This is a genomic window from Gordonia shandongensis DSM 45094, from assembly GCF_000423025.1.
In the GTDB taxonomy this organism is placed as follows: domain Bacteria; phylum Actinomycetota; class Actinomycetes; order Mycobacteriales; family Mycobacteriaceae; genus Gordonia; species Gordonia shandongensis.
This window is the reverse complement of the sequence record NZ_AUHE01000001.1, coordinates 339,219-396,067: the sequence shown is the minus strand read 5'-3', so window position 1 is coordinate 396,067 and position 56,849 is coordinate 339,219. Positions and strand designations below refer to the sequence as shown.

Below are 56,849 nucleotides of genomic sequence, written 5' to 3'. Positions count from 1 at the left end.
CCACCGCCAGCGGTATGGCCGCGGTGTTCGTGGCGCTCGGCGCCCTCCTCAAGAAGGGCAGCCGGCTGGTCGCGGCACGCAGCCTGTTCGGCTCCTGCTTCGTGATCTGCAACGAGATCCTCCCCGCATGGGGCGTCGAAACCGAGTTCGTCGACGGCGACGACCTCGACCAGTGGGAGCGCGCGCTCGCGACCCCCGCCGACGCCGTCTTCTTCGAGACGCCGTCGAACCCGATGCAGACCCTCGTCGACGTCCGGAAGGTCGCCGACCTCGCGCACGCCGCCGGGGCGACCGTGGTGCTCGACAACGTCTTCGCGACGCCGCTGCTGCAACGCGGCCCCGAACTCGGCGCCGACGTGATCGTGTACTCGGGCACCAAGCACATCGACGGTCAGGGGCGCGTGATGGGCGGTGCCGTCCTCGGCACCGGCGACTTCATCGACGGCCCGGTCCGCGAACTCATGCGGCACACCGGTCCCGCGTTGAGCCCGTTCAACGCGTGGGTGATGCTCAAGGGCCTCGAGACCATGAAGATCCGCCTCGACCAGGCGGTGTCGACGGCACTGCGGGTCGCGGAGTTCCTCGACGCCGACCCGCGCGTGGCGCGGACCATCTACCCGTTCCTGCCGTCGCACCCCCAGTACGAGCTCGCGCGGGCGCAGATGGCCGGCGGCGGCACCGTCATCACCGTCGAACTCGCCGACCGCGGACCGGTCAGCGGCAAACAGCGGGCGTTCGAGGTGCTCAACGGGCTCTCGTTGATCGACATCTCCAACAATCTCGGCGACGCCAAGAGCCTCGTCACCCATCCGGCGACGACCACGCACCGCGCGATGGGACCCGACGGGCGGGCGGCGATCGGCCTCACCGACGCGATGGTCCGTCTCTCGGTGGGTCTGGAGAACGCCGACGACCTGATCCGCGACCTCGACACCGCCCTCGGCTGACCGGGGGCCGGTTCAGCGGAGCCGGTCGACGAGGGAGGCGTCGCCGAGCGCGGCGAGCACGGTACGGAATTTGGCGACGGTCTCGACGACCTCCGCGTCGGGGTCGGAGCCGTCGACGATGCCGCCGCCGGCCCACGCCTGCACCCGCGTCCCGGACGCGTCGAGTTCCAGACAGCGGATCGAGACCACCCATTCGCCGTCGCCGGCGGCGTCGCACCAGCCGACCGCGCCGGCGTAGAAGTCGCGTGGCCCCTCCACGTCGGCGATCAGCTCGGCGGCCGCGGTCCGGGGTGTTCCGCACACGGCGGGAGTCGGCGACAGGGCGGCCGCCAGATCGAGTGCCGTCACCTCCGGATGCGCGAGGACACCCGTGATCGGGGTCGCCAGATGCCACACCGCCGGTGTCGACTCGACGTCGGGCACCTCGGGATACGTGAGGTCGGCGCACCAGGGGCGGAGGGCGTCGAGGACGGCGTCGACGACGAATGCGTGCTCGCGGAGATCCTTGTCGGACGCCGCGAGCCGGTCGCGCGCGCGGGCGTCGGCCGCCGGGTCGGCGCTGCGCGGCGCGGACCCGGCGAACGGGTGGCAGGTGACCCGCGTTCCCTCCCGGCGGACCAGCAGTTCGGGGCTCGCCCCCACCAGCCAGTGCCCCTCGCGGTCGGGGGCGGCGTCGAGGGGGACGGCGAACCCGGTGGTCCGCGCGTCGAGCGGGAATCGGCGCAACAGATCGAGCGGATGGAGCGGTTCGGCGAGCCGCGCATCGAGCGTCCGCGCCAACACCACCTTCTCCACGCGGCCCGCCGCGATGGCGTGCAGTGCGCGGCGGATCCGATCACGGTGCAGGTCCGCATCGGTGACGCTCGCGTCGACCACCCGGGCTCCTGAGCGGGGGTCGCCGACGGGACCGTCGGCGGCGGGAGTGCGGGGCGCGTCGGCCACGGTGAACTCGCGGGGCGCGATGAGCGCCGCCACCCCCGACGCATCGAACCCGAACGCCCCGGTCACCACATCCACCGCCCCCGATCGGAGGGCGTCGGCCGCGGTGGCGACGTCGGTGAACTGCCGGGTCCGTCCCCGGCCGACCGTGGCGGAGGTCTCCTTGGCGAAGACGAACGACTCAGCAGCGACCACGACGGTCAGGGTACCGGGGTGCGATCCCGGCGCCGCACGCTAGACGGCCGTCCCCACCGAGAGGAGACGGTCGGCGACGATCTGTTTGCCGAGGTCCACGCCTTCGCTGGTGGGCGGCGGCCCCGCCGGATCGAAGTCGAAGCTGAACATCACCACGCACGACGACGAGTCCACCCGCGTCCCGAACCGCAGATTCCGCAGGTGGAACCGGTCCTTGTCGGACACGTCGACGGTGCCGGTCTGCCACTGATCCAGCCGGAGGTCGCCGTCGTTACCGGTGCAGTCGCGGCCGTACACCAGCGTCGCCCGCATGGCGTCGCTGGTCTCGCTGACGTTGATCGCCGCGATCGCCGCTTCCAGCGCCGCGGGCGGGCGCGTATCGCTCTCCGGGACCACGGCGAACGCCGGCTTGTCCTGGAACCGGATGGCCACCGACCGCCACCCGGGCGGCGTCGACATCGTCGCCGACAGGTTGCCCGCCAGATCGAACCGCTCCGGCGGTGTGCTCGCCGGCGTGCTCGATGAGGGGGCGCTCGACGACGGATCGTCGGCGCCGCCCCCGGAACCGTTCGACGCGGAGGTCTCCGAATCGGACTTCCACGGCTGCAGAATCCCGATCACGCCGCCACCGACCGCCAACGCCACCACGAGGACGAGCGCCACGATGAGACCGGTCTTCGGCGACTTCGGCGGCCGCCCCTGCGGCGGCATCCCCGGCATGCCCTGCTGCAGTGGGCCCTGCTGCAGTGGACCCTGTGGCGGCATGCCCTGCGGATACGGCGGATACGCGTTCGGACCGCCGCTCGGACCGGAGCCGGCAGCACCCGGGTGATCCCACGGATTCGTCACAGACGGATACCTTCCTGCACGGTGAGGTCCGACCCGCGAGGCGCGATCCGACCGGAGAGAGCCGGGCTGCCGAGAACCGTCAGCCCGGGTGGGCGTCAGCCCTTGAAACGGTCGACGGCCTCCTGAGCCACGACGATCGCCCGGTCCTTGCCGACCCAACCGCCGGCGGTGACCTCCTTGCCGGGCTCGAGATCCTTGTAGTGCTCGAAGAAGTGCGCGATGGCCTTGAGCTCGTAATCGTCGACGTCCGCGATGTCCTGGACGGAGTCCCACCGCGGGTCGCCCGCGGGCACCGCGAGAAGCTTGTCGTCGCCGCCGGCCTCATCGGTCATGGTGAACATGCCGACCACGCGCGCCTTCACGATCACACCCGGGAACACCGACTCGGGCAGCAGCACCATCGCGTCGAGCGGATCGCCGTCCTCACCGAGAGTGTGGTCGATGAAACCGTAATCGGCCGGGTACCCCATCGGGGTGTACAGGTACCGGTCGAGGTACACCTTGCCCGTCTCGTGGTCGATCTCGTACTTGTTGCGTCCGCCCTTGGGGATCTCGATCGTGACCTCGAACTCCATACCCTGGCCTCCTCTGTGGTGTGTGTGCTGCATGCGCGCGCGTGCGGCAGTGGTGAGAATTGCTTCGACGGGTCTCAACGATACTGTTGTCACCACCACCGACAGATCGCAGACCGGAGGATTCGTGGCGCAGCCGACAACTTCGCATGTCAGCCGGTTGCGCAGAGTCCTGCGCTGGCTGCTGGCGATCGTCCTGGTGCTGCTGTTGGCGGCCGGCGCGACCGCCGGCTGGTGGCTCTATCAGCATCGGGGCGACCCGGTGCCCGACGGGACGCCCGCCCGACCGGGACCCGTCTCCGTGCACCCCAGCATCTCACCGGTGCCCTCCGACGCACCGCAACCCACCGCTCGCGGTGTCGCCGCGGCCCTCCGCGGACCCCTCCGCGACCGGGCGTTGGGCACCCTCACCGGGCAGGTCTCCGATCCGCTGACCGGCAAGATCCTGTGGAAGCAGAAGGCCGGAGACGCCAGGACGCCGGCGTCGAACGCGAAGATCCTCACCGCATCGGCCGCCCTGCTGGCCCTCCCGCACGACGCCCGCATCACCACCCGCGTGGTCCTCGACTCCGACGGCACGGCCGTCATCGTCGGCGCCGGCGACCCCACGCTCACCTCCATCGACCGCGCCGACGGCAGCTTCTACTCCGACCCCGCCCGGATCGCCGACCTCGCCGACCAGATCAAACGGTCGGGACGCACCGTCACCGGCGTCGCCGTCGACGATTCGGCGTTCGACGGCCCCGACATGCAGAAGCGGTGGGACCGCCGCGACATCGAGGGCGGCGACATCGCCCCGCTGTCGGCGCTGATGGTCGACGGTGCGCGCGTGAAGCCCACCGAGGAGTACTCGCCGCGATCCACCGAATCGGCGAAGGACGCCGGCCGCGCCCTCGCCGACGCCCTCGGCGTCCACGCGACCGTCACCGAACGCAAGGCCCCCGGCGGCGCCGACGAGATCGCCGCGGTGCAGTCGGCACCGCTCACCGTCCGCGTCGGCGACATGATGCGGTTCAGCGACAACGTGCTCGCCGAATTCCTCGCCATGGAGATCTCCACCGCCCAGGGCGGGCCGATGAGCATCGAGGCCGGCACCGAGGCCGTCCTGTCGACGCTGCGGAAGAATTCGTTCGACGTCTCCGACGTGACCCTCGTGGACTCCTCGGGCCTCTCGTACGACGACAAGGTCCCGGCGGCCACCCTCGACGAAGTCATGGCCGCCGCCGCCGGCGACGGCCACCCGCTCATGCGGTCGCTGCTCGACTCGCTGCCCGTCGCCCGCGGCACCGGCACCCTCGCCGACCGGTTCGACCCGGAGGCGACGGCGGGCGCCGGATGGGTGCGGGCCAAGACCGGAACATTGACGGGCGTGAGTTCGTTGACCGGAATAGTGCAGACCGTCGACGGCCGCGTGCTGTCGTTCGCCCTCATGTCGGGCGGAACCTCGCCCGCCGACGCCCGCCCGGCGCTCGACGCGCTCGCCGGAGCCCTCCGCGACTGCGGATGCCGCTCCTGACCTCGGACCGGAAGGACGTTCCCGTGGACAACTCCCCAGCGGACCTCGCGACCAGTGACCCGGACGCCCCAGATCCCGGTATTGCAGATCCCGGTATTGCAGACCCCGGTGTTGCAGACCCCGGTATTGCAGACAACGTCGACTGGGGGCTGGCCGCGTCGGTCGGCAGACGCATCGCCCGCCCGGGCCCGAGGATCACCCGCTACACCGCCGACGCCGCGCGCGCCGAACTGCTCGACGCCTCCGTCCGCGCCGAGGGACCCGTCCGCGACGTCACCGGACTCGCCGACGGGCTCGCCGTCCCGACCGCCCGCGTGCTCGACCGGTCCGGCTGGATCGAGGCCGCCGCCACCTCCATGCCCGCCATGCTGAGCGCCCTGCCCGACCCTGCCGTCACCGACCCTGCCGCCACCGACCCTGCCGCCACCGACCCCGGCGCCACCGGTTTCGACGGCACAGGCACCGGATCCGATACGGGCGACCGGGAACCGGCGCAGCGCGGCGGCGGCCTGGGCGCCAAAATGGCCGGCGCCCAAGCCGGCGGCCTGCTCGCCTTCCTCTCGAGCGCCATCCTCGGCCAGTACGACCCGTTCAGCGCCGACCCCGAGACCGGCGACCCCGGCGTCCTCATGCTCGTGATGCCCAACATCATCGCCGTCGAACGCCAACTGCGCGTCGACCCGTCCGACTTCCGCCTGTGGGTGTGCCTCCACGAGGTGACCCACCGCGTCCAGTTCTCCGCCAACCCGTGGCTCGCCGACTACATGCGCAGCAACGTCGGCGTCCTCACCGACGCCGACGACGACTCGGTGGCCGCGATGGTCACCCGCATCACCGAGGGACTGCGCGGCGGCAGACCCCGCGAGAAGGGCGTCATCGGCCTCATGCAACTGCTCCAGAGCCCCGAGCAGTACGCGGCCTTCGAACGGGTCCTCGTGCTCGGCACCCTCCTCGAGGGGCACGCCGACCACGTGATGGACGCCGTCGGCCCCGCCCACGTACCCACCGTCGCCACCATCCGCGAAGCATTCGACCGCAGGCGGTCCGCACCCCGGAACCCCGTGCAGCGTCTGCTCCGCGCCCTGATCGGCATGGACGCCAAAATGGCCCAGTACGTGCGCGGCAAGGCCTTCGTCGACCACGTCGTCGACGCCGTCGGCATGCCGGCGTTCAACACCGTGTGGACCTCGCCGGAGACGATGCCGCTGATGTCCGAGATCGACCAGCCGGACCGATGGATCGAACGGGTGCTCTGACCGGCGACCCCGCCCAACGCGCCGTCGTCGGCGCCGTCCGGCGGTTCGCCGACCGCCATCGACTGACGCGCATCGCCGTCGGACTCTCCGGCGGCGCCGACTCCCTGGCCCTCACCGCCGCCGCCGTCCGCTCGGGACTCGACGTGCACGCCGTGGTGGTCGACCACGCGCTGCAGCACGGTTCCGACCGCGTCGCACACGACGCCGCCGACACCGCCCGGACCCTCGGCGCGACCGCCGAGATCCGGAGCGTCACGGTCGACGCCGACGGCGGCCCCGAGGCGGCCGCCCGACGGGCCCGCTACGCGGCGCTCGACGCCGCCCGCGACGGACGCCCGGTACTCCTCGGCCACACCCTCGACGACCAGGCCGAGACGGTCCTCCTCGGACTCGGACGCGGGTCCGGTGCGCGGTCGCTGGCCGGAATGCGGCCGTGGCGGCCGCCGTGGGGACGTCCGCTGCTCGACGTGCGCCGCGCCCAGACCCGCGACGCCTGCCGCGGCTGGGGCCTGCCCGTCTGGGACGACCCGCACAACGTCGACCCGCGATTCACCCGCGTCCGGCTCCGCACCGAGGTGCTCCCACTGCTCGACGACGTCCTCGGCGGCGGAGTCGCCGACGCCCTGGCGCGCACCGCGACACAACTGCGCGACGACGCCGACGCCCTCGACGAACCGGCCGACCGCCTGCTCGCCGAGACCGCCCACGACCGCGCCCTGCGCATCGACGCGCTCGACGGCCGTCCGACGGCACTGCGCACCCGCGTCCTGCGCCGCTGGCTCATCTCGATCGGCGCCGTCGAACCCGGCCACCGCACGGTGAGCGCCGTCGACGCCCTCGTGACGCACTGGCACGGTCAGGGGCCGATCGCCGTCGGCGGCGACGCCGACCACCGGCTCGTGGTGGAACGGGTCGGCGGCGATCTCACCGCCCGCCGCATCCCGCGGTGAGACCGCACCCGACAGCCCGAAAACGCCTCCGGATTCTCACCGCCCCGCGGCGGCGTGCGAGACTGAGAAACGTGGACTCCGACGACTGCTATGGCGAAGACATCGAAGACGTCCTGATCACTCGGGAACAGATCCAGGAACGCACCCGGGAGATGGCCCGGGTCGTCGGCGAACGCTACCGGGACGCACCCCAGGACCTCGTGCTCATCGGAGTGCTCAAGGGCGCTGTGATGTTCATGACGGACTTCGCCCGCGCGCTCCCGATCCCGTCGCAACTCGAGTTCATGGCAGTCTCGAGCTACGGCTCCTCGACGTCGTCGTCGGGCGTCGTGCGGATCCTCAAAGACCTCGACCGCGACATCACCGACCGCGACGTCCTCATCGTCGAAGACGTCATCGACTCCGGTCTCACCCTGTCGTGGCTGATCAAGAACCTGGCGACCCGGTCGCCGCGGTCGCTCGACGTGGTCACGCTGCTCCGCAAACCCGACGCGGTCCGCGCCAACCTGGAAGTCAGCGACGTCGGCTTCGACATCCCCAACGAGTTCGTCGTCGGGTACGGCCTGGACTACGCCGAGCGGTACCGAGACCTGCCGTATGTGGGGCGCCTGCACCCGTCGGTGTACTCGTCCTGAGCGACCCCTGGAACAACCGGCAGCCCCGAGTCGTTGACGTTGAGGTCGGAGTGCCGACTAGGACGGGTAGCCTCGTACTTCGAGCCGACGGGAAGGACAAGGAGCCCGGATCACCGACGCCGCCGCGTCACCGGTGAACCGGGTTCGTGCAGAGACGCATGAATCGCAAGACACTGTTCCGGAATCTGGCCATCGTGGCCGTCATCCTGTTCGCCCTATGGGGCTTCAGCGAGCTGCGCAACTCCGACCGCGAGTACTCCGAAGTCGACACGTCGGTCGCGATGGCGCAGCTGAACGCCAAGAACATCGAGTCGGTGCAGATCGACGACCGGGAGCAACGGCTCCGGATCACCTTGAAGAAGGCGATCAAGGTCGACGACAGCGACGCCACCAAGATCATGGCCCAATACCCGTCGGGCGTCTCGAGTCGCATCTTCGACTCGGTGGTCAAGACCGGTGCCGACTACCAGACCAACATCACCAAGGACTCGGGGATCCTGCAGTCGCTGCTGATCTTCGTCCTCCCGATGATCATCCTGTTCGGCCTGTTCTTCTTCGTCATGACCCGCATGCAGGGTGGACGCGGCGGCGTGATGGGCTTCGGCAAATCCAAGGCCAAGCAGCTCACCAAGGACATGCCGAAGACCACGTTCGCCGACGTGGCCGGCTCCGACGAGGCCGTCGAAGAACTCGACGAGATCCGCGACTTCCTGCAGAACCCGGCCCGCTACCAGGCCCTCGGCGCCAAGATCCCCAAGGGCGTGCTGCTCTACGGTCCGCCCGGAACCGGTAAGACGCTGCTGGCGCGCGCCGTCGCCGGCGAGGCCGGCGTGCCGTTCTTCACGATCTCCGGCTCCGACTTCGTGGAGATGTTCGTCGGCGTCGGCGCCTCCCGCGTCCGCGACATGTTCGAGCAGGCCAAACAGAACAACCCGTGCATCATCTTCGTCGACGAGATCGACGCCGTCGGACGCCAGCGCGGTGCCGGTCTCGGCGGCGGTCACGACGAGCGCGAGCAGACCCTCAACCAGCTCCTCGTGGAGATGGACGGCTTCGGCGAGCGTTCCGGGGTCATCGTCATGGCGGCCACCAACCGGCCCGACATCCTCGACCCGGCACTGCTGCGCCCCGGTCGCTTCGACCGGCAGATCCCCGTCGGCAACCCCGACATCGCGGGCCGCAAGGCCATCCTGGCCGTCCACGCCAAGGGCAAGCCGATCGCACCCGACGCCGACCTCGACGGTCTGGCCAAGCGGACGCCCGGCATGTCGGGCGCCGACCTGGCGAACGTCATCAACGAGGCCGCACTGCTCACCGCCCGCGAGAACCAGACGGTGATCACCGGTGAGGCGTTGGAGGAGGCCGTCGACCGCGTGATCGGCGGTCCGCGCCGCAAGAGCCGCGTCATCAGCGAACACGAGAAGAAGGTCGTCGCCTACCACGAGAGCGGTCACACGCTCGCGGCGTGGGCGATGCCCGACCTCGACCCGATCTACAAGGTCACGATCCTGGCTCGCGGCCGCACCGGCGGTCACGCGCTGGCCGTACCCGAGCAGGACAAGGAGCTGATGACCCGCTCCGAGATGCTCGCGCGACTCGTGATGACGATGGGCGGCCGCGCCGCCGAGGAACTGGTGTTCCACGAGCCGACGACGGGCGCGAGCTCCGACATCGACCAGGCCACCAAGGTCGCTCGCGCGATGGTGACCGAGTACGGCATGAGCGCCCGGCTGGGTGCTGTCCGCTACGGCCAGGAGCAGGGCGACCCGTTCCTCGGCCGCGGGATGGGCTCGTCGCAGGACTTCTCGGCCGGGGTGGCCGCGGAGATCGACGCGGAGGTGCGCGACCTCATCGAGGCCGCCCACACCGAGGCGTGGTCGATCCTCAACGAGTACCGCGACGTCCTCGACGTCCTCGCCGGCGCCCTCCTGGAGAAGGAGACGCTGGTCCGCAAGGATCTCGAGAAGATTCTGACCGACGTCACCAAGCGGGGTCGGATCACCAAGTTCGACGACTTCGGTGAACGCACCCCGAGCGCCAAACCGCCGATCAAGACGCCGGGCGAACTGGCCGCCGAGCGAGGTGAGCCGTGGCCGCCGGTCGAGACGCCGGCACCGGTCCCGGCGGGTGCCGCACCCGCGGGCGGGCAGGCGCAGCCGGCGGGTTACCCGCCGTACGGGCAGCCGCCCCAATACGGGTCACCCCAGTACGGGGGACCGCCGTACGGTCAGCCCCAGCCTCCCCAGTACGGGGCACCGCAGCCGCATGGGGCGCCCCAGCAGTACGGGGCACCGCAGCAGTACGGGGCACCGCAGGGCCAGACACCCCAGAACGAGACACCCCAGAACGGTGCACCCCAGAACGGGGCACCCCAGAACGGGGACCAGCCGGCGGGAGATCAGCAGGCTGGGGACCAGCAGCCTGGAGACCAGCAGGCGGGCGGCCCGCGTCCCGGCGGCACCCGTCCCGACTACGGCGCCCCGCGCGACTGGTCGGCACCCGGCTGGCCGCCGTCCGACGAGACGCGCGGCCGCTGAGCCGAACAACCGGCGAGGACTACAGGGTTTTCAGGACTACAGGGTTGTCAGGGACTACAGGGTTCGGAAAAGGGAAAGCACAGATGACCGAGATCCAACAGCATTCGGTGGACGCTCTGACGGTGGTGTCCGGTGACGCCGAGCGCGTGTTCGATCAAGAACGTGCCGAGGCCGCGGTCCGCGAACTGCTGATCGCGGTCGGCGAGGACCCCGATCGAGCCGGACTCCGCCGCACCCCAGCACGCGTCGCGAACGCCTACCGCGAGATGTTCGCCGGCCTCTACACCGACCCCGACGAGGTCCTCGCCACCGTCTTCGACGAAGACCACGAGGAACTCGTCCTGGTGAAGGACATCCCGATGTACTCCACCTGCGAACACCACCTCGTCTCCTTCCACGGCGTCGCCCACGTCGGCTACATCCCCGGCGAGAGCGGCCAGGTCACCGGCCTGTCCAAACTCGCCCGCGTCGTCGACCTGTACGCCAAACGCCCGCAGGTGCAGGAACGCCTCACCAGCCAGATCGCCGACGCCCTGGTCCGCAGACTCGACCCGCGCGGCGTGATCGTCGTCATCGAGGCCGAACACCTCTGCATGGCGATGCGCGGAATCCGGAAACCGGGCGCCCGCACCACCACCTCCGCGGTACGCGGCCTGTTCAAGACCAGTGCGGTCTCGCGCGGCGAAGCCCTCGATCTCATCACCCGGTGACCTCCGCGACCGCGGCCGACCCCGACCGCACCCTGGTGATGGGCGTCGTGAACGTCACGGCCGACTCGTTCTCCGACGGCGGCCGCTACCTCGACCTCGACGACGCCGTGGCACACGGTCTGCGCCTCCTCGACCAGGGCGCCGACATCATCGACGTCGGCGGTGAGTCGACCCGACCCGGCGCCGTCCGCGTCGACCCCGACACCGAGTCGGCCCGCGTCGTCCCCGTGATCCGCGACCTCGCCGCCGCAGGAGCCCGAGTATCGGTCGACACCATGCGGGCCGCCGTGGCCGCCGACGCCCTCGACGCCGGCGCCGCCCTCGTCAACGACGTGTCCGGGGGCCGCGCCGACCCGCGGATGGCGCCCCTCATGGCGCAGACCCGCGCACCGTGGATCCTCATGCACTGGCGCCCGACCACCGGCCCCACCGGCGGCGACCGCCACTTCACCCACCGCGTCAACGACGCCGGCGGATACCGCGACGTCGTCGCCGAGGTGTCGGGCGAACTGCTCGGCCAAGTCGACGCCGCCGTCGCCGCAGGCGTCGACCCCGACCAGATCATCCTCGACCCCGGACTCGGGTTCGCGAAGACTGCCGACCACAACTGGGCGCTCCTGCACGCCCTGCCGACCCTCGTCGGCCTCGGCTTCCCCGTCCTCATCGGCGCCTCCCGCAAACGGTTCCTCGGGGCGCTGCTGGCGCGCGACGGCGTCGACCGCGAACCCGCGGGACGCGAAGTCGCGACCGCGGCGATCTCCACACTGTCGGCTCATGGGGGAGCATGGGGGGTACGGGTGCACGACGTCGTGTCGAGCCGCGACGCGATCGAGGTCGCTCACGCCTGGCGCGGCGGCGGCCGGAGAGGGGATGGGCATGGCTGACCGGATCGAACTGAAGGGCCTGCGAGTCCGCGGGAACCACGGCGTCTTCGACCACGAACGTCGCGACGGCCAGGAGTTCGTCATCGACGTCACACTGTGGGTCGACCTGTCGGCGGCCGCCGAGAGCGACGACCTGAACGACACCGTCGACTACGGCGAGCTGGCACAACGCGCACACGACGTCGTCGCGGGCGAACCGTGCAACCTCATCGAGACCCTCGGCGCGCGGATCGCCGACTCGATCATGGACGACACCCGCATCTCGGCGTGCGAGGTCACCGTGCACAAACCGTCGGCGCCGATCCCGCTGACCTTCGACGACGTCGCCGTCGTCACCCGACGATCGGTCAAGACCCGCGCGATCGCGGAGGCGAGGCGGGCCGCGCGATGACCACGCGCGCCGTGCTGTCGGCCGGATCGAACATCGGTGACAGCCGGGCCCGACTGCGGGAGGTCGCGGAGGCATTGGCCGACGACCTCGTCGCCGTGTCGGGCGTCTACCGGACGGCACCGTGGGGCGGAGTGCGCCAAGACGACTTCCTCAACGTGACGCTGATCGCCGAGGGCGAGCGTCGACCGATCGACTGGCTCGACTTCTGTCGCCGCGCCGAGCAGGCCGCCGACCGCGTGCGCGACGTCCGGTGGGGACCGCGAACGCTCGACGTCGACGTCATCGACATCGCCGCCGACTTCCAGACCGCCGACTTCCAGACCGCCGACTTCCAGACCGTCGTCTCCGACGACGAGGAGTTGACGCTCCCGCACCCGCGGGCCGCACAGCGCGCGTTCGTCCTCGTCCCGTGGCTCGAGATCGACGCGGACGCCCGGCTGTGGACCCCGTCGGGGCCGGCCGCCGTGACCGACCTCGTCGCCGCCCTCGATCCGGACGAGACCGCCGGCGTCGTACGGGTCGGTGATCTCGCATGACCGCCCCCGAACCGGGGCGCCGCCCACCGGGCTCCGAGCCGGACGACGACGACCGGATGGGCCCCACGCGGATCCGCGACCTCGTGGTGATCGCGGCCGTCGCCGGGATCGCGATGTGGATCCTCATCCGCTACAACTACGGCGACTTCCCTCCGCTGCCGTGGCCGGCCGGCCTCCTGTTCTACGTGCTCGCCGTCATCGAGGTGATCATCGGTTTCATCGTCCGTGCACGGGTCGCGAACCGGGAGGTCGGAGCGGCGCGCGGCCAACTGCACCCCATCACGGCGGCACGCCTCGTGGCGTTGGCGAAGGCGTCGGCGATCCTGGGCGCCATCGCCGCCGGCGGCTGGACCGGGGTGCTCGCCTTCCTCTACACCAACGGAATCCTCGACGCCGCCCGCGCCGACCGTCCGGCGGCGATCGTCGGTGCGGTCGGCGGCGTGCTGCTGGCCGCGGCCGCCGTCTGGCTGGAGCACTGCTGCCGCGCCCCCGACGATCCGGAGCCCGACGGCGCCGATCCGGAGCGGCCCCCGCAACTGGCCTGATAGTTCGACTCTCCGCACCGGAGTGGCGTGAAGGATGGGGTCGGCGGGTAAGTTTGCCACCATGACTTCGAAGGAACGATCCGAAGAGGCCAGCCGTACCCCGACCTCTTCGGGTGGACAGTGGTTGATCGGGTCGCTCATCGTCCTCGCCCTCGCGGCGAGCCTGCTGATGCTCTTCGGAAACGACTTCTCGCTGCCCGCAACCATCTCCGTCATCGCCGCACTGTGGGCCGCCGTGATCGGCGGCGTGCTCGTCACCAAATACCGCAAGCAGGCGGAGGTGGCCGAGACCCGCAGCCGCGATCTGCGACTGGTGTACGAGCTGCAGTTGGAGCGCGAGATCGCCGCACGCCGCCAGTACGAGACCGACGTGGAGTCGGCGATCCGCGAGGAGATGAGCCACGACGCCAACGTCGAGCTCGAAGAACTCAAGGCGCAGGTGCTCGCCCTCCGCGCGAGCCTGGAGCATCTGCTCGGCACGCCGCTGCCCGATGTGCGGGCGGCGATCGGACTGGAACGTCCGCGCGAACTCGGTACGGGACAGAGCGCCGGCTTCACCGCCGCCGGCGCCGACGACCGCGTGGCCGCCGACCGCGACTTCGCCAGCACGGCCCCGCCCGCCGACGCGGGACGGCACGCTCCCGCCGCCGAGGAGCCGCAGGCCGGCCCCGCCGAGCGTCCGGCGGCCGCTCAACCCGCCCAGCCCGACGTCGCCGATCTCACCGAGATCATTCCGGTGGTCACCGATGATCCGGCCGACGGCGACTATGAGGACGAGTACAGCCGACAGGAGTACGGGCAGCAGGAGTACAGGCAGCAGGAGTACAGGGACACCGAGTACAGGGACACCGAGTACAGGGACACCGAGTACAGGGACGACCAGTACAGGGAACCGGCGTACATGCGGCAGCGCTCCGGTGCTCACTACCGTGACGAGCAGGACCAGTACGACCAGCGCGACCGGTACGAGCAGCAGGCACAGTACGACCAGCAGGCCCAGTATGACCAGCAGGCCCAGTATGACCAGCAGGCCCAGTATGAGCGAGCCCAATACGAGCAGGCCCAATACGAGCAGGCCCAGTACCAGCAAGCCCAGTACGAGCAGCAGGCTCGCTACCAGCAGGCCCAGTACGAGCAGGCGGGCGCGCATTCGGGGCCGTTCGAACGCGTCGCATACGGTGCCGGCGCCTACGAGCCGCCGGCCGACGACGCCCAGCAGGGCGGCGAACAGTCGCGCGGTCGCCGCGCAGCCCCCGACGACGGCGCACACAGCGCCGGACAACCCGCGTCGGAACTCCTCGACCGACTCCGTCAAGCCCGCGAACAGCAGGGCGGGGGCCGTCGGCGTCGTCCCGAGTGAGCGCCCCGACATCCCCTCGGAACGGGGGCGGAACGGGATCGCCGGCCGGTGAAAACTGTCACACCGCGTAGCCGCGCACGGTGACGCGCGCCTATCCTTCGTCCAGGAACGTCTGGTACCCGAGGCCCCACCGAGAGCCGGGACTGGAACGAATGGAGGACCGACGGTGAATGCACCGATCGCACCGGCGCGCCTGCGTGTCGGCATCGTCTCCGCAGGCAGAGTCGGCACCGCCGTCGGCGAATCCCTCGCGGCGGCCGGCCACGACGTGGCCTCCCTGGTCGCCCGGTCCCCGGAATCCCGATCCCGCGCGGCAGCCCGGCTCCCCGACGCCCGGATCGTCGACACGGCGACCCTCACCGCCGACTCCTCGCTCATCCTCATCGCCGTCCCCGACACCGAACTTCCCGGCGTCGTCGACCAGATCGCCGCGGCCGCCCCGACGCCGGGCACCATCGTCGCCCACACCGCAGGAGCCCACGGGGCCGCGATCCTCGAACCCCTCGCCCGTCTCGGCGCGATCACCGTCGCCCTGCATCCGGCGATGACCTTCGTCGGCTCCACCGACGACACCGCACGCCTGGCGTCGTCGTGCTTCGGCATCACCTCCCGCGACGAGATCGGCGACGCCATCGCCGCCGCCCTGGTCCTGGAGATGGGTGCGACGCCCGTGCGGATCGCCGAAGACGACCGCACCCTCTATCACGCCGCCCTCGCCCACGGCGCCAACAACCTCATCGCACTGATCGGCGACGCCGTCGCCGCACTCGACGCCGCGATCGCCGGACCCCACGGCGAACACCGCGACACCGCGACCGTCGACGGCCCCGACCCCGGCGTCGCCGAACGGATCCTCGGCCCGCTGGTGCGGGCCTCCCTCGACAACGTGTTGGCGATGGGACCGTCGGCGCTCACCGGTCCCGTCGCCCGCGACGACACCGCCACCGTCGCCCGCCACCTCGCCGCCCTCGCCCGACTGCCCGACCCGCACCTGGTGGACGGCTACCGCGCGCTCGCCGCCCGCGCCGCCGCCCGCAGCGGCGCCGGCCCGCAGATGCACGAACTCCTGCACGAACAGTCCCCGGAGGTGACCGCGTGACCGGTTCCGACCTGTACGCACCGGGCCGCACGACGGTCCACCGCGACCCCGCCGACCTGCGGCGCGTCGTGACCGCACTGCGCCGCACCGGCAAACGCGTCGGCCTCGTGCCCACGATGGGCGCCCTCCACGAAGGCCACCTCCAACTCGTCAAGACCGCGCGGCTGCGGTGCGACGTCGTGATCGTGTCGATCTTCGTCAACCCGCTGCAGTTCGGGGACGGCGAAGACCTCGACGCCTACCCGCGGACCTTCGACGCCGACTGCGCTCTCCTCGAACCACTCGGGGTGGAGCTGGTGTTCGCGCCCACCGTCTCGGCCATGTACCCCGCGGGGCCGCGGACCACGATCCACCCCGGACCCACCGGGGCCATCCTCGAAGGCGCCTCGCGGCCGACGCACTTCGCCGGCATGCTGACCGTGGTCCACAAGCTCCTCGCGATCGCGTCGCCGCACGCCGCGTACTTCGGAGAGAAGGACTACCAGCAGCTCACCCTCATCAACGAGATGGTGAACGACCTCAACATGGACGTCGAGATCATCGGCGTCCCCACGGTCCGCGAGGCCGACGGCCTGGCCCTCTCCTCACGCAACCGCTACCTGTCCGATCAGCAGCGGCAGGCCGCGACCGTCCTCTCGGCGGCGCTCCTGGCAGGCAACCACGCCGCGGCCGGCGGCCGCGACGCCATCCTGGCGGCGGCACGCGCGGTCCTCGACACCGCCCCCGAGATCGACGTCGACTACCTCGAACTCCGCGGGCGCGGCCTGCAGGACCCACCCGAGACCGGCGACGGGAGGCTGCTGGTGGCGGCCCGCGTCGGACCGGCCCGCCTCATCGACAACGTGGGAGTCGCCATCGGCGTCGACCTGCGCGCAGGCGACCAGGCACTCACAGCACAGGAAGAGGGATGACCCGAATGTTCCGCACCATGATGACCTCGAAGATTCATCGCGCGACGGTGACGCAGGCCGATCTGCACTACGTCGGATCGGTGACCATCGACGCCGACCTGCTCGACGCCGCCGACCTCCTCGAAGGCGAACAGGTCTGCATCGTCGACATCGACAACGGCAACCGGCTCGAGACGTACGTGATCGCCGGTGAACGCGGGTCGGGGGTCATCGGGATCAACGGGGCCGCAGCCCATCTCGTGCACCCGGGCGACCTGGTGATCATCATCGCCTACGGCATCCTGAACGAGGCCGAACTGGCCGACTACTCGCCGCACGTGGTGTTCGTCGACGCCGACAACCGGCCGATGGCGCTCACCGCCGACCCCGCCGACGTGCCGGAGGGCTCGGGTCTCAAGGACCCGCGCCGACTGGCCGCCTCGGTGAACTGAGCGCGGACCAACCCGTGCTGCTCACCGTCAGCATCGGCAACACGAACATCCACCTGGGGGTGTTCGCCGGCCAGGGCGACCACGCGGAACTCGTCCGCGACTGGCGGATCCACACCCAGCAGGGGCTCACCGCCGACGAATTCGCACTCCAACTGCGCGGTCTGCTCGGCTCCGACATCGAACAGGTGACCGCCGTGGCGGGACTGTCGACGGTCCCGTCGCTGCTGCGTGCGATGCGCGAGATGCTGCCTCGCTACTTCCCGTCGGGCCCGCACGTCCTGCTCGAACCCGGTGTGCGCACCGGTGTCCCCCTGCTCGTCGACAATCCCAAGGAAGTCGGGACCGACCGCGTCGCCAACGCCCTCGCGGCGCACGAGAACTTCCCCGACCGGCCGTGCATCGTCGTGGCGTTCGGGACCGCGACCGTCGTCGACGCGGTGTCGGCGAAGGGTGAGTTCCTCGGCGGCGCCATCGCCCCCGGCGTCGACCTCGCCGTCCAGGCGCTCAGTGAGCACACCGTCACCGTCCGCAAGGTGGAGCTGATGCCGCCGCGCAGCGTGGTCGGCAAGAACACCGTCGAGGCGCTCCAGGCGGGCATCCTGTTCGGGTTCGCCGGCCAGGTCGACGGCCTCGTCGAACGCATCCGCACCCAGATTCCCGGCTTCGACGGCGACGACGTGGCCGTCGTCGCCACCGGCTACCTCGCGCCGCTGATGTTCAGCGAATGCCACAGTCTCACCGACCACCACCCGCACCTGGCGCTCGACGGCCTGCGTCGCGTCCACGAGCGCAGCCGCCGCACCCGCTCACGCGGCTGAACCGGTGGCGGCTCACCGTTCGCAGAGGTACCAGGTGCCGTCGATGCGCGCGATGTCGATCGTGAGTTCGCTGCCGCCGACCGCCGTCGTCGTCCGCCACTCGGCGACCGACGGATCGCGGGTCGTCGGCGTCGGCGACGGATAGGGTTCCGTGCTCACCCGACCCGGCGGCGGCAGCTGGTCGCTCTCCTCGAACCAGGTGCTCGGGGAGATCTCCGGTCGCACCCCCGGACACACCAGCCCCAGGAAGGCCTCGGTGTCGCCGTCGGTGACCGCGCGATAGAACGCCTGGTAGAAGCCGTCGACGTCGGTGGTTCCGGCCGGAACCGGCAGCGGTCGCCCCGAACCGCTCGAACATCCGCTGACGACGGCGCCGGACACCGCGATCACGACCACCGCGATCACGACGACCGCTAACCGCGAAGACCTGCCCACCGGTACTCCTCACATCGACCCGATCCGGATCAGTATCCGCGCGCGACGGCGGCGTCACCGACCGAACGGTCCACGTTCACGCGAACATGTGAAGGGAGTACCGGCGCAGGGGTTTCAGCGCAGGGGTTTCAGCGCAGGGGATCGGTCAACAGCAGCTCGCAGTTGCGGTCGGCGGCGGCCCCCAACAGCTCCGGATCGCGATGGACGTCGTTCAGCGACAGCTCGCGGTACAGACTCGCCAACCCGGCCGGCGACAGATCGGACGGATCGGCGGTGTACTCGGCGTCCGACTCGATGAGCGGCGTGAAGATGCTCAACGTGCCGTCGCCGTTGTCGGCGACCTCGATGATCCGTGCCAACTGCGGAAAGTCGATGTGGCTGGCGGTGTTGATCTCCCAGAAACTGTGCCGCGAGTCGGCACCGCGGTGCGGGATCATCTCGTTGCGATGCGTGTGACCGTTCACCCACGCGATCACGTTCGGATGGCGATGCAACTCCGCCACCAGCCGGGCGCCGTCGTACTGCTCCTCGCCGGGCGTCTCCGGATTCGGCAGTTTCGCCGTCATCGTGGTCGACGTGTGGTGGCTGAAGATCATCACCAACTGGTCGCGGTGCCTGGTGATCTGCCGCTTCATCCAGTCGAACTGCTTGGCGCTGATCGACCCGTCGGCGATGCCCAGACTGTTGGTGGTGTTCAGCGAGACGCCGAGGACCCCCGGAGCGATCTGGAAGGTGTACCAGGTGGGGCCGTCGGGGTCGGCGAAACCGTGCCCCACCGGTCCCGGACCGGTGATGGACGGATCGAAGTGCCTGCGCACGAACTCCCGCGGTGAGAACGGACGACGTCGACCGTCGGCCGTCGCCGGAACCGTCGGCCCGGTGACGCGCAGTCCGGCGAGCATCGGCCCGAGCGCTCCCGGATTGGATCGCAGCGCGTTCGCCAGCGCGGCGACCGCCGGATCGGTGTCGGGCAGATCGAGTTTCACCGCGCCGCCGTACAGCCAGTCGACGATGTTGTTGGGCACCGTGCCGAGCATCTGGTCGTCGTGGTTCCCGAAGACCGCGTACCAGGGGACGTCGAGCCCCGGACTCCGATGCGTCGCGATCGCGGCGCGCAGCAGGCCGGGGATCTGGATGAACCCGCGATCCTTGTAGATGTCCCACGAGTCGATTTCGGGACGGTAGTACTGCGAGCTGCCGGTGGCCTGTACACCCTCGAAGCGTCCGCGCGCACCCGAGTCGGGGGTGATCGCCCCGCCCGAGAGGATGCGCTGGTACCAGTCGAGTTCGAGGTGCTCGTGATTGTCGGTGTTGTCGCCCGTCGTGACGACGCAGTCGAATCGCCGTCCCGTGAACGGTCCCTGCCGCACCGCGTTGATCCGCCGGACGAGCGAGACCGCGCCCTGGGTGCCGAGCGCCTCCTGCGGACGGAACGCGCCGGGCGCCAGCTGGTGGACGTACTCGAATCGGGCCGGACTCTGGACGTCGACGATGTGGATGTCGGTGAGCTGCACGAACGAGGCGAGGGCCCGTCGTCGTCCATCGCGTCCCGGGGTGGCGGTCGCCAGATCGCGCCGCACCACCAGCGGCCAGCCGGGGCCGGCGACGAGCGGACGGTAACCGCCCTTGCGTGCCCGACCCGGCACACCGACCTTCGCGAGGGTGGTGCCCGCGGCGGCCGACGGCGCGGCGGGCTCGGCGTGCGCTCGCGCGGCGAACGCGCTTCCGGCTGCGACGACCCCGGCGGACGTCGCCAAGAATGCACGGCGTGAGTAGCGATTCGACATGCCCGTCACTGTAACCCCGGCCACACCCGTTCTGGAACCGGATCGTGTCAGATCGTCACGCCGTTGTGCCGTATTCCGTTACCCGATTCGGGGCACGAAATACGGCACAACGCTGGACCGCGGACCTGTGGACGACCGCCGGAACGATCCACATCCACCGTCATCGGCTGCCGTCCGGGGCTCCGGGCGGCGACAGTGACGAGATGACCACTCTCCGGAACACCGAGACGACGCAGGAACTCGAGGCGATCCTGCGCAACCAGGACGGCGTCGTCGCACGGAGCCAGGTGCTCGACTGCGGTCTCGGCTCCGCACACGTGCGACGACGGCTGCGCGCCCGCGACTGGGTGGCGGTCCACCCCGGCGTCTACGTGGAGCACACCGGGCCCCTGACCGACCGGCAACGTCGATGGGCCGCGGTCCTGCACGCGATGCCCGCGGCACTGAGTCACGAGACGGCGATCCGGGCCGCAGCAGTCGGCGGTGCGGTGACGAGCGGTGCGGCATCGCGCAGGGCGGCGGCGACCGCGCAGGCGGGGACCGTGCACGGTCCGATCCACGTGGTCGTCGACGCGAGCAGGCGGGTGTCGCCACGGCCGGGGATCGTCGTCCACTACAGCAGGCACATGGCCGAGCGGGTGCTCGACCACACGCATCCACCCCGCGTCCGGCTGGAGCACGCCGTCTTGGACGTGGCGGGCGGGGCGTCGTCGGACCTCGCGGCGATCGCCTGTCTGTCCGGCGTCGTCCAAGAACGGCTCACCACCCCGGACCGGCTGCTCGCGGCGCTGGCGAGTCGACGGCGGACCGGGCGTCGCGACTTCATCGGTGCCGTGCTGGCGGACGTCCGGGACGGCACGTGCTCGGTCCTCGAGCACCGCTATCTCGTCGATGTGGAACGGCCGCACGGACTGCCCACATCGGTGCGGCAGACGCCGACGGGGGTGGGGCGACGCGGATTCCGCGACGTCGAATACCCCGAGTGGGGGCTGATCGTCGAACTCGACGGCCGCGCCCACCACGACGACGCCGCGGCGCGCGACGCCGACCTCGAACGCGACCTCGACGCGATGGTGTTCGCGGGCAAACCGAGCATCCGGCTCGGCTGGGGGCAGGCCGTCGACCGTCCCTGCCGCACCGCGGGCAAGGTCGCCACGATCCTGGGCGCCCTCGGTTGGCGCGGCACTGCGGTCCGCTGCTCGCCCCAGTGCCCACTGGAATGAGGTGTGCCGTGTTGTGCCGTATTTCGTTACCCGAATCGGGTCACGAAATACGGCACAAGCCGTCGGGCCGCGAAACGACAGTAAAAATCAGTGTGAGGCAAACGGGTGGAGCGGGCGAGTGCGGTGTGGCAGAGTGGCAGTCGTGATCAAGAGCGTTCTGGAGTGTTGTCGCCGCTAGTCGCCGCCCCGTGCGGTCGGCTGCCCCGCCCACCCCCGCTCGTCTCGATCACCTGAGGACTCCCTCGCCATGACTCTCGCCTTCCGCGCACCCGTCACCACCTCGTACGTCGAGATCCCGCTGTCGCTGCAACCCCGCGACTACCTCGATGCGCTGAGCGACGGCGCCGTCGCCGTCGACCTGCGCTCCGCATCGTCGCGCGCCGCCGACGGCGTCCTCGTCGGCGCGCTCGCCCTTGCTTCCGACACCGCTGCCCCTGACGCCGCTGCTTCCGGCACCGCTGCTTCCGGCACCGCTGCTCCCGACACCGCCCTCGACCTGCTGTCCCCGGACTCCGCCCGCCGACTGCGCGCGGCATCGGCCGACTCCCGCTGGGTGATCGTCAGCACCGACGGCTACGACGCCGAGATGCTGGCCTGGCATCTGCAGGCCCGCGGAGTGCACGGTGCCCGATTCGTCGTCGGCGGCTACGCCGCCCTGCGCGCCGAAGGACTCACCGGGGCGGTGGACGACGACGCGCTCGGCCTCTACGACGCGCACTGATTTAGCAGCCGACTCCGCCGGGCCCTAATCTAGGGTGCGTGACTGACCAGGTTTCCGGCGCCTCCGCGGCCCACGCAGCAAGTTCCGATCACCAGACTCCCGAACAGATGCGTGTGCGCAGGGAGAAGCGCGACCGGATGCTCGGGGAGGGACGCGAGGCCTACCCGGTGCAGATCGGGCGGACCCACAGTCTCGCCGAGATCCGCGCCGCCCATCCGGACCTCGTCGCCGACACCGCCACCGGCGAGCAGGTCGGCGTCGCCGGCCGGATCATCTTCCTGCGGAACAAGGGCAAGCTGTGCTTCGCGACCCTGCAGGAGGGCGACGGCACCCAGCTGCAGGCGATGGTGAGCCGCGACGGCGTCGGCGAGGACTCGTTGGCCCGATGGAAGGCCGACACCGACCTGGGCGACATCGTCTTCGTCCACGGCGAGGTCATCAGCTCGCGCACCGGGGAGCTCTCGGTGATGGCCGACTCGTGGGAGATGGCGTCCAAGGCGCTCCGGCCGCTGCCGGTGGCGCACAAGGAGATGAACGAGGAGTCGCGCGTCCGACAGCGGTACGTCGACCTCATCGTCCGCCCCGAGGCGCGCGCCGTCGCCCGCACCCGCGTGGCGGCGATGGCCGAACTCCGCCGATTCCTCACCGATCGCGACTTCCTCGAGATCGAGACGCCGATGCTGCAGACGCTGCACGGCGGTGCGGCGGCGCGACCGTTCGTGACGCGGTCGAACGCCTTCGACATGGACCTGTACCTGCGGATCGCACCCGAACTGTTCCTCAAGCGCGCCGTCGTCGGCGGGTTGGAGCGGGTGTTCGAGGTGAACCGCAACTTCCGCAACGAGGGCGCCGACTCCACGCACTCGCCGGAGTTCGCGATGCTCGAGACCTATCAGGCCTACGGCACCTACGACGACGCCGCGGTGATGACCCGCGAACTCGTGCAGGCCGTCGCACTGGCGGCGACCGGAACCCTCACGCCGACGATGCCCGACGGCACCCGGTACGACCTGTCCGGCGAGTGGAAGTCGGTGTCGATGTACCCGTCGCTGTCGGAGGCGCTGGGTCGCGAGATCGTGCCGCTGGAGACGACGGTCGACGAACTGTTCGCGATCGCCGAGGAGGTCGGCCTCGACGTCCCCAAGGACAAGGGATACGGCCACGGCAAGCTGGTCGAGGAACTGTGGGAGCACCTCGTGGGGTCGACGATCGACGAGCCGGTGTTCGTCCGCGACTTCCCCGTCGAGACGTCGCCGCTGGTCCGCGCGCACCGATCCATCCCGGGTGTCGTGGAGAAGTGGGACCTGTACGTGCGCGGCTTCGAGCTGGCCACCGGCTACTCGGAGCTCATCGACCCGGTGATCCAGCGTGAGCGTTTCGTCGACCAGGCGAGGCTCGCGGCCGAGGGCGACGATGAGGCGATGGTTCTCGACGAGGAGTTCCTGGCGGCGATGGAGTACGGCATGCCGCCGACCGCCGGCACCGGGATGGGCATCGACCGGCTGCTCATGGCGATCACCGGCCTCGGCATCCGCGAGACGGTGCTGTTCCCGCTCGTGAAGCCGAGCCACTGACCGTCGGCGGGGAAGAGGCAGACGCCGCCTTCGCTCCGGCGAGGCAGGGCACGGGGGCTCGGGAGACGGCTGCTCGGGAGACGGCTGCTCAGGAGACGGCTGCTCAGGGGATGAGACGGACCCGCCGAGCGTTGACGACCGCCTCGAAACGGGTGGTCGCGTCGAGCTTGTGCAGGAGCGACTTCACGTAACCCTTCACCGTGTGCAGGCCGATGCCGAGCCGTTCGGCGATGGCCGGGTTCGACAGGCCGGCGCCGAGCAGCGACAGGACGTCCTGCTCGCGGGGCGTCAGGTGGACGGGGACGTCGTCGCCGGGGGCGTCGCCCGCGAGGTCCGCCGCGATCTCCAACATCTGCCGACGGACCGTCTCGTCCGACACCGCGTCGGCCAACGACCGCAGGCGGGCGTGCGACTGCTGCACCCGGGCACGCCACGACGCGAGCTCGTGCTCATCCTCGTCGGTGCGGAGGGTGCCGAGCACCTCGGAGACGGTCAGCTGCTGCTCCACGGCCCGCGCCTCGTCGGTGACGGCGTCGAGGGCGGCGTCGAGTTGATCGTGGCGACTGCGCCGCGCCGCGTACAGCACGCCGATGTGCTTGGTGCCGACGATGATGGGCGCCGCGACCATCGAGTACAGCTGTTCGGCGCGGATGATCGCGTCGTAGGTGTGCGTGATGAGCGGCGACTGGAAGTAGTCGTGCAGCGCGGTGGCGCGCCGCCGCGTGAGGACTCGACCGCCGAGCCCGTGACCGTAGTCGAGCAGCAGACCGCGCAGCGGTCCGACGACATCGCCGTCGAAGTAACTCAACTCGATGTTCCGGCCAGTCCCGCCGTCGGTCTCGTCGGCGGCACCGCGGCCGTGTGCGTCGCGCCCGGAGACCACGCGACCGGCGAATGTGAGGTGGGCACCGCTGCGTTCGCGGAGCCGCTCGAGCGGCCGCCGGAGCTGGCGAGCCAATTCGTCGCCCCCGAGGGGAGTACCCCTGCTCGGAGCACCCCAGCTCGGAGCACCCCTGTGCGGTGTACCCCTCTTCGGAGGGTTGTCGGTGGTGGGCGTCACAACAACGATTGTTCCAGACAAGTGCGACCACCATCGAACGGAGACCATTTATGAACGCGGAGCAGCAGACCCGAGCCTGGCTGGAGGCCTACGGCGCCCGCGATGCGAGTGCCGCGGATCTGCTCTGCGACCGGCACGACCGGGACGCGATCGCCTTCACCCTCGTCGACCCGGATCTGACGGCCGTGTCGATGACGTGGGGCGAACTCGCCGACGAGTCGAAGCGGATGGCGACGGTCCTGCGCGGGCACGGCGTCGGCCGCGGCGACCGCGTGCCGGTGCTGCTCGGCAAGCGGCGCGCCCTGGTGGTCACGCTCCTCGCGCTGTGGCGTCTCGGCGCCGTCCACGTCCCGCTGTTCACGGCGTTCGCGACCGGCGCCATCGAACTGCGCACCGAGGGCGCCAAGGCCGAGGTGGTCGTCACCGACGCCGGCCAGCGTGCCAAGGTCGATCCCATCGAGACGGTGACGGTGCTCGACGTCGACGAGCTGGTCGCCGAGTCGACGACGGCCGACGCCCTCGCGGAGTCCGTAGCGATCGGCGGCGATGCACCGCTGGTGCAGCTCTACACGTCCGGCACCACCGGCAAGCCGAAGGGCGTCCCGGTGCCGCTGCGCTGCCTCGCGTCGTTCCAGACCTACCTGCACTACTCGCTCGACGTGTCGGCCGACGACGTCTTCTGGAATGCGGCCGACCCGGGATGGGCGTACGGCCTGTACTACGCGCTGCTGGCGCCGATGGTCGCCGGCCGAACGAGCCTGCTGTTCGACACCGGGTTCACACCGGAGTCGACGGTGGCGGTGATCCGCCGATTCGGTGTCACCAACTTCGCCGCGGCGCCGACGATCTACCGGGCGATGCGGGCCGGCGCCGACCTGTCGGGGATCACGCTGCGCCGCGCGTCGTCGGCCGGTGAGCCGCTCACGCCCGACATCGTGTCGTGGGGTGTGCGCGAACTCGGCTGCGAGGTCCGCGACCAGTACGGGCAGACCGAACTCGGCATGGTCATCGGCAACCACTGGCATCCGGAGGTGGCGCAGCCGCTCAAACCGGGGTCGATGGGGCATCCGATGCCCGGCTATGCGGCGGGCCTCGTCGACGGGCAGATCGCGATCGACGTGGCGGGCAGCCCGCTGCTCTGGTTCACCGGGTACGACGCGGCGCCCGACAAGACGGCCGAACGGTTCACCGCCGACGGCGCCTGGTACCTGACGGCCGACACCGGCACCGTCGACTCCGACGGCTACTTCGCGTTCACATCCCGTGACGACGACGTGATCCTCGCCGCGGGCTACCGGATCGGACCGTTCGACGTCGAGAGCGTCCTGGCGGGCCACCCGGCCGTCAACGAGGTGGCCGTCGTCGGCCGTCCCGACCCCGAGGGCATCCGCGGCGAGGTCGTGGAGGCCTTCGTGGTCCTCAACGGCGGCTACGAGGCGGGCGACGAGTTGGCGGCCGAGCTGAAGAACCTCGTCCGCGACGAGTACTCCAAGCACGCCTATCCGCGCACCGTGCACTTCGTCGACGGGCTGCCCAAGACGCCGAGCGGAAAGATCCAGCGGTTCCTGCTCCGCCGCGACGGGGTTTGACGGGTGTCGCTCCGCGACGGGGTTTGACCGGTGTCGCTCCGCGACGGGGCCTGACGACCGAACCTCAGCGCATCGACCGTTTGAGGATCTTGCCCGACGCATTGCGCGGGAAGGCGTCGATGATCTCCACCGAACGCGGCACCTTGAAGTTCGCGAGGTGTTCGCGGGCGTGGGCGATCACGTCGTCGGTGCTCACCCGCGCGCCGTCCCTGACGGTGAGGAAGGCCTTCCCGACCTCGCCGAGGCGATCGTCGGGGACGCCGATGACGGCCACCTCGGTGACGCCCGGGATCCGCGCGAGGGCCTGCTCCACCTCGGCGGGGTAGACGTTGAAGCCGCCGCAGATGTACATGTCCTTGAGACGGTCGGTGATGGTCAGGTTGCCGTCGGCGTCGAGCCGCCCGACGTCGCCGGTGTGGAGCCAGCCGTCGGCGTCGATGGTCTCCGCGGTCGCCGCGGGATCGTCGAGGTAGCCGCGCATCACCATGGTTCCGCGGGTGAGGACCTCGCCCGCGCCGTTCTCGTCGACCTCGCCGAGCGCGACCTCCATGCCGTCGAACGCGCGGCCGCACGTGGTCGCGATCGTGACGGCGTCGTCATCGGGGCGGCAGGTGGTGATGAAGCCGCTCGTCTCGGTCTGCCCGTAGGCGGTGACGACGGTGTCGACGCCCAGCTCGGACTGGAGTCGTTCGATGAGGACCACCGGGACGATGGTCGCGCCGGTGACGACGGCCCGCAGGGTCGACAGGTCGTGCTCGGCGCGCGCCGGATCGTCGAGAATGGTCTGGAAGATCGTCGGCGCGCCGGGGAACACGGTGATGCCGTGGCGGGAGACCGCGCGCATCGCGTCGGCGGGGGAGTACACGGCCAACGGGTGCATGGTGACGCCGAACAGGAGCGCCGGCAGGATGCCGGCCTTGTAGCCGAAGGTGTGGAAGTACGGGTTGGCCATCAGGTAGCGGTCGCCGGGGCGCAGCGCGATGTTGGCGCCCCACGCGTGTGCGCCGTGCAGGGTGTGACGGTGCTCGGCCATCACCCCCTTGGGGGCTCCGGTGGTGCCGGAGGTGAACAGGATGTCGGACAGGTCGTCCTCTCGGACCGCGGCGGCGCGTTCGCGGACCACGGCGACGGAGGCGTCGGTGGCCGAGTCGAGCAGGGCGTCCCAGGTGACGGCGCCGTCGTGGGCGGCGTCGTCCTCGAGCGGGATGGAGATGACGGTTCGGCCGGCGGGGATCGGCGAGGCCATCACCTCGGCGAGGCGGTCGATGCCCGCGAAGAGTCCCGACGCGATCACCACGCGCGCCCCGGCGCGGTCGATGATGTCGGCGGCCTCGTGGGTGGTGTACCGGGTGTTGAGCGGCACCAGCACGGCGCCCGCGGAGTGGATGCCGAGCGTCGCGACAGGCCAGTGGTGGCTGTTGGGCGCCCACAGTGCGACGCGGTCGCCGGGTCGGACGCCGAGTTCCACCAGTCCGGCGGCGAAGCGGCGGGCGCGGTCGGCGAGCTGCGCCCAGGTCAGGGAGACGGGTTCGGCCCACTGGTCGTCGACGATCGCGAGTTCCTCCGGCCACTGCGACTCGGCGTCGAGCAGGGCGGCGGTGGTGGTCAGCGGTGTCGGAAGCATGAACAAAACCTAGCAAATGCTTGGTAGGTTAAGCTAGCGATATGACGTCGATCAATCTCGCCGATCGCAGCGTCGATCTCGGCGAATGGGCAGCACGCACCGAGAACGCCGCCGACGTGTTCGCCGGGGCGGTCCGCGACTGGCTGGACGAGAACCTGGTCGGGCACTTCGCCGAACTGCGCGGCCGCGGCGGACCCGGCAGCGAACACGAGTACTTCGAGCAGCGGCTCGAATGGGACCGCCACCTGGCCGCCGCCGGGTGGACCTGCCTCGGCTGGCCCGTGGAACACGGCGGCCGCGGCGCCACCATCGAACAGCGCATCATCTTCCACCGCGAATACGCCCGCGCCAACGCGCCGGCCCGCGTCAACCACCTCGGCGAAGAACTCCTCGGTCCCACCATCATCGAATACGGGACACCCGAACAGCAGAAGCGCTTCCTGCCGCCGATCGTCGACGTCACCGAACTCTGGGCGCAGGGATACTCCGAGCCCGGCGCCGGCAGCGACCTGGCGGCCGTCGCCACCTCCGCGGCCCTCGACGGCGACCACTGGGTGATCAACGGGCAGAAGATCTGGACGTCGCTGGCCCACCTGTCGCAGTGGTGCTTCGTGATCGCCCGCACCGAGAAGGGCTCCGCCCGACACCGGGGCCTCAGCTTCCTGCTCGTCCCGCTCGACCAGGACGGCGTCACCATCCGGCCGATCCAACAGATCACCGGGACCTCGGAGTTCAACGAGGTCTTCTTCGACGACGCCGTCACCGACGCCGACCTCATCGTCGGCGACCCCGGCGAGGGATGGAAGGTCGCGATGGGCCTGCTCCAGTTCGAGCGCGGCGTCTCCACACTCGGCCAACAGGTCGGCTTCCGGCGCGAACTCGAGAGCATCATCGACCTCGCCCGCCGCAACGGATCCATCGACGACCCCGAGATCGCCGCTCGCCTGCGACGGGCCAAGGTCGGCCTGACCGTCATGGAGGCCAACGCCCAGCGGACCCTCGCCGGCGACATCGTCTCGGCGACCGGCGCGGCGTCGGTGACCAAACTGCTGTGGGGCAACTGGCACCGCGACCTCGGCGAACTCGCCGTCGCCGTCGTGGGGGCGCCGTCGCTCATCGGACCGGCCGCGACCACCGAGGGCCGCGCCAACGACATCCGCGACCCCGAGCACGTCGAACTCGACGAATGGCAACGACTCCTGCTCTTCACTCGCGCCGACACCATCTACGGCGGCTCGAACGAGGTGCAGCGCAACATCATCGCCGAGCGAGTGCTCGGCCTACCCCGAGAGGCACGCGCATGAACACTCCCGTCTCACCGTTGGCCACCCCGCCCGCCGAGGTGGCCGGCCACAACCTGCTGGCAGGCAAGAAGGTCGTCGTCACCGCGGCCGCCGGCACCGGCATCGGCTTCGCGACCGCCCGACGCGCCCTCATGGAGGGCGCCGACGTGCTGGTCTCCGACTTCCATGAGCGGCGCCTCGGCGAGACGGTCGACACGCTGCGCGGCGAGTTCGGCGACCGCACCGTCACGTCGTTCGTCTGCGACGTCTCGAGCACCGACCAGGTCGACGCCCTCGTCGCCTCGGCCGCCGAGCAGCTCGGCCGCATCGACGTCATGGTCAACAACGCCGGACTGGGCGGTGAGACGCCGGTGGCCGACATGACCGACGAACAGTGGGACCGCGTCCTGGACATCACCCTGAACAGCACGTTCCGCGCCACCCGCGCCGCGCTGCGGTACTTCCGCGACGCCGGGCACGGTGGCGTCCTGGTGAACAACGCCTCGGTTCTGGGGTGGCGGGCTCAGCGCGGTCAGGCGCACTACGCGGCCGCCAAGGCCGGAGTCATGGCGCTCACCCGGTGTTCGGCGGTGGAGGCCGCCGACCACGGGGTCCGCATCAACGCCGTCGCGCCGTCGATCGCCAAGCACCCGTTCCTGGCCAAGGTCACGACCGACGAGCTGCTCGACGAACTGGCCTCCCGCGAGGCGTACGGTCGCGCCGCCGAGGTCTGGGAGATCGCGGCGACCATCGCGATGCTCGCCAGCGACTACACCACCTATCTGACCGGCGAGATCGTCTCGATCTCCAGTCAGCGCGCCTGACGGTCGGCGCCCGACGTTCCAGCACTTCACCACCAGGGAGACACCATGACCACACCCCAGGCCTACATCGTCGACGCCGTCCGCACGCCGGTCGGCAAGCGCGGCGGCTCGCTCGCCGCCGTCCACCCCGCCGACATGGGCGCGCACGTGATCCGCGCGATCGTCGAGCGCACCGGGATCGACCCCGAGGTCGTCGACGACGTGGTGTTCGGCTGCGTCGACACGATCGGTCCGCAGGCCGGCAACATCGCGCGCACCGCCTGGCTGGCGGCCGGGATGCCGCTGGGCGTCCCGGGGACCACCGTCGACCGCCAGTGCGGGTCGAGCCAGCAGGCCATCCACTTCGCGGCGCAGGCCGTCATGAGCGGCACGCAGGACGTCGTCCTGGCCGGCGGTGTCCAGAACATGAGCGCCATCCCGATCAGCCAGGCGATGATCGCCGGTCAGCAGTTCGGCTTCACCACCCCGACGGCGGAGTCGACGGGCTGGGTGGAGCGGTTCGGCGACCAGGAGATCAGCCAGTTCGTCGGCGCCGACATGATCGCGAAGAAGTGGAACATCTCCCGACTGGAGATGGAGGAGTTCGCGCTCCGCAGTCATCAGCGCGCTCGGGCGGCCATCGACGCCGGTCGCTTCGACGACGAATACGTGCCGTTGGGCGACTGCGTGGTCGACGAGTGCCCGCGGGAGACGAGCCTGGAGAAGATGGCGTCCCTCGACGTCCTGGCCGAGGGGTCGCAGCTCACCGCGGCGGTGGCTTCGCAGATCTGCGACGGCGCCTCGGCGACGCTCGTGGTGTCCGAGCGGGCGCTGGCGCAGTACGGTCTCACGCCGCGGGCCCGCATCCACCACATGTCGGTGCGCGGCGACGATCCGGTGATGATGCTCTCGGCACCGATCCCGGCGACCGAGTACGCGCTGGCGAAGACCGGGCTGAGCATTGACGACATCGACGTGGTGGAGATCAACGAGGCGTTCGCGCCGGTGGTCCTCTCGTGGCTCAAGGAGACCGGTGCCGATCCGGATCGGGTGAATCCCAACGGCGGCGGCATCGCACTCGGGCACCCGCTGGGCGCCACCGGGGCCAAGCTGTTCGCGACTCTGCTCAACGAGTTGGAGCGCACCGGCGGACGCTACGGACTGCAGACGATGTGCGAGGGCGGCGGCACGGCCAACGTCACCGTCATCGAACGCCTCGGCTGACCGCCGAGCGCCGACTCGCCGCGTCACGAATGTGCCGTCGTGACCGGATCCGGCCCCGTTTCCGCACGGCCCGACGTATCGTCCGAACAGACGATCCGGACCGCTCGGGGACGGGGCCGGATCGTCGTTCCCCGACAGTGAGTGAAAGGTGTTCCCATGGGTAGCTTGCCCGATACGTCCGGCATCGAGGGCTTCATGAAGACGATCAACGCCCTCATGGCCCAGGTCGGCTCCAGCGGCGGCGAGGACGACGCCGAGGACTGAGTCCGACCCCCGAATCGACCCCCGGGCGGGTCACGGTGCGCTGCGAGCACCGTGACCCGCCCGGCGGCGTTCGCGGGGGGGCGAGCGGTGGTCGCCGGACGACGATTTTGGGGCGGCGAGTGCACTTCTGTGCCGTGTTTCTGTCCTCCGATGGAAGGATCAGCGGTCTCGTCATAGTGTCCTGAGCAGGACAGACGGCGACATCGAGGGTGATTCTCGCCTCGATGAGACACGAAGCGGTTTCCGATTCGAGTGTTACCCGCATCTCATGTCGCTATAGTCCGAATGGACCACAGAGACCGGCTCGCCGGTTATCTGTGGCCGACAATTCCCCGATGTACGAACGAAAGGCACGATCATGGGTGACATCCCAGACATCTCCGGCGTCAACGGCCTCATGAAGACCCTCAACGCACTGCTCGGTGATCTCGGCTCGAACGAGAACGGCGGCAGCCAGTTCGGTGGCGGCGACGAGGAGTGACGTCCGACCTCCGATGAGGTTCGGTCGTCGATGACGATCCGACCCGAGGAGCGGGCCGCGGCGCGCTGCGAGCGCCGCGGTCCGCTCTGGGACGGTAGCAGCCCGATGAAGGTCGACACTCTCGACGCACCCCGTTTCGCCAGCGCTTTTCGTCTGATCGGACGATCACTGGCCGAGATCCCCGTATACCGGTGGATCCTCGGCGAGCACGTCGCCGACCCCGAGGCGTGTTCCCTCCTGGCCCGCATCCTGTTTCGATCGATCGCCGACTCCGGGCACCTGCTCGGCGTCATGAATCCCGAGCAGGCGGACCCCGAGGAGGCGGACCCCGCCGAGGTGATCGGTGTGCTGGCCTGGCTCCCCCCGGGAGTCGACGGCCCCGCCCCGGACCCCGCGGATCAGGAACGCGACGCCCGCGACCTCGTCGCCCGACCGGACATGGCCCGCAGACTCGTCGACTTCTGGTCGAACTCGCCGATGTACGCACCGGCACCGGACGCCGTCGATCTGACCTTCGCCGCCGTGGAACCCGAGTGGCGCCACGCGGGCGTCATCCGCGCCCTCATGGAACCGGTGGAGAAGTACTGCATCCACCACGAGATCCCCTACTACGTCTGGACCGGACTCGAATCGCTCCGCGACGTCTACATCGGCGGCTGGGGCGTAGAGCCCTTCGCCGAAGTGGAGTTCGTCGACGGATCCACGCTCTACGGACTGGTCTCCGACCGACCGCCGGTCTTCTCCGGCTCCCGCTGACCCGGGCCCCGACCCGAACGCGCACCGCCCGGATGCGGCGCCCGAACAGGCACCGCCCGGCCCCACAACTGAATCCCTCCCCATCCCCGATCACCATGTCGCGGCCCGTGCCGCACGAGGAGTCCTGCTCATGAAGCGCTCACGCCCCAGTCGCGCCCTCGCGGCCGTCGTCGCCTCGGCGGCGCTCGCCGTCTCAAGCCTCACCGCGCCCGTCGCCTCGGCGGCGCCGGGAGTCGTCTCGTCGACCTCGACGGGACCGCAGCAGGCCGACATCACGGTGCACTCGGCGGCGATGGGCCGCGACATCCCGCTGACGATCCTCACCCCCAAGGACCGCTCGAAGCCCGCGCCGGTGCTCTACCTGCTCAACGGCGCCGGCGGCGGCGAGGACAAGGCCACCTGGCAGCGCAACACCGACGTCGTGAAGTTCTTCGAGAACAAGAACGTGTACGTCGTGATCCCGATGCAGGGCGCGTTCTCGTACTACACCGACTGGATCAAGACCGATCCGAAGCTGGGCGTCAACAAGTGGGCCACCTTCCTGGCCGACGAGCTGCCGTCGGCCATCGACACCACGTACAACACCACCGGCTCCAACGCGATCGCCGGCATCTCGTCGTCGGCGACCTCGGTGCTCAACCTCGCGATCCAGAACAAGGGCCTCTACAAGGCCGTCGGCTCGTACAGCGGATGTGCGAGCACCTCGAGCGAGTACGGAATCCTGTTCATGCGCATCGTCGTGGAGACCCGCGGCGGCGGCGACGTCCGCAACATGTGGGGCGAGCTCCGCGGTCCGCTGTGGAAGAAGAACGACCCGGTGATCCATGCGGCGGGACTGCGCGGCACGTCGCTGTACCTCAGCGCGGCGACCGGTCTCCCCGGTGAGCACGACAACCTCGCCGAGGTCCCCGACCCGATGGTGCTCGGCGACCGCATCGTCACCGGCGGCGTCATCGAGGCCGCGACCCGACTGTGCACCGAACAGCTCGCGGGCAAGCTGGCCCGCCTCGGAATCCCGGCGACCGTCGACCGTCCGATCGGCGGCACCCACTCGTGGCCGTACTGGCAGGACCAGCTCCACAAGTCGTGGCCGCAGATCGGTCGGGCGATCGGCGCCTGACGCCGAGCGATCTCCCGCGGACGCTCCCTGTGATTCGCGCCACGCGACCGGTACACTTGGGATGAGTGAGAAAAATCGTCTCAATCAGTGAGAGCTCAGGGAGTGGGAGATCCGAATGACCAAGCCTGCAGATGTGGCCGTGCGCGCCGGCGACAAGGTGTCGTCCGAAGCACACACGATGGAAGAACTGCTCGAGATCCAGAAGGCCGCGTTCCTGCGCGACGGCATCCCGGATGCCACGACCCGCATCGATCGGATCAACCGGCTGTGCCAGATGCTGCTCGACCACGAGGCCGAGATCACGGAGGCGCTGAACGCCGACTTCGGCACGCGGCCGCGTGACCTGTCGGTCGCGACCGACATCGCCGGCTGCATGATCGACCTCGCCCACCAGCGGCACAGCGCCGAGAAGTGGATGAAGGAGAGCAACGTCGCCAAGATCCAGGGGCTGCTCGGCTACAAGCAGCGTCTGCGCCGTGATCCGCTCGGCGTCGTCGGGATCATGGGTCCGTGGAACTTCCCGCTGCAGCTCACGATCGTGCCCGCGGGGTCGGCGTTCGCCGCCGGCAACCGCGTGATCATGCGTCCGTCGTCGGTCACGGCCCGGACCACCGACGTGATCGCCAGGGTGGCGCCGGACTACTTCTCCATCGAGGAGCTGGCCGTCATCACGAGCAAGCACGGCGGCGGCGCCGACTTCGCGAAGCTCAAGGTCGACCACATGTTCTTCACCGGCTCGCCCGAGGTGGGTTCGTCGGTGGCCCAGGAGGCCGCGAAGAACCTCATCCCGGTGACCCTCGAGTTGGGCGGTAAGAACCCGGCGATCGTCGATGCGACCACCGACATCACCAAGGCGGCCAACTTCCTGGCCGACGCCCGCATGATCAACGGCGGCCAGGTGTGCCTGTGCCCCGACTACGTGTTCGTCCCGGAGGCCAAGGTCGGCGAGTTCACCGAGAAGGTGATCGCCCGGTGGAAGAAGAACTTCCCGACGGTCCTCGGCAACGGCGACTACACGTCGACCGTCAACGACAAGAACTACACGCGGATCGTCGATCTCATCGACGACGCGGTGTCGCTCGGCGCCACCAAGACCCAGGTGATCCCGGCCGGCGAGACCCTCCCCGACGCGGATGCGCGCAAGATCCCGCCGACCCTGCTCACGGGCGTGAAGCCCGGGATGAAGATCGAGGACGACGAGGTCTTCGGCCCGGTCCTGACCGTGTACCCGTACCGCGAGCTGTCCGAGGCGATCGACAAGATCAACTCGGCCGGGCATCCGCTCACCCTGTACTGGGTCGGCGACGACAACGACAACCTCAAGAAGGTCGCCGACAACACCCGCAGCGGTTCGATCTCCGGCAACGACTTCGCGCTGCACCTGCTCTCTCAGGGGTTGCCGTTCGGCGGTGTCGGCCGTTCGGGCATGGGCAATTACCACGGTGAGTTCGGCTTCAACACCTTCAGCCATGCTCGCGCGGTCACGGTGTCGACGATGCCGATCAAGTTCGCCGAGATCGTCACCGCCCCGTTCAGCAAGCGCGACACGCGTCTGACGAACATGCAGATGACGGCGTGGCGGTTCCTCAACGGCCGGGCGATGAAGAAGGTCGCCAAGCGCCGCCGCTGATGATTCACTCCTGATCGATCCGCCGCTGATCGATTCTCGATCGGGCTGTCGCACCGGTTCCGATCCCGTCCCGGCTGATGCCGGCGGGGTCCGAGCCGGTGCGATACTCGTTCGGGGGGCAGCGCCCCGACGGCGATGCGGCCTCGTCGAACAAGCAAGCACTTGTTAGGGTGGGTGGAGTCGGACGAGGAGGACTGCAGTGGCGTCGAAGGCATCGACCGGCGGATCGCGCCGCAGAGACGAACTGCTGGGCATCGCCGGCGAACTGTTCGCCGATCGCGGCCTGCGCTCCACCACGGTGCGCGACATCGCCGACGGTGCGGGCATCCTCTCGGGCAGCCTCTACCACCACTTCGACTCCAAAGAGGCGATGGTCGACGAACTGCTCCGCGACTTCCTCGACTCGCTGTTCACCCGCTACCGCGGCATCGTCGACGCCGACCTGAGCGCCACCGACACCCTGCGCCACCTGGTCATCGCCTCCTTCGAGGCGATCGACGCCCGCCACAACGCCGTCGCGATCTACCAGAACGAGGCCCGACAGCTCGCCGGTCAGGAGCGTTTCGCCTACATCGGCGAGCGCAACGTCGAGTTCCGCAGCCTCTGGGAGGCCGTTCTGCACCGCGGCGTCCGCGAGGGCGACTTCCGCGCCGACCTCGACGTGGAACTCGTCTACCGCTTCATCCGCGACACCGTGTGGATCGCCGTCCGCTGGTACCGGCCGGGCGGTGCCAAGAGCGTCGAACAGATCGCCGACCAGTACCTGTCCATCGTGTTGGACGGCATCCTCCCGCGGTAGCGTCCCGCGAAGTCAGGCGGGGGAGGGGCGCCTGACCGACGCGGTGACCGTGAACTTCGAGTTCCGGGCGATCTGACGCGTCGGCCCGACGATCGTCTCCACCACCGGGCGGTAGCGCAGGTGCGAGTTCCAGACGCACCACAATTCGCCGCCGGGAACCAGGGTGCGGGCGGCCTCGGCGAAGAGGTGCCGGGCGATTCCCGTCGACAGCGCCGCATCGGAGTGGAACGGCGGATTCACGACCACGAGCTGCTGCGAGGCCGCACCGAGCGTCTCCAATCCGTCGGCCTGAACCACCCGCACGCGGTCGGCGACATCGTTGGCGGCGACGGTCGCCCGCGCCGACGCCACGGCCGCCGCCGAACGGTCGGTGGCCACGACGCGGAGTTCCGGGCGGGAACACGCCAGCTGCGCGGCCACCACACCGCTGCCGCACGCGAGGTCGACGGCCGACGTCGCATCGGGGAGGGCATCGCCCAGCACCGACAGCAGAAGACGGGTGCCGACGTCGATCCGCGTCCCCGCGAACACGCCGCCGTGCGCGACGACCGTGAGCCCCAGATCATCGTGCCGCTCGCTGCGCGGCCACGACGCGAGGGCGCCGGCGCCGGCGTCGGCATCGGGCGACCGCGCGAACAGGACACGCGACTTCTGCCGCGCACGGCTGACGTCGACGCGACCGAAGACGTCGCCCAGGACGTCGTTCATCGTCGGCGTCATGTGTTTGATCCGGCCGCCCGCGACCACGGTGACGGCGGGGTCGGCGTGCGCGGCGATCAGCGCCGCGGTCTGCGCCAACCGATCGAGGCTGCGCGGCAGACGCATGAGCACCACCCGGGTGCCGGCGACCGCGCCCGGCCCGAACGCGACCGACGTCACCCGGGCGTCGAGCCGGTCGGCATTGCGGGCCGTCGCCCGCTCTCCGGTGACGAGATCCTGGTGACTGCGCACCTCCGCGGCGCCGGCGGCGACAGCCCCGAGCGCCAACGCCCCGTAGGCGTCGTCGATCACCGCGACCGTGCCCGGTGCACTGGCCGCCAACAGTGCGGACGCCTCATCGAGGATCAGCCGGTCCGCAGCGTCGGACGCCGCCAGATCGGCACCACCGACGTCCGGATCGCGGCGCAGCGCAGTGAAGTCCACCCTCGGCAGCGTACCGACCTGCGGAAGTTTCCGGAATCGACGAGGGTCGGCCGTCGGGACGATGCGCGGTGCACAGCGTGTGCTCCAGGGTCGGGGCGATTCCGGAATCGCATGTCGTCGGCGGTAGCGTCGCGGGCATGTCTTCGCTTCCCACGGCGGCACCGCGACGGGCGATCCCCGTACCGATGCTGGCGACCCTCGCGCTGCTCTCGGCGATCGCGCCGCTGGCCATCGACATGTACCTGCCGGGTCTGCCCGCGCTCGGTGCCGACCTGCACACCTCGCCCGCGGCGGCGCAGCTGACGCTCACCACGTTCATGCTCGGCCTGGCCGCGGGACAGCTGCTGATGGGGCCGCTGTCGGACAGTCTCGGACGGCGGCGCCCCCTCGTCCTGGGGACGACGCTGCTCATCGTCGCCGGGATCGGGTGCGCGGTGGCGCCCTCGATCGGGGTCCTGGTCGCGTTCCGTTTCATTCAGGGACTGACCGGCGGGATCGGCGTGGTGGTGGCCCGCGCGGTGATCGCCGACCGGACCGAGGGCGACAGTGCCGCGAAGCTGTTCAGCATCATGATGATCATCACCAGCGCGGCGCCGGTGGCGGCCCCGCTGATCGGCGGCGCCCTCATCGGGCCGATCGGCTGGCGCGGCATCTTCGGCGTGCTCACCGGTCTGGCGGTGCTCATGCTGCTCGCTGTCCTCGCCTTCGTTCCGGAGAGTCTGCCGCGTGAACGCCGACACGACTTCCACGCCGGGGCGATCGCTCGGAATGTGGGAACGGTCCTGAAGAACCGCCGCTACCTGGGATACACGCTGTGCTTCTCCGTCGGTTTCGGCGCGATGTTCGCCTACATCTCGGCGTCGCCGTTCATCATTCAGGATCTGATGGGCTTCTCCCCGGGCGTCTTCTCGCTGCTGTTCGCGATCAATGCCGTCGGCATCGGGATGGCGGGCACCGTCAACACCAGGCTCGTCGGGCTGGTTCGGCCGCAGCGACTGCTCGCGATCGGCGTCGGCATGCTCGTGACGGTCGGCGTCGCCATGATGCTGACGACCGTGCTGGCGCCCGATCTGCACTGGCTGCTGCTGGTTCTGATGTTCTGCCTCACCTCGTCGTTCGGCCTCACCGCCGGCAATGCGACCGCCCTGGCGCTCGGCCAGGTGCGGGAGACGGCGGGATCGGGATCGGCGGTGCTGGGCACCCTGCAGTTCCTGATCGGCGCGATCGTCCCGCCGCTGGCCGGACTCGGCGGCGCATCCAGTGCGATCCCCATGGCGACGGTCGTCCTGGTCTGCACCCTGCTCTCGGCCGCTGCGTTCGCGACGACGCTGCGCGAATGATCTTCGGGAGGCCGGCCCATCACCGCGTCTCGACCCGCCTGTCGACATCGAACGCATGAACGATTCCCTCTGGACGCCGTGAGAAATTCAGAGTAATATAACTCACAGATACATCGAATGTATGAGCGTCTGATGGACGAACGGTTTCAGGGGGTGTTTCCGATGTCGACCGAACCGGCCACGCTTCCCGACGATGCGCTCGACCTCGCTCGCCTCCTGGTGCAGGTGACCGACGCGCTCCGCGACGCGAACCTCGACTCGCTCACCGAGGACGATCTCGTCACGGTGGCCGAGACCGTCGAATGCGCACGCCGCAAAGCCGAGGCCGCCGACGCGTCGATCATCACCGCGGTCTCCGACCGGGCCGCCTACCGTAAGGCTGGTTGGATCCGTCGGTCCCAGTTCCTCGGCTTCGGGTTGCGCCTGTCTCCCGGCGAGGTCAAGCGGCGCACCGTGGCGGCCTCGCAGATCGGTCGCCTCACCAACCTCCAGGGGGAACTGCTCGATCCCGTCCTGCCGACCGCGGCCGATGCCGTGGCAGACGGTGAGGTCTCCGCCGCACACGTCCTCGTGATCACCGATGTGATGCGCCGGATTCCCGACCGCGTTCCCGGCGACGTGATCGCCGCCGCCGAGGCCGACCTGGCCGCGGCGGCACGCACGCTGTCGCCGGACCAGCTCACCAAGGTCGGCATTCGCCTGCTCGCCCACCTCGACCCCGACGGGCAGGAGACCGACGACCGCGATCGGCGCCGTAACCGCAGTGTCACGCTGGGACAGCAGGACGTCCGGCTGATGTCGCGGCTCGCCGGTGAGCTCACGCCGCAGCTGCGCGCCAAACTCGACGTGATCCTCACCGCGTGGGCGGCGCCCGGCGTCAACAATCCCGACGATCCCGATTCGCCCCGCGGTGCCGCCGACGCCCCCGGTCTGGACCCCGCGGTTCTGCAGGCCGCCGCGGATCGAGATCTTCGCTCGCCCGCCCAGCGCAATCACGATGCACTCGAGGCCTTCGCCGACTTCGTCTTGGCGCACGGCGGGCTGGGCCCCTCGGATTCACTGTCGTCCCAGCTGGTCATCACCGCTGATCTCGCCGATCTCGCGGCCGGCTGTGGCATCGCGCTCACGGCCACCGGGACCCGCGTTCCGGTGGCGGATCTGGTCGACCTCGCGGCCGACGCCGTCCCGTACCTCGAAGTCTTCGCCGCGGGTTCACGACAGATCCTCTACTTCGGTCGCGGCCGGCGGCTGGCGAGCAGGGCCCAGCGATTGGCTCTGTTCGGCCGCGATCGCGGCTGCACCGCCCCGGGCTGCGATCGACCGTTCTCCATGACGCAGGCACACCACATGCCCGACTGGCAGCACGGTGGGCCCACCGACATCGACAATCTCGGCGCGGCGTGCGGCGGACACAACCGTGCGGCCAGCGCCGGTCCGGCGCGGTGGGACACCGAGGTCCTCGGTCCCGAAGCCGGGCCCGAGGCCGGTCGCGTCGGATGGCGGGTCGCCGACCGTGACGGACCCGTACGCACCAATCCGATTCATTACGCGGATCTCCCGATCCGACGACGACCACCCGATGCCCACCCGCCGTCGCCCGTGGTCTCCGATGCCGAGTACCGACTGCTCGCCGACCTCGCGGCACACCACGGTCCACCGATCGACGGGACGGACGTCCGGTTCCCGACCGCCTCGTAACCACGAGGAGGCCGGGGCACCGGCATGTCCGCACCCGTGCGGCAGAGGTTGCTGAAGTACTGACCGTAGAGATTGATCGAGGCAGTCACTCGTCGTGGCCATGAATGGGCCTGGCGTTCGCCGGGGGCTCCCCGACCTCCTGGATGGTGTGGCCGCTGCAGGCCGTCATGGTGACGGCGGCGTGCTCGATGCGCGACACGGCGAACCAACGCATCGCATCGCGCAGGAGGCACCATCCGACTAGATACCACCGGCCGCTCGTGGAAGCGAACAGCACAGGTTCGACGTCACGAGCAGTCGTGGTGCCCTCCCGCGACGTATAGCGAATGCGGAGCACTCTTTGCTCTGCCATCGCCTCCTCTATGGCTGACCGGATGGAGCGTGAGGAAGAGGGAAGCGAATTGACCCAGATCCGGTGGGCAAGCTCGTCGGCCTGCGCTCGGGTCTTGGGGTCGAGGACGTCCATGATCTTCCGGACCCCGGCCCCTGCCAGATCTGCATAGGGCGCATCTGACGCGGCGGAGACCGCCACCATGAGCGCCACGGCCTGCGCCGGGGACAGGGTGACGGGCGGAAGGGTCGCACCCTTGGCTAGCCCGTATCCCCCGCCTGGGCCAGGGCGGGACCAGATCGGCGCGCCGCTGTTCTCCAACGCGTCGAGGTCACGCTTGACAGTGCGGACCGACACTTCGAACTCTCGCGCCAACCGCTCGGCCGAGACGCCCCGTGCCCCACTGCGACGCAGCATCTCGGACAGTGCGTGTAGTCGCTCGGCTCGCTTCACCGCTCAAACCTCGATAAATTCATGACATAAATGGTGACACACTCTTGTCCAACAGGGCTGGGAGGCTTGTCCCATGACAACAACAAATAACAGTCGACCTATCGTCCTTATCCCAGGCCATTGGCTGGGAGCATGGGCCTGGGACGACGTCGTTGAGCACCTCGCAACCGATGACACGCACGCAGTCGCGATGACGCTGCCGGGTCTCGACGCGGACGACGCGGAGCGCGCGGCAAAGACGGTCGACGACCAGGCGGCAGCGATCAGGGACGCGATCGCCGAGCAGGGCGATCAGCCCGTGATCCTCGTCGCGCACAGCGGTGCCAACGGCCCCGTCAGTCTCGTTCTCGACCGGCACCCCGAGCTGGTCGCCCGGGTGGTGTGGGTCGATTCCGGTCCCGTGGCCGATGGCGCTGCGTTCGCATCCGAGTTCCGGGCCGAGCTTGAAGACTTGCCCCTGCCGTCGTTCGATGACCTTGGGCAGAAGGCTAGCCTCGAAGGGCTGAGCACCGAAACACTCGAGCGCTTCCGAACGAAGGCAGTCCCTGAGCCCGCTCTGGTGCTTCGCCAGTCCGTCGAACTCACGAACGAGGCCCGCAACAGCGTCCTGACGACCCTGGTGTGCTGCTCGATCTCGGGCGAGCAGGTGATGAAACTGGCCAAGGCGGGCCACCCCATGTTCGCGGAGGTCGCAAACCTCGAACGCGTCGATGTCGTAGACCTCCCTACAGGGCACTGGCCCATGTGGAGCCGGCCGCGTGAGCTCGCCGAGATCATTCGCGCAGCGTCGCAAACCAGCTGAACTGCACCCACAACCTGAAGGGGCCAGCCGATCCGGCTGGCCCCTTCTCCGTCTCGAAGGGAACTCATGACACATCCAAACGCTGCTCTCACACCGCGCCACCGACTGAAAGTGGCCCGCCTCGTCGTTGACGACGGCTGGCCGATCAGTGAAGTCGCAGCCCGATTCCAGGTCTCGTGGCGGAGAACCGATCCGTCGATACGAGCACGACCACCCCGGCTCAAGGATTCATGTGGATGTGACGAAGCTTGGCAACATCCCAGACGGCGGAGGCTGGCGCTACGTCGGCCGGCAGCAAGGAGAGAGAAATCGAAGCTCCACTCCGGACAAACCCCGGAACAAGTACGCCAACCCACTCATGGGAAAGGCCTACGTCCACACTGTCATCGACGACTATTCCCGCGTTGCACACGCTGAGATCCATGACGACGACACCGCGATCACCGCAACGGCGGTTCTGTCCCGAGCAGTGGAATGGTTCGGCCAGCGGGGAGTCATTGTTGAACGGGTGCTCTCGGACAACGGGGGTGCCTACCGGTCGCACCTATGGCGAGACACCTGCGCTGAGCGCGGCATTACGCACAAACGAACCTGTCCGTATCGGCCACAGACCAACGGGAAAGTTGAACGCTTCCACCGGACCATGGCCGATGGCTGGTCCTACGCTCGCTGCTACAAGTCCGAAAGCGAGCGTCGCGGTGAACTCACTGGCTGGCTGCACTACTACAACCACCACCGACCCCACACCGCCTGCGGAGGCCGGCCGCCCTTCTCACGATTGATCAACGTGTCCGGTCAGTACAGCTAGACGTCGTCGTCGGCGACGGGGCCGCCTTCGCTCTCCCAGTTCTCGATGCGCGCGACCGTGGTCCGCGAGAACTTGCGGCGTACACCGCAGCCGCCGGTCTCGTCTTCGGGGACGAAACGGGCACCGTAGTGCACGAGCGCCTCGGTGACCCGCTCGATCTCTGCGACGGTGAGCGCGTCACCGCCCTTCTCGTAGCGCCGAAGCGTCTCGGTGTCGATGCCCGAGTACCGGGCGATGGTCCGCGCCGACACCTGGATGAGGTGCCGGGCGGCGCGAGCGAGGGAACCGTCCATGTGGATCTCGATGTCAGCCATGCCTCCAGTGTCCCATCGAGGGCGACGCCGGGGCCCGATTCGCGGTGCTGCAACCGATCGTGTGGCGACCCATCGATCAGTTTCGGCGACGCCGCGGGTCTATATCTGTGACGGTGTCCACACGGGACGCCGCAGACGATGGGATCCGCCATGCACTCCACGATCTTCGTGAACCTTCCGGTCGCCGACGTCGACGCGTCGAGGACGTTCTTCACCGCGATGGGATACCGGTTCGACGACCGCTTCTGCAGCGACGAGAAGGCCGCCGCACTGATCCTCGGCGACTCGATGGTCGCCATGCTGTTGCAGCGCGACTACTACCAGACCTTCGTGCCCGGCCACGCGGTCATCGACGCCGTCTCCACCAGCGGCGCGATCCTCTGCCTGGACGTCGACAGCCGCGAGGTCGTCGACGAACTCGTCGGCCGGGCGGTCGCCGCAGGCGCCACCGTCGGCAGCACCGAAGACCACGGTTTCATGTACGGCACCTCGTTCTACGATCTCGACGGGCACGGCTGGGAGATCATGTGGATGGACCCGGCCGCAGCCGAGGCCGGTCCGGAGGCATATGCCGCCGCACAGAACAGCGTCACCGCACAGAACAGCGCCACCGCACAGAACAGCGCCACCGCACAGAATAGGGACTGATCGGGCCATGACCGACGACCGGGCTTTCGACGAGGCGACGGGCGCCCTGCGCGCCGAACTGCTGGCGCACTGCTACCACATGCTCGGCTCGGCAACCGACGCCGAGGACGTGCTGCAGGACGTCTACCTGCGCGCCTGGCGCAGCTTCGCGCGATTCGAAGGCCGGTCGTCGGTCCGGACCTGGATGTACACCATCGCGACCAACACCTGCCTGAGCGCGCTCGAAGGCCGGTCGCGGCGGCCGCTGCCGACCGGCCTGGGAGCCCCGGCGTCCGACCCGCGCGAACCCGTCATCGCGAACGCCGACATCGCGTGGCTGCAGCCGCTGCCCGACGGCGCCCTCGGCGATCCGGCCGCCCACGTGACCGCCCGGGAGAGCATCGGGCTGGCGATGGTCGCAGCGATGCAGGACCTCCCGCCGCGGCAGCGCGCGGTGCTGATCATGCGCGACGTCCTGGCGTTCAGCGCCGCCGAGACCGCCGACATGCTCACCATGTCCGTGGCCGCGGCCAACAGTGCGCTGGCGCGGGCCCGCGCGACGGTCGGCGACCGCACGCCACGGCAGGGCCGCCGCGTCGCAGAACTCACCGAGCGGGACAGACGGGTGTGGGACCGGTTCTGCCACGCGTTCGCCCGACACGACATCCCCGGCGTCGTCGAGGTCCTCGCAGCCGACGCGATCTGGGAGATGCCGCCGTACCCCGAGTGGTACACGGGCGCCGAGAACATCGGCGTCCTGTCGCTCACCCAATGCCCGGCGGCCGCCGCCGGCGACCTGAAGATGATCGCGACCGCCGCCAACGGTCAACCCGCCGCGGCCATGTACCTGCGCGACGGCGACGTGTGGCGACCCTTCCAATTCGACGTCCTGACCATCGTCGACGGTCGGATCGACCACGTCGGCGCCTTCTTCGAGCCCGAACTGTTCCGCATGGCGGGGCTGCCGGAGGTGATCTGACCGCACCGGCCGCCGCCCCCGGGAATGGATTCAGGCCCGGTCGGCGGGGGACATCGCCGACCGGGCCTGAGACTGGGGGCGCTACCGGGGGAGCGCGGCCAGACGCGCGTGCGCCTGGGTCATCACCGACTGGATCAGCTCGTCGCACGACGGGAGGTCGTCGATCAAGCCGACCACCTGGCCGGACGCGAGCACACCGGCGTCGGTGTTGCCGTCGACGAGACCCGCCTTGAGCAGCATCGGGGTGTTACCCGCCATGATGATCTGCTGCCAGGTCCGCTCGCCCGACTTCTTCATCGCCTTCCCGTCGCGCAGCATCGCGGTCCACCGCATGCCCGTCATCTGCTTGAACTCGTTGGCGTTACGGGCCGCGGCGACCAGCGCCTTGACGCGAGAACCGCTCTCGAGAGCCTGCACGAGCTCGGTCCGCAGCACACGGTGCGGCATGCCGTCGACCTTCGTGGAGACGACGGTGTCGTTGAGCGACCGCTTGAGGTACTCCTGTTTGACGCTGTCGGGCACCGCCGAGTCCGACGTCAGCAGGAAACGGGTGCCCATCGCGATGCCGTCGGCACCGTAGGCGAGGGCGGCCACCAGACCGCGGCCGTCGAAGAACCCGCCCGCGGCGATCACCGGGATCGACGTGGGGCCGTCCTGGCCGCCCAGCGCGTCGACCACCGACGGCAACAGCAGCGTCGTGGCGACCGGGCCGGTGTGCCCGCCGCCCTCGCCGCCCTGCACGATCACGGCGTCGGCACCCCACGAGGCCACCTTCACCGCATGCTTGGCGGCACCGATCGACGGCACCACGACCAGACCGTTGTCCTTGAGCTTGGCGATCAGCTCCTGCTTGGGCGCCAGCGCGAACGACGCCACCTTGACGCCCTCGCGGATCATCAGATCCACCCGCTCGTCGGCATCCGTCGCATCGGCCCGCAGGTTGACGCCGAAGGGCTGATCGGTGAGCGACTTGGTCTTCTTGATCGCGAACTCGAGCTCGTCGTACGTCATCGTCGCCGATGCCAGGATGCCGAGCCCGCCCGCGTTGGCGGTGGCGGCCGTCAGCGACGGACCCGACACCCACCCCATCCCGGTCTGCACGATCGGGTAGCGGACACCGACCAGCTCGGTGAAGCGGGTCGCCAGGGTGGGAGCGGTCACGAGCGGACCTCGCGGTCGCGCAGCCCCTTCGGGTCGACCACCTCGCGGATCAGCCGCAGCTGCTCCGCGGTCGGCGCGGCCGTGACCGGAGCCGACGCGAGATCGGCGACCGGGAAGCCGGTGTTCTCGGCGACCTCGTCGGCGGTCACACCCGGGTGCAGCGACAGCGCCCGCATCGTGTGGCCGGGCCCGTTGAAGTCGAAGACGCCGAGGTTGGTGACCACGCGGTGGATGTCGAGATCGTCGTACGCGGGGTTGCGTTCGTCGACCTTGTCGTAGCCGACGCCCGAGACGATGTCGACCTTCTCCGGGAACACCCGCGCGGTGTGCCGTGCCACCCAGTAGCTCGTCGGATGGTTGATCGTGTTGCCGGGCGCGCCGCGGACACCGAACATCTGCCGGGTCGGCTGCGAGAGCGGACCGAACGCCGACAGGTTCTGATTGCCGTACCGGTCGATCTGGTTGGCGCCCATCACCACGTGACGACGGCCCGAGGCGACCACGTCGAACACCTTGCTGAACGGCAGCCAGCCCTCGATGGGACCGGATTTGCCGACCGCGGGCGTGTCGGCCAGGATCAGCGCCTCCCCGTCGGTGAGGATCAGATCGGGTTCGGTGGTCAGGCGGGCCAGACGCGCGCCGATCAGCGGGGTCGTCGCCATCGGCGACGCCACGATCTCACCGGCACCGGTGAAGATGTCCGCGCATGCGGTCACGCAGTACTCGGCGCGGGTGGCGTCCGGGGACTCGGTTGCGGCGCTCACTTGTTCTCCTCCTGCTCGGCCTGCCAACGGGCCACTTCGGTCTGATAGGTCGCCTCGTCGACGTCGAGGAAGCGACTGCGGAACGCATCCCACCCGGCGTCGTCGCCCGCGGACTCGGCGTAGTGGCGCAGGAACGCGTCGTCGCGTCCGTAGCCGCCGGCCAGGGTGAAGTGGGCGCCGTTGGGCGTGTGCACCACGCGGTCGACGTTCATGCGGCTGATGACCAGCCGCTCGCGGGCGACGGAGTCGACGAGTTCGGAGGTGCTGACCACCTGGTCGGCCTCGAGGTACCGGCGCTGCGCGGACGCCAGGTACAGGTCGTCGAAGTACGGGTCGACGCCCGTGTACGCGGCGTTGCCGTGCGGGTCGGCCACGTCGAGGTGGACGAACGCGGCGTCGAGCTTGAGCGCGGGCATCGCGATCAGCGTCTGGGTGCGCCCGTCGGGGTCGGGATACGGCGAGTCGATGGTCTTGAGCTCGTCGCCCCAGAACTCGGTGACGGCCGAGCCGAGGCCGGCGCGGATCGGCATGAACGGGAGCCGGGCGGCCGCCGCCTGCAGACCGCACTTGATCATGCCCTCGTCCATCTCGCGGGCCTCGATGGTGCCCGAGGTGCGCGCCTTGGCGAACCACGGGTCGTAGAAGGGCTTGGCGTCGAGCGAGACGAAACCGTAGTACGCCCGCCGCACCTTGCCGGCGGCGCACAGCAGGCCGAGGTCGGCGCCGCCGTAGGTGACCACCGTCAGGTCCTTCACATCCGACCGCGCGATGGCGCGGATCAGCGCCATCGGCTTGCGGCGCGATCCCCAGCCGCCGATGCCGATCGTCATGCCGTCGCTCAGGTCGGCGACGACGTCGTCGAGCGACGACGTCTTGTCAGTCTTCGAAACCATGGTTCTCTTTTCCTTCAGCCGTGCCGGTCTCGCCGGATCACTTGTCTCGCTTGCCGGCACCGTCGGCGACGAATGCATCGCGATGCTCATCGGCGACGCCGGCGAGATTGAGTTCGTAGGTGTAGCGCTGCTCGAGCAGGTAGCTGGTCTTCACGTCGACCGGGTCGATGCCGTTGATGGCGGCCTTGGCCGCCCGGATCACGCGGGTGTCCTTCGCGTCGATGAGGCGCGCCACCTCCAGGGCGGTCTCGAGGAGGTCTTCGCGCGGGACGGCCCGGTAGACCGAGCCGAAGTGGACGAGCTGCTCGGCGGTGACGTTCTGCGCGGTGTAGTACAGCGTGCGCATCATGTGCTGGGGGACCAGGCGGGCGAGGTGGGTCGCCGCGCCGAGGGCGCCGCGGTCCACTTCGGGGAGGCCGAAGACGGCGTCGTCGGAGGCGACGATCACGTCGGCGTTGCCGACGAGTCCGATGCCGCCGCCGACGCAGAAGCCGTTGACGGCCACGATGACCGGCACCTGGCAGTCGTAGACGGCCGAGAAGGCCGCCGCGCATCCGCGGTTGGCGCCGATGAGCGCGTCGAAGCCGCTGGTGTTCTGCATCTCCTTGATGTCGACGCCGGCGTTGAATCCGCGGCCCTCGGCCCGCAGGATGACGACGCTGGTCTCGGGGTCGTCGCCCGCGGCGAGGATCTCGTCGGCGAGCTGAAACCAGGCGGCGCTGGGTAGGGCGTTGACCGGCGGAAAGTCGACCGTGACGGTGACGATGCCGGATTCGACCCGGGCGGTGGTGATCGGCACACCGACTCCTTCGTGTCGTGGCGGGGACTGCTCCCGAAGCTCCCCAAGCAAATGCTTGGTTGTTTGATACGGTAGCACCATGACTGAAGCAGTGCACCCGGCGGTGGATCTCGGGCTGACCGGCGCAACGATCCTGATCACCGGCGGTGTCCGCGGTGTCGGCGCCGGAATCGCGCAGGTCCTGGCCGACCTCGGGGCCACACCGGTGGTGTGCGCCCGACGGCCCGGCGACGGCGACTTCGAGTTCCACTCGTGCGACGTCCGCGACAGCGACGCCGTCGCCGCGATGATCGCCGACATCGTCGCCGCACACGGCCGCCTCGACGGCGTCGTCAACAACGCGGGCGGCTCACCGTTCGCACTCGCCGCCGACGCCTCCGACAACTTCTCGAGGAAGATCATCGAACTCAACCTCCTCGCGCCGCTGATCGTGGCCCGCGCCGCGCACGCGGTCATGACGCGCCAGGACGGCGGCGGCAGCATCGTCAACGTCTCCAGCGTCAGCGGACATCGGCCGTCGCCCGGAACCGCCGCCTACGGCGCCGCGAAGGCCGGCCTGGACAACCTCACCGAATCCCTCGCCGTCGAATGGGCGCCCGCGGTCCGGGTGAACTCCGTGGTGTGCGGACCCGTCGAGACCGAACTGTCGCACCTGCACTACGGCGACGACGACGGCGTCGCGGCGGTCGGCGAGACCATCCCGATGGGCCGACTCGCCCGGCCCGCCGACATCGGCTCCGCCGTGGCCTATCTGCTCTCGCCGGTGGCCGGTTTCGTGACCGGATCGACGGTCACGGTGCACGGCGGCGGTGAACGCCCGGCCTTCCTGGCGGCCGCCAACGTCGACCACGGCGCCCCCGCACACCAGTCCTGACAGCAACACCGTCCTGACAGGCACACCAGTCCTGACAGCAACACCAGACCCGCCAGCACCGCGTCGCGAACGCGACCGTCGAGAGAATGGAATCACCAGTGAGCACCAAGACCAGTGAGGGTCGCGTCGTCATCGTGACCGGGGCCGGCCAGGGAATCGGCCGCGCCCACGCCCACGCCTTCGCCGCCGACGGCGCCAAGGTCGTCGTCAACGACTACGACGCCGCGGCCGCCACCGCGGTGGTCGACGAGATCGCCGCCGCCGGCGGCGAAGCCGTCGCCGCCACCGGGGACGTCGCGGACTGGGCCACCGGCGAGGCCATCGTCGCCACGGCGGTCGACTCGTTCGGCCGGCTCGACGCCCTGGTCAACAACGCCGGCTTCCTCCGCGACCGCATGCTCGTCTCGCTGAGCGAAGAGGAGTGGGACTCGGTGGTCCGCGTCCACCTCAAGGGGCATTTCGTGATGCTCCGGCACGCCGCCGCGTACTGGCGGGCCGAGTCGAAGGCCGGCCGCACACCCGCGGCCCGCATCGTCAACACCTCGTCGGGCGCAGGCATCTTCGGGTCCGTCGGGCAGGGCAACTACGCGGCCGCCAAGGCCGCGATCGCCGAGCTGACCATCCAGGCCGCCGCCGAACTCGGCGGCTACGGCATCACCGTGAACGGCATCGCCCCGGCGGCGCGCACCCAGATGACGCTCGGCGCCGGCGAGGCGATGGCCGAACAGATGGCCGCCCCCGCCGACGGGTCGTTCGACGCGATGGACCCGGCCAACATCTCCCCGCTGGTGGTGTGGCTCGCCTCCGAGGCCGCGAGCGACGTCACCGGCCGACTCTTCGAGGTCGAGGGCGGCACTGTCACGGTGCTCGACGGCTGGCAGCGGGCCGCCTCCCGCGACAAGGGCGCCCGCTGGGATGTGGCCGAACTGTCCGACGTGGTGCCCGCACTCCTCGCGGACTCACCGGCGCAGGTGAAGGCATATGGCGCTCGCTGACGCCGACCGGATCGCGGCGGCCCGCGCCTACGTCGACGCACTCGTCAGTCACGATGCGTCGGCGGTGCGCGTCACCTCCGACTGCACGCGCATCGAACTCGGGGTGACCACCGGCCGCAACGGCGACCACATCATCCGGAGCCTGGAGCGCGGACCGCAGTTCCGGCTGATCCACCACATCAGCGACTTCGCTGCGACCGTGATCGGGCACACCGTGCAGACCACGTACTACGTGCACGTTCACCCGAAACCCCTCGGGCTCGCCGCGCGCGTGGTGGAGTCGTTCGAAGTGGACGACGCCGGCGCCATCACGGCGATCGTCGCCCGCTTCTCGATGCCGCGTCGCAAGGCCTGAGCCCCATCCCGGCAGCACCCCGCCCCCGGCAGGGTCCCACCCGAAAGGAAGTCATCCCGTGACCGAGTCACCCGCAGCGCAGTCCCCGGCCGCCCTCTACGAGGTGCGCGGCGGCGTCGCCGTCATCACCCTCAACCGGCCCGATGCGATGAACGCCGTCAACGCGGCGCTCGCGACGGCCGTCGGTCGCCACCTCGAGCAGGCGGCCGACGACCCCGACGTGCGGGTGGTCGTCCTCACCGGATCGGGTCGTGCGTTCTGCGCCGGCGCCGACCTCAAGGAGATCGCTCAGGGGAAGTCCATCGCCGCCGACGACAATCCCGAATGGGGCTTCGCCGGGGTCGCTCAGCACTGGATCGACAAACCCGTCATCGCGGCGGTCAACGGCTTCGCGATGGGCGGGGGCACCGAACTGGCGCTGGCCTGCGACCTCGTGGTCGCCGCCGACACCGCCGTCTTCGGCCTGCCCGAGGTGAAGCGCGGTCTCATCGCCGCGGCCGGCGGTGTGATCCGGCTGCAACGCCAGCTCCCGATGAAGCGTGCACTCGAACTGGCGCTCACCGGTGACGGGATCGAGGCGTCGGTCGCCCGCGAATGGGGTCTGGTGAACCGGGTGGTCCCCGCCGACGAGGTCCTCGACGCGGCCCTGACGCTGGCGGATTCGATCGCGGCCAACGCCCCGCTGTCGGTGCAGTACAGCAAGCAGGCGATGTACCGGATGCAGTCCGGCGCATCGGACTGGAATCAGGCGTGGGGCGCCGAGGAGCCGTGGGCGGTCAACGGTGAACTCGGTATCAAGGTCTTCACGTCGAAGGACGCACTCGAGGGGCCGCGGGCGTTCGCCGAGAAGCGGGAACCGAACTGGCAGGGTCGGTAGCCGGACGCTCGGTGATTCTCCGGATGCTCGGTGATTCGCCGGACGCTCAGTGCTGCACCGGGCAGCCGGCGCGGCCGAAGGTGCCCAGGCTCTCGATCCGGTAGCCGCCGGGATACGACTTCACGCGCGCCATGTCCTGGGCGAGCTGGGGTCGGCGGCGCTTGGGGAGGTAGGCCACCAGCCGTCCGCGCAGCCGGAGGGCGGTCAGTGAGAGACGTCGGAACAGCGGGTGCGGTGCTCGGTAGCCGAAGGCGTCGAGCAGCGGGTCGTCCATCACGGCGCGGCTGAACGGATTGATCAGCGGCCGCACCGGCTTCGGATAGAAGGTGGCGAACAGGTCCAGCGTGGCGTCGCCGGTGCGGCGGACGCCCGGCGTCCCGCCGGACACGTAGTGCTCGGCCTCGTAGGAGTCCATCAGCTCGGCGAATTCGTCGTAGGTCTCGGGGATGTTCTTGATCGCCATGTGGCGACCCAGATCCCGGTAGTACAGCGTCGTCGCCCGGATCTCGTCGGCGGTCAGCCTCCGCCAGCCGTAGTCGTCGATCCACCGGACCGGGACCACGACGAAGGTCGCCAGGACGTAGAGCATGTCGTCGTTCGAGATGTCGTACATCTTGTGCATCTGGTTGATGCGCCGGATCGAGTCCTTGCCGCGACGGCTGTCGAATCCCTCGGTGAGCGGGATGTCGAGCAGGATCACCGTGTCGTCGTACCGGCGCTGGGCGCGTTCGCGGAACTCGCCGGTCTCGTCGAGGAGTTCACCGACGCTGGGGACCGCGTAGGTGCGGAACAGCGCGAAGCTCAGCGCCTGGTTGATGTCCCACGGGAACTCGTAGGTCGCCAGCGTCCGATAGATCTCGTGGTACGAGGTCTCCGGGTCCATTCCGGCGGTCAGCGAGGCGGTGTTCTTGACGCGGCTCTTGACCCGCGCAGGGATCGAGGTCGTGGGTGCCATGGGTGCTCCTTCACACAGACTAGCCTAACTGTAAGTCGAGTTACAGTTTTGTGCAAGGGGCGGAACCGCACGTGTGAAAAGCTGGACTCATGGTCAAAAAGTCGGTCCCCTCGCAGCAGGCGCGCCGCCGATTCCTCGACGCGGGCCTGGTGGTGCTCGGTGAACACGGGCACGCCGGACTCAAGCTGGCGCAGGTGTGCGCCGCGGCGGGGGCGACCACCGGCAGCTTCTATCACGCCTTCGGAAGCTGGGCCGACTTCACCACCGACCTCATCGCGTACTGGCGGCATGAGCGGAGCCGACGGCTGATCGACGACGCACTGGCGGTCGCCGAACCGACGGGGCGCATCGACGTGCTGGTCGACATCGGGCTCAGCCTCGACCGCGCGTCGGAGGCCGCGATCCGCGTGTGGTCGACGCACGACGACGAGGTCCGCAGGCACCTTGAGGAGGTCGACCGCGAACGCATCGACGTCATCGCCGACACGAGCGCGGCGATCATCGGCGACGAGACCGTGGCGCGGCAGTACGCGCAGGTCGCGCTGTATCTGCTGATCGGCTATCAGATGGGCACGGTGCCGTCGATCGACGCGCTCCGATTCGGGTTCACCTCGATGCTCGACCACGTGCTGGGCCCCGATCGGACCGGCCCCGATCGGACCGGCACCGATCGGACCGGCCCGGCCTGACGTCCCGGGGCCCGGCCCGACGTCCCGGTCTCCCGGTCAGGCGCTGGGGGCGCGGACGACCATCGGCACGCCCGGGAACAGTGCGGCCATCTCCGAGCGGGACTTGCGGAGCGCGGCGGTGCCGTAACCGCGCTTGCGGGACGACGGTCGGATCCAGATCCGGACGTCGACCTCGCCGCCGTGCAGTTCGCCGAAGACGATGCCGATCTTCTCCTCACCGTCGCTGGCGACGAGCCACACCGCGTCCTCGGAGTCGACGCGGTCGACGGCCTTGGCGATCTCCTCGCGGACGTCGCCGGCGGGGGCGCCCGAACCGTCGCCGGCGACGCCCTGTTCGGCGGTCCGCTCCGCGAACAGGTCCGAGTCGGCGTCGGCGGAGAAGGGGCGCAGTGTGAGGGAGTCGCCGGTGCTCGCGGGACGTTCGGCGAGGGTGAAGGTGATCGCCTCGTTGAGGTTGTCGAGCTCGGCCTGGTTCTTGCGGCGCTCGTCCTTCGTGAGCTGGTAGAACGACATGTTCAGGACGGCTTCGGCGCCGGTGCGCGGCTTGCCGAGGAGGTCGGCGATCGCGGTGACGGCGGCCTCGCGGTCGTCGGCCTCGACGATGGCGTCGAGCACCTCGTGCCGCCGCTCCAGTGCGGTGAGGAGGGCGTCGGTGATGTCTCGTCGGGCTGCGGCCTGGTCCAGATCAGTCATGACTCGATACTAGGTCCGGTTCGGCCGGTCCCGGGGGAGATTTCGATGATGTGGACGACGATTTCATCGGCGCGCGACACGATGTTCACGCGGCGGGATGAACGGCGGGCCCGATGTCCGGTGCCGTTGGCCCCCAAGGAATTTCGTGGGATCCTATCTAAAATCTAGAACACGTTCTAGTATTTTTACATGGCTTCAGACTCGATCGACGACCAGCTCCTGCGCAACCCCGTCCACCTCGGCGACCTGATGGTCGCGGCCCTGCGCCGCCACCACGCCACCCCGGTGCTCAAGCTCGGCGACACCGAGCTGACCGGCAGTGAGATGAGTCGGCAGATCAGCCGGTACGTCCAGGCGTTCGAGGCCGCCGGCGCCGGGACCGGCACCGCCGTCGGACTCCTGGCCCTCAACCGGCCCGAAGTTCTCTTCGTGATCGGCGCCGGCCAGACGCAGGGCTGGCGCCGCACCGCACTGCACCCGCTCGGCTCCCTCGACGACCACGCCTACGTGCTGTCCGACGCGGGCGTCTCGACCCTCGTCATCGACCCCGTCCCCATGTTCGTCGAGCGGGCCGTCGCACTGGTCGACCGCGTCGAGAGCCTCACCCAGGTGCTCACCCTCGGACCCGTGCCGCCGGAACTGGCCGAGGTCGGCACCGACGTCGTCGCCGCGGCCGCCGGATACGAGGCGACGCCGCTCACGGCCAAACCCCTCGACCCCGACCACGTCGTGTCGATCACCTACACCGGCGGAACCACCGGCAAACCCAAAGGCGTCATCGGCACATCGCGATGCATCTCCACGATGACCCAGATCCAGCTCGCCGAATGGGAGTGGCCCGAACGCCCCCGCTTCCTCATGTGCACACCGCTCTCGCACGCCGGCGCCGCATTCTTCGTGCCGACGCTCATCAAGGGCGGCACCATGCTGGTGCTCGGAAAGTTCGATCCCGCCGAGGTCCTCGAGACGATCGAGCGCGAACGGATCACGGCCACCATGCTCGTCCCGTCGATGCTGTACGCCCTCATGGACCACCCCGACTCGCGAACCCGCGACCTCTCGTCGCTGGAGACCGTCTACTACGGCGCCTCCCCGATGAACCCCGTGCGGCTGGCCGAGGCCATCGAACGGTTCGGGCCGATCTTCGCCCAGTACTACGGCCAGTCCGAGGCGCCGATGGTGATCAGCTACCTCCGCAAGGACGAGCACGACGCCGCCCGACTCGGCAGCTGCGGTCGCCCCTCGGCCTTCCTGCGGACCGCACTGCTCGACCCGGAGGGCAACCCCGTGCCGCAGGGGGAGCCGGGCGAGATCTGCGTGTCGGGTCCGCTGCTCGCCGGCGGCTACCTCGGGCTGCCCGAGCAGACCGCCGAGACCTTCGACGGACGGTGGCTGCACACCGGCGACGTCGCACGGGAGGACGAGGACGGCTTCTGGTTCATCGTCGACCGCACCAAGGACATGATCGTCTCGGGCGGCTTCAACGTCTTCCCCCGCGAGGTGGAGGACGTGGTCGCCGAACACCCGGCGGTCGCGCAGGTCGGCGTGATCGGCGTACCCGACGACAAGTGGGGGGAAGCGGTGACCGCCGTCGTGGTGCTCCGTCCCGACGCCGACGCCTCACCCGACGCGCAGGCGAGCGTCACCGCCGAGATCCAGGCGTCGGTCAAGGAGCGCAAGGGTGCGGTCCAGTCGCCCAAGCAGGTCGTCTTCGCCGACGAGCTGCCGCTGACGGCGCTCGGCAAACCCGACAAGAAGGCGTTGCGGGCGCGGTTCTGGGAGTCGACGGATCGAGCGGTGGGCTGAGCCGTGACCCCCGATGCAGGAGCAGACGGTGCAGGAGCAGACGGTGCAGGAGCGCCGCAGCTGACCGTCGTCGCCGACACGGGACTGTGCGACGGCTACGGCGAGTGCGTCAAGGCGGCACCCGACGTCTTCTCACTCGACGACGACGGCTTCGTGGTCGTCGACCGCCCCGACGTGACCGACGAGAACGAGGGGCGGGTGATCGCCGCGGTGAGCCGATGCCCCAAGTCGGCGCTCCGGCTGCTCGCGGACGGCGCGCCGGTCGACCTGCCCTGAACGCGAACGGTCGGGCTGCCGAGGCCGGGCTGCCGGGGTCAGGCGGCCGGGGTGCAGACGACGATCGGAATCACGCGGTCGGTCCACGCCGCGTAGGTGTCGAAGTCGTCGTAGAGCTCGACCAGCCGCGGCCACAGTTCGTCGCGCTCCTCCTGATCGGCGACGTGCGCGGTGTAGCGCCCTTCGTCGCCGCCGATCTGGATCCGGACGCGCGGTTCGGCGCGGACGTTGTGGTACCACGCCGGATTGCTGGGCAGGCCGCCCTGGGAGGCGACGAGGACCACGTCCTCGCCGTCGCGCAGATACAGCAGCGGGACGGTCCGATCCCGACCGGACTTGCGTCCCACCGTGGTCAACAGGCAGACGGGGGCCGGCTTGCGCAACGCCGAACCGACGCGCCACGAGCCGCCGAGACGGCCGCGAGTCCACCGGTACACGGCGGTGTTCGCGCGCGAACCGATCTTGATGATCTTCGCGACCACCGGTGAATCGAGTTGTCCCGGACGTGAATTCGGATCCACGACTGCTCCCGTCTGCCCGTGTGAGCGCTGCGCCCGCATCGGCGGGCGTCCGTGTCAGATGCGTTCGATGATGGTCGCCGTCGACAGCGCACCGCCGGCGCACATCGTCACCAGCGCCGTCGACGAGTCGCTGCGCTCCAACTCGTGCAGCGCGGTGGTCAGCAGTCGCGAGCCGGTGCTGCCGACGGGATGTCCGAGGGCGATGGCACCACCGTTCACGTTCACCTTGTCCATGTCGGCGT

58 protein-coding genes and 1 pseudogene (2 of these 59 cut by a window edge) are annotated in these 56,849 nt (G+C 69.7%); 41 read left to right on the top strand and 18 right to left on the bottom strand.

The features are described from left to right. Positions 1-947 carry the 3' portion of an O-succinylhomoserine sulfhydrylase gene (locus G528_RS0102055; protein ID WP_026917521.1) on the top strand. It extends 253 nt beyond the left edge of the window, so only the last 947 of its 1,200 coding nucleotides appear in the window; its start codon lies beyond the left edge, outside the window; its stop codon occupies positions 945-947. 12 nt (positions 948-959) lie between these two features. On the opposite strand, the gene G528_RS0102050 is transcribed toward G528_RS0102055, so the two are convergent. The 3 genes from G528_RS0102050 to G528_RS0102040 all read right to left on the bottom strand — a co-directional run bounded on the left by G528_RS0102050 (position 960) and on the right by G528_RS0102040 (position 3,505). After that, entirely contained in the window at positions 960-2,081 is a 1,122-nt protein-coding gene (locus tag G528_RS0102050) for an isochorismate synthase (RefSeq protein WP_035718536.1), read from the bottom strand. A 39-nt stretch (positions 2,082-2,120) separates the two neighbouring features. Further along, entirely contained in the window at positions 2,121-2,930 is an 810-nt protein-coding gene (locus G528_RS0102045; protein ID WP_026917519.1) for a hypothetical protein, read from the bottom strand. A 95-nt stretch (positions 2,931-3,025) separates the two neighbouring features. After that, complete coding sequence (locus tag G528_RS0102040) at positions 3,026-3,505, bottom strand: inorganic diphosphatase (RefSeq protein WP_026917518.1); 480 nt, start codon at positions 3,503-3,505, stop codon at positions 3,026-3,028. A 124-nt stretch (positions 3,506-3,629) separates the two neighbouring features. Here G528_RS0102040 and dacB point away from each other — a divergent pair, with 124 nt between their 5' ends. The 15 genes from dacB to G528_RS0101965 all read left to right on the top strand — a co-directional run bounded on the left by dacB (position 3,630) and on the right by G528_RS0101965 (position 18,081). Then, positions 3,630-5,018 (top strand): D-alanyl-D-alanine carboxypeptidase/D-alanyl-D-alanine endopeptidase, encoded by a 1,389-nt coding sequence (gene dacB / locus G528_RS0102035; protein WP_051198173.1) that lies wholly within the window; start codon positions 3,630-3,632, stop codon positions 5,016-5,018. 23 nt (positions 5,019-5,041) lie between these two features. Beyond that, positions 5,042-6,274 (top strand): zinc-dependent metalloprotease, encoded by a 1,233-nt coding sequence (locus G528_RS0102030; RefSeq protein ID WP_245569643.1) that lies wholly within the window; start codon positions 5,042-5,044, stop codon positions 6,272-6,274. Continuing rightward, positions 6,253-7,224, top strand: a complete 972-nt coding sequence (tilS, locus tag G528_RS0102025; protein WP_026917515.1) for a tRNA lysidine(34) synthetase TilS — start codon at positions 6,253-6,255, stop codon at positions 7,222-7,224. Before G528_RS0102030 ends, tilS begins: the two co-directional genes overlap by 22 nt. Positions 7,225-7,295: 71 nt before the next feature. After that, a complete protein-coding gene (gene hpt, locus G528_RS0102020) occupies positions 7,296-7,859 on the top strand; it encodes a hypoxanthine phosphoribosyltransferase (RefSeq protein WP_026917514.1) in 564 nt (187 codons plus the stop codon). A 158-nt stretch (positions 7,860-8,017) separates the two neighbouring features. Further along, positions 8,018-10,396, top strand: a complete 2,379-nt coding sequence (gene ftsH, locus G528_RS16095; protein WP_035718664.1) for an ATP-dependent zinc metalloprotease FtsH — start codon at positions 8,018-8,020, stop codon at positions 10,394-10,396. An 83-nt stretch (positions 10,397-10,479) separates the two neighbouring features. Continuing rightward, positions 10,480-11,106, top strand: coding sequence for a GTP cyclohydrolase I FolE (gene folE / locus G528_RS0102010; RefSeq protein ID WP_026917513.1), 627 nt, complete (start codon positions 10,480-10,482; stop codon positions 11,104-11,106). Between the two features lie 38 nt (positions 11,107-11,144). Continuing rightward, positions 11,145-11,990: a dihydropteroate synthase gene (gene folP, locus G528_RS0102005; RefSeq protein ID WP_035718662.1), complete on the top strand. Its 846-nt coding sequence runs from the start codon at positions 11,145-11,147 to the stop codon at positions 11,988-11,990. After that, positions 11,983-12,381, top strand: coding sequence for a dihydroneopterin aldolase (gene folB, locus G528_RS0102000; RefSeq protein WP_026917511.1), 399 nt, complete (start codon positions 11,983-11,985; stop codon positions 12,379-12,381). Before folP ends, folB begins: the two co-directional genes overlap by 8 nt. Further along, positions 12,378-12,917: a 2-amino-4-hydroxy-6-hydroxymethyldihydropteridine diphosphokinase gene (folK, locus tag G528_RS0101995; protein ID WP_026917510.1), complete on the top strand. Its 540-nt coding sequence runs from the start codon at positions 12,378-12,380 to the stop codon at positions 12,915-12,917. The genes folB and folK overlap by 4 nt, the downstream gene beginning before the upstream one ends. Continuing rightward, positions 12,914-13,462 carry a DUF3180 domain-containing protein gene (locus G528_RS0101990; RefSeq protein WP_026917509.1) on the top strand — a complete coding sequence of 183 codons (549 nt, stop codon included), beginning with the start codon at positions 12,914-12,916 and terminating at the stop codon, positions 13,460-13,462. The genes folK and G528_RS0101990 overlap by 4 nt, the downstream gene beginning before the upstream one ends. Before the next feature lie 61 nt (positions 13,463-13,523). After that, positions 13,524-14,822 (top strand): DUF6779 domain-containing protein, encoded by a 1,299-nt coding sequence (locus tag G528_RS18135; protein WP_026917508.1) that lies wholly within the window; start codon positions 13,524-13,526, stop codon positions 14,820-14,822. 166 nt (positions 14,823-14,988) lie between these two features. Then, entirely contained in the window at positions 14,989-15,921 is a 933-nt protein-coding gene (locus G528_RS0101980; RefSeq protein WP_026917507.1) for a Rossmann-like and DUF2520 domain-containing protein, read from the top strand. Continuing rightward, on the top strand, positions 15,918-16,832 hold the full coding sequence (panC, locus tag G528_RS16090; RefSeq protein WP_051198171.1) for a pantoate--beta-alanine ligase: 915 nt from the start codon (positions 15,918-15,920) through the stop codon (positions 16,830-16,832). Before G528_RS0101980 ends, panC begins: the two co-directional genes overlap by 4 nt. A 5-nt stretch (positions 16,833-16,837) precedes the next feature. Beyond that, positions 16,838-17,263, top strand: a complete 426-nt coding sequence (gene panD, locus G528_RS0101970) for an aspartate 1-decarboxylase (RefSeq protein WP_026917506.1) — start codon at positions 16,838-16,840, stop codon at positions 17,261-17,263. Between the two features lie 14 nt (positions 17,264-17,277). Next, the gene (locus G528_RS0101965; RefSeq protein ID WP_026917505.1) at positions 17,278-18,081 is read left to right on the top strand and encodes a type III pantothenate kinase; all 804 of its coding nucleotides are present in this window, start codon (positions 17,278-17,280) and stop codon (positions 18,079-18,081) included. A 12-nt stretch (positions 18,082-18,093) separates the two neighbouring features. On the opposite strand, the gene G528_RS0101960 is transcribed toward G528_RS0101965, so the two are convergent. Next, complete coding sequence (locus G528_RS0101960) at positions 18,094-18,516, bottom strand: hypothetical protein (protein ID WP_156890321.1); 423 nt, start codon at positions 18,514-18,516, stop codon at positions 18,094-18,096. Positions 18,517-18,644: 128 nt separating this feature from the next. Further along, positions 18,645-20,303, bottom strand: a complete 1,659-nt coding sequence (locus G528_RS0101955; protein WP_026917503.1) for a TIGR03767 family metallophosphoesterase — start codon at positions 20,301-20,303, stop codon at positions 18,645-18,647. 203 nt (positions 20,304-20,506) lie between these two features. Between G528_RS0101955 and G528_RS16085 the strand changes: the two genes are divergently transcribed. The 3 genes from G528_RS16085 (at position 20,507) to lysS (ending at position 23,821) form a co-directional block, all read left to right on the top strand. After that, on the top strand, positions 20,507-21,526 hold the full coding sequence (locus tag G528_RS16085; protein WP_051198216.1) for a hypothetical protein: 1,020 nt from the start codon (positions 20,507-20,509) through the stop codon (positions 21,524-21,526). 247 nt (positions 21,527-21,773) lie between these two features. Then, positions 21,774-22,247, top strand: a complete 474-nt coding sequence (locus G528_RS0101945) for a hypothetical protein (protein ID WP_026917502.1) — start codon at positions 21,774-21,776, stop codon at positions 22,245-22,247. A 107-nt stretch (positions 22,248-22,354) separates the two neighbouring features. Beyond that, positions 22,355-23,821, top strand: coding sequence for a lysine--tRNA ligase (gene lysS / locus G528_RS0101940; protein ID WP_084637974.1), 1,467 nt, complete (start codon positions 22,355-22,357; stop codon positions 23,819-23,821). Positions 23,822-23,924: 103 nt separating this feature from the next. Here lysS and G528_RS0101935 read toward each other — a convergent pair whose 3' ends face one another. Beyond that, positions 23,925-24,779: a helix-turn-helix transcriptional regulator gene (locus G528_RS0101935; RefSeq protein ID WP_026917500.1), complete on the bottom strand. Its 855-nt coding sequence runs from the start codon at positions 24,777-24,779 to the stop codon at positions 23,925-23,927. 152 nt (positions 24,780-24,931) lie between these two features. On the opposite strand from G528_RS0101935, the gene G528_RS0101930 reads away from it, so the two are divergent. Next, positions 24,932-26,470, top strand: coding sequence for an AMP-binding protein (locus G528_RS0101930; RefSeq protein WP_026917499.1), 1,539 nt, complete (start codon positions 24,932-24,934; stop codon positions 26,468-26,470). A gap of 64 nt (positions 26,471-26,534) precedes the next feature. Here the strand turns inward: G528_RS0101930 and G528_RS0101925 are convergent, their stop codons facing one another. Beyond that, on the bottom strand, positions 26,535-28,094 hold the full coding sequence (locus G528_RS0101925) for a FadD3 family acyl-CoA ligase (RefSeq protein WP_026917498.1): 1,560 nt from the start codon (positions 28,092-28,094) through the stop codon (positions 26,535-26,537). A 41-nt stretch (positions 28,095-28,135) separates the two neighbouring features. Between G528_RS0101925 and G528_RS0101920 the strand changes: the two genes are divergently transcribed. The 8 genes from G528_RS0101920 to G528_RS0101875 all read left to right on the top strand — a co-directional run bounded on the left by G528_RS0101920 (position 28,136) and on the right by G528_RS0101875 (position 36,454). Further along, positions 28,136-29,398 carry an acyl-CoA dehydrogenase family protein gene (locus G528_RS0101920; protein WP_026917497.1) on the top strand — a complete coding sequence of 421 codons (1,263 nt, stop codon included), beginning with the start codon at positions 28,136-28,138 and terminating at the stop codon, positions 29,396-29,398. Further along, positions 29,395-30,201: an SDR family oxidoreductase gene (locus tag G528_RS0101915; protein WP_026917496.1), complete on the top strand. Its 807-nt coding sequence runs from the start codon at positions 29,395-29,397 to the stop codon at positions 30,199-30,201. The genes G528_RS0101920 and G528_RS0101915 overlap by 4 nt, the downstream gene beginning before the upstream one ends. Positions 30,202-30,246: 45 nt before the next feature. Further along, positions 30,247-31,404, top strand: coding sequence for an acetyl-CoA C-acetyltransferase (locus G528_RS0101910; protein ID WP_026917495.1), 1,158 nt, complete (start codon positions 30,247-30,249; stop codon positions 31,402-31,404). A 622-nt stretch (positions 31,405-32,026) separates the two neighbouring features. Continuing rightward, complete coding sequence (locus G528_RS18855; protein ID WP_281170323.1) at positions 32,027-32,149, top strand: hypothetical protein; 123 nt, start codon at positions 32,027-32,029, stop codon at positions 32,147-32,149. 30 nt (positions 32,150-32,179) lie between these two features. Beyond that, positions 32,180-32,905, top strand: a complete 726-nt coding sequence (locus tag G528_RS0101895) for a hypothetical protein (RefSeq protein WP_026917494.1) — start codon at positions 32,180-32,182, stop codon at positions 32,903-32,905. 130 nt (positions 32,906-33,035) lie between these two features. Next, complete coding sequence (locus G528_RS0101890; RefSeq protein WP_026917493.1) at positions 33,036-34,025, top strand: alpha/beta hydrolase; 990 nt, start codon at positions 33,036-33,038, stop codon at positions 34,023-34,025. A 115-nt stretch (positions 34,026-34,140) separates the two neighbouring features. Then, positions 34,141-35,655, top strand: a complete 1,515-nt coding sequence (locus tag G528_RS0101885) for an aldehyde dehydrogenase family protein (RefSeq protein ID WP_026917492.1) — start codon at positions 34,141-34,143, stop codon at positions 35,653-35,655. A gap of 199 nt (positions 35,656-35,854) precedes the next feature. Next, complete coding sequence (locus tag G528_RS0101875) at positions 35,855-36,454, top strand: TetR/AcrR family transcriptional regulator (protein WP_026917491.1); 600 nt, start codon at positions 35,855-35,857, stop codon at positions 36,452-36,454. Positions 36,455-36,466: 12 nt separating this feature from the next. Here G528_RS0101875 and G528_RS0101870 read toward each other — a convergent pair whose 3' ends face one another. Beyond that, a complete protein-coding gene (locus G528_RS0101870; RefSeq protein ID WP_035718534.1) occupies positions 36,467-37,597 on the bottom strand; it encodes a class I SAM-dependent methyltransferase in 1,131 nt (376 codons plus the stop codon). Positions 37,598-37,734: 137 nt separating this feature from the next. Between G528_RS0101870 and G528_RS0101865 the strand changes: the two genes are divergently transcribed. Both G528_RS0101865 and G528_RS0101860 read left to right on the top strand, forming a co-directional pair. Beyond that, positions 37,735-38,937, top strand: a complete 1,203-nt coding sequence (locus G528_RS0101865) for a multidrug effflux MFS transporter (RefSeq protein ID WP_245569642.1) — start codon at positions 37,735-37,737, stop codon at positions 38,935-38,937. A gap of 162 nt (positions 38,938-39,099) precedes the next feature. Continuing rightward, the gene (locus tag G528_RS0101860) at positions 39,100-40,635 is read left to right on the top strand and encodes an HNH endonuclease signature motif containing protein (protein WP_026917488.1); all 1,536 of its coding nucleotides are present in this window, start codon (positions 39,100-39,102) and stop codon (positions 40,633-40,635) included. An 85-nt stretch (positions 40,636-40,720) separates the two neighbouring features. Here G528_RS0101860 and G528_RS0101855 read toward each other — a convergent pair whose 3' ends face one another. Then, a complete protein-coding gene (locus G528_RS0101855; RefSeq protein WP_026917487.1) occupies positions 40,721-41,419 on the bottom strand; it encodes a helix-turn-helix transcriptional regulator in 699 nt (232 codons plus the stop codon). 73 nt (positions 41,420-41,492) lie between these two features. Here G528_RS0101855 and G528_RS0101850 point away from each other — a divergent pair, with 73 nt between their 5' ends. Both G528_RS0101850 and G528_RS18130 read left to right on the top strand, forming a co-directional pair. Continuing rightward, positions 41,493-42,221 (top strand): alpha/beta fold hydrolase, encoded by a 729-nt coding sequence (locus G528_RS0101850; protein ID WP_026917486.1) that lies wholly within the window; start codon positions 41,493-41,495, stop codon positions 42,219-42,221. Between the two features lie 66 nt (positions 42,222-42,287). Next, positions 42,288-43,029: pseudogene (locus G528_RS18130) on the top strand (DDE-type integrase/transposase/recombinase). Here G528_RS18130 and G528_RS0101845 read toward each other — a convergent pair. Further along, positions 43,026-43,343 carry a helix-turn-helix domain-containing protein gene (locus tag G528_RS0101845; RefSeq protein ID WP_026917485.1) on the bottom strand — a complete coding sequence of 106 codons (318 nt, stop codon included), beginning with the start codon at positions 43,341-43,343 and terminating at the stop codon, positions 43,026-43,028. The pseudogene G528_RS18130 and the gene G528_RS0101845 sit on opposite strands and share 4 nt — an antisense overlap. 150 nt (positions 43,344-43,493) lie before the next feature. On the opposite strand from G528_RS0101845, the gene G528_RS16080 reads away from it, so the two are divergent. Together G528_RS16080 and G528_RS0101835 are read left to right on the top strand one after the other, a co-directional pair. Next, positions 43,494-43,991 (top strand): VOC family protein, encoded by a 498-nt coding sequence (locus G528_RS16080; RefSeq protein ID WP_051198169.1) that lies wholly within the window; start codon positions 43,494-43,496, stop codon positions 43,989-43,991. Positions 43,992-43,998: 7 nt separating this feature from the next. After that, entirely contained in the window at positions 43,999-44,949 is a 951-nt protein-coding gene (locus G528_RS0101835; protein WP_026917484.1) for an RNA polymerase subunit sigma-70, read from the top strand. Between the two features lie 81 nt (positions 44,950-45,030). Here G528_RS0101835 and G528_RS0101830 read toward each other — a convergent pair whose 3' ends face one another. Genes G528_RS0101830 through G528_RS0101815 form a run of 4 tightly spaced genes read right to left on the bottom strand, consistent with a single transcriptional unit; the run spans position 45,031 to position 48,566 of the window. After that, positions 45,031-46,110, bottom strand: a complete 1,080-nt coding sequence (locus G528_RS0101830; RefSeq protein WP_026917483.1) for an NAD(P)H-dependent flavin oxidoreductase — start codon at positions 46,108-46,110, stop codon at positions 45,031-45,033. Continuing rightward, a complete protein-coding gene (locus G528_RS0101825; RefSeq protein ID WP_026917482.1) occupies positions 46,107-46,874 on the bottom strand; it encodes a CoA-transferase subunit beta in 768 nt (255 codons plus the stop codon). The genes G528_RS0101830 and G528_RS0101825 overlap by 4 nt, the downstream gene beginning before the upstream one ends. Then, positions 46,871-47,767 carry a CoA transferase subunit A gene (locus tag G528_RS0101820; protein ID WP_026917481.1) on the bottom strand — a complete coding sequence of 299 codons (897 nt, stop codon included), beginning with the start codon at positions 47,765-47,767 and terminating at the stop codon, positions 46,871-46,873. The genes G528_RS0101825 and G528_RS0101820 overlap by 4 nt, the downstream gene beginning before the upstream one ends. Before the next feature lie 37 nt (positions 47,768-47,804). Next, the gene (locus G528_RS0101815) at positions 47,805-48,566 is read right to left on the bottom strand and encodes an enoyl-CoA hydratase family protein (RefSeq protein ID WP_026917480.1); all 762 of its coding nucleotides are present in this window, start codon (positions 48,564-48,566) and stop codon (positions 47,805-47,807) included. A gap of 79 nt (positions 48,567-48,645) precedes the next feature. Here G528_RS0101815 and G528_RS0101810 point away from each other — a divergent pair, with 79 nt between their 5' ends. The 4 genes from G528_RS0101810 (at position 48,646) to G528_RS0101795 (ending at position 51,667) form a co-directional block, all read left to right on the top strand. Next, positions 48,646-49,440: an SDR family oxidoreductase gene (locus tag G528_RS0101810; protein ID WP_026917479.1), complete on the top strand. Its 795-nt coding sequence runs from the start codon at positions 48,646-48,648 to the stop codon at positions 49,438-49,440. Positions 49,441-49,538: 98 nt separating this feature from the next. Continuing rightward, complete coding sequence (locus G528_RS0101805; RefSeq protein WP_026917478.1) at positions 49,539-50,435, top strand: SDR family oxidoreductase; 897 nt, start codon at positions 49,539-49,541, stop codon at positions 50,433-50,435. Continuing rightward, positions 50,422-50,790, top strand: coding sequence for a DUF8021 domain-containing protein (locus tag G528_RS0101800; protein ID WP_026917477.1), 369 nt, complete (start codon positions 50,422-50,424; stop codon positions 50,788-50,790). Before G528_RS0101805 ends, G528_RS0101800 begins: the two co-directional genes overlap by 14 nt. 58 nt (positions 50,791-50,848) lie before the next feature. Beyond that, positions 50,849-51,667, top strand: a complete 819-nt coding sequence (locus tag G528_RS0101795) for a crotonase/enoyl-CoA hydratase family protein (RefSeq protein WP_026917476.1) — start codon at positions 50,849-50,851, stop codon at positions 51,665-51,667. A 46-nt stretch (positions 51,668-51,713) separates the two neighbouring features. Here the strand turns inward: G528_RS0101795 and G528_RS0101790 are convergent, their stop codons facing one another. Next, complete coding sequence (locus G528_RS0101790; RefSeq protein WP_084637972.1) at positions 51,714-52,622, bottom strand: oxygenase MpaB family protein; 909 nt, start codon at positions 52,620-52,622, stop codon at positions 51,714-51,716. Between the two features lie 89 nt (positions 52,623-52,711). Here G528_RS0101790 and G528_RS16075 point away from each other — a divergent pair, with 89 nt between their 5' ends. After that, the gene (locus G528_RS16075) at positions 52,712-53,311 is read left to right on the top strand and encodes a TetR/AcrR family transcriptional regulator (RefSeq protein ID WP_051198168.1); all 600 of its coding nucleotides are present in this window, start codon (positions 52,712-52,714) and stop codon (positions 53,309-53,311) included. 36 nt (positions 53,312-53,347) lie between these two features. On the opposite strand, the gene G528_RS0101780 is transcribed toward G528_RS16075, so the two are convergent. Further along, positions 53,348-54,004 (bottom strand): GNAT family N-acetyltransferase, encoded by a 657-nt coding sequence (locus G528_RS0101780; RefSeq protein WP_026917474.1) that lies wholly within the window; start codon positions 54,002-54,004, stop codon positions 53,348-53,350. A gap of 189 nt (positions 54,005-54,193) precedes the next feature. Between G528_RS0101780 and fadD8 the strand changes: the two genes are divergently transcribed. Further along, on the top strand, positions 54,194-55,810 hold the full coding sequence (gene fadD8 / locus G528_RS0101775; RefSeq protein WP_026917473.1) for a fatty-acid--CoA ligase FadD8: 1,617 nt from the start codon (positions 54,194-54,196) through the stop codon (positions 55,808-55,810). Between the two features lie 3 nt (positions 55,811-55,813). Then, positions 55,814-56,086 carry a ferredoxin gene (locus G528_RS0101770; RefSeq protein ID WP_245569641.1) on the top strand — a complete coding sequence of 91 codons (273 nt, stop codon included), beginning with the start codon at positions 55,814-55,816 and terminating at the stop codon, positions 56,084-56,086. Positions 56,087-56,124: 38 nt separating this feature from the next. Here the strand turns inward: G528_RS0101770 and G528_RS0101765 are convergent, their stop codons facing one another. Together G528_RS0101765 and G528_RS0101760 are read right to left on the bottom strand one after the other, a co-directional pair. Next, the gene (locus G528_RS0101765) at positions 56,125-56,607 is read right to left on the bottom strand and encodes a nitroreductase family deazaflavin-dependent oxidoreductase (protein ID WP_026917471.1); all 483 of its coding nucleotides are present in this window, start codon (positions 56,605-56,607) and stop codon (positions 56,125-56,127) included. A 54-nt stretch (positions 56,608-56,661) separates the two neighbouring features. Further along, positions 56,662-56,849: the 3' portion of a steroid 3-ketoacyl-CoA thiolase gene (locus tag G528_RS0101760; RefSeq protein WP_026917470.1), read on the bottom strand. Its footprint extends 976 nt past the window's final position; only the last 188 of its 1,164 coding nucleotides appear in the window; its start codon lies beyond the right edge, outside the window; the stop codon is at positions 56,662-56,664.

Coding starts and splice junctions, on each gene's coding strand:
- G528_RS16085 (WP_051198216.1), top strand. CDS start 20,507: ATGACCACTCTCCGGAACACCGAGACGACGCAGGAACTCGAGGCGATC.
- G528_RS0101810 (WP_026917479.1), top strand. CDS start 48,646: ATGACTGAAGCAGTGCACCCGGCGGTGGATCTCGGGCTGACCGGCGCA.
- G528_RS0101835 (WP_026917484.1), top strand. CDS start 43,999: ATGACCGACGACCGGGCTTTCGACGAGGCGACGGGCGCCCTGCGCGCC.
- G528_RS0101790 (WP_084637972.1), bottom strand. CDS start 52,622: ATGGCACCCACGACCTCGATCCCTGCGCGGGTCAAGAGCCGCGTCAAG.
- G528_RS0101930 (WP_026917499.1), top strand. CDS start 24,932: ATGAACGCGGAGCAGCAGACCCGAGCCTGGCTGGAGGCCTACGGCGCC.
- G528_RS18135 (WP_026917508.1), top strand. CDS start 13,524: ATGACTTCGAAGGAACGATCCGAAGAGGCCAGCCGTACCCCGACCTCT.
- tilS (WP_026917515.1), top strand. CDS start 6,253: ATGGATCGAACGGGTGCTCTGACCGGCGACCCCGCCCAACGCGCCGTC.
- ftsH (WP_035718664.1), top strand. CDS start 8,018: ATGAATCGCAAGACACTGTTCCGGAATCTGGCCATCGTGGCCGTCATC.
- G528_RS0101820 (WP_026917481.1), bottom strand. CDS start 47,767: ATGGTTTCGAAGACTGACAAGACGTCGTCGCTCGACGACGTCGTCGCC.
- panD (WP_026917506.1), top strand. CDS start 16,838: ATGTTCCGCACCATGATGACCTCGAAGATTCATCGCGCGACGGTGACG.
- G528_RS0101945 (WP_026917502.1), top strand. CDS start 21,774: ATGACTCTCGCCTTCCGCGCACCCGTCACCACCTCGTACGTCGAGATC.
- G528_RS16080 (WP_051198169.1), top strand. CDS start 43,494: ATGCACTCCACGATCTTCGTGAACCTTCCGGTCGCCGACGTCGACGCG.
- G528_RS0101865 (WP_245569642.1), top strand. CDS start 37,735: ATGTCTTCGCTTCCCACGGCGGCACCGCGACGGGCGATCCCCGTACCG.
- G528_RS0101955 (WP_026917503.1), bottom strand. CDS start 20,303: ATGTCGAATCGCTACTCACGCCGTGCATTCTTGGCGACGTCCGCCGGG.
- fadD8 (WP_026917473.1), top strand. CDS start 54,194: ATGGCTTCAGACTCGATCGACGACCAGCTCCTGCGCAACCCCGTCCAC.
- G528_RS0101850 (WP_026917486.1), top strand. CDS start 41,493: ATGACAACAACAAATAACAGTCGACCTATCGTCCTTATCCCAGGCCAT.
- G528_RS0101845 (WP_026917485.1), bottom strand. CDS start 43,343: ATGGCTGACATCGAGATCCACATGGACGGTTCCCTCGCTCGCGCCGCC.
- G528_RS16075 (WP_051198168.1), top strand. CDS start 52,712: ATGGTCAAAAAGTCGGTCCCCTCGCAGCAGGCGCGCCGCCGATTCCTC.
- G528_RS0101780 (WP_026917474.1), bottom strand. CDS start 54,004: ATGACTGATCTGGACCAGGCCGCAGCCCGACGAGACATCACCGACGCC.
- G528_RS0101895 (WP_026917494.1), top strand. CDS start 32,180: ATGACGATCCGACCCGAGGAGCGGGCCGCGGCGCGCTGCGAGCGCCGC.
- G528_RS0101925 (WP_026917498.1), bottom strand. CDS start 28,094: ATGCTTCCGACACCGCTGACCACCACCGCCGCCCTGCTCGACGCCGAG.
- G528_RS0101800 (WP_026917477.1), top strand. CDS start 50,422: ATGGCGCTCGCTGACGCCGACCGGATCGCGGCGGCCCGCGCCTACGTC.
- G528_RS0101910 (WP_026917495.1), top strand. CDS start 30,247: ATGACCACACCCCAGGCCTACATCGTCGACGCCGTCCGCACGCCGGTC.
- folB (WP_026917511.1), top strand. CDS start 11,983: ATGGCTGACCGGATCGAACTGAAGGGCCTGCGAGTCCGCGGGAACCAC.
- G528_RS0101920 (WP_026917497.1), top strand. CDS start 28,136: ATGACGTCGATCAATCTCGCCGATCGCAGCGTCGATCTCGGCGAATGG.
- folP (WP_035718662.1), top strand. CDS start 11,145: ATGGGCGTCGTGAACGTCACGGCCGACTCGTTCTCCGACGGCGGCCGC.
- G528_RS18855 (WP_281170323.1), top strand. CDS start 32,027: ATGGGTGACATCCCAGACATCTCCGGCGTCAACGGCCTCATGAAGACC.
- G528_RS0101885 (WP_026917492.1), top strand. CDS start 34,141: ATGACCAAGCCTGCAGATGTGGCCGTGCGCGCCGGCGACAAGGTGTCG.
- folE (WP_026917513.1), top strand. CDS start 10,480: ATGACCGAGATCCAACAGCATTCGGTGGACGCTCTGACGGTGGTGTCC.
- G528_RS0101990 (WP_026917509.1), top strand. CDS start 12,914: ATGACCGCCCCCGAACCGGGGCGCCGCCCACCGGGCTCCGAGCCGGAC.
- folK (WP_026917510.1), top strand. CDS start 12,378: ATGACCACGCGCGCCGTGCTGTCGGCCGGATCGAACATCGGTGACAGC.
- G528_RS0101890 (WP_026917493.1), top strand. CDS start 33,036: ATGAAGCGCTCACGCCCCAGTCGCGCCCTCGCGGCCGTCGTCGCCTCG.
- G528_RS0101860 (WP_026917488.1), top strand. CDS start 39,100: ATGTCGACCGAACCGGCCACGCTTCCCGACGATGCGCTCGACCTCGCT.
- G528_RS0102040 (WP_026917518.1), bottom strand. CDS start 3,505: ATGGAGTTCGAGGTCACGATCGAGATCCCCAAGGGCGGACGCAACAAG.
- G528_RS0101915 (WP_026917496.1), top strand. CDS start 29,395: ATGAACACTCCCGTCTCACCGTTGGCCACCCCGCCCGCCGAGGTGGCC.
- lysS (WP_084637974.1), top strand. CDS start 22,355: ATGCGTGTGCGCAGGGAGAAGCGCGACCGGATGCTCGGGGAGGGACGC.